Genomic DNA, 54,053 nt, shown 5'->3' with positions numbered 1-54,053 from the left:
AAAGCACCCTGCTGCGCCTGATCAACCGCCTCGAAGAACCGAGCGGCGGCCAAATCAGTGTCGACGGCGAAGAAGTCACCGCCCTGGACGCCAACGGCCTGCGCCGTTTCCGCCAGCAGGTCGGGATGATCTTCCAGCACTTCAACCTACTGGCCTCCAAGACCGTCGCCGACAACGTGGCGCTGCCGCTGACCCTGGCGGGCGAACTGTCGCGCAAGGACATCGACCTGCGCGTCGCCGAACTGCTGGCCCGCGTCGGCCTGTCGGACCACGCCAAGAAGTACCCGGCGCAGTTGTCCGGTGGCCAGAAGCAACGGGTTGGCATTGCCCGCGCGTTGGCGACCAAGCCGAAGATTTTGCTGTGCGACGAAGCCACCAGCGCCCTCGACCCGCAGACCACCGCCTCGGTGCTGCAATTGCTGGCCGAGATCAACCGCGAGCTCAAGCTGACCATCGTGCTGATCACCCATGAGATGGACGTGATCCGCCGGGTCTGCGACCAGGTGGCCGTGATGGACGCCGGTGTGATCGTCGAGCAAGGCTCGGTGGCCGATGTGTTCTTGCACCCCAAACACCCGACCACCAAGCGCTTTGTGCAAGAGTCCGAGCAGGTCGATGAAAACGAACAGCGCGATGACTTCGCCCACGTTCCGGGCCGCATCGTACGCCTGACGTTCCAGGGTGAAGCGACCTACGCGCCGCTGCTGGGTACCGTCGCCCGTGAAACGGGTGTGGACTACAGCATCCTCGCCGGTCGTATCGACCGCATCAAAGACATCCCCTACGGGCAACTGACCCTCGCCGTCACCGGTGGCGATATGGAAGCGGCCTTTGCCCGCTTCACCGCCGCTGACGTCCACATGGAGATCCTGCGCTAATGGACGTCCTGTTGAGCTTCTTCGCCAATATCGACTGGTCGGAAATCTGGCTGGCCACCGGCGACACCATGACCATGCTGTTCGGCTCGCTGTTCTTTACCGTGGTGCTGGGCCTGCCGCTGGGCGTGCTGCTGTTCCTGACCAGCCCGCGCCAACTGTTCGAACAAAAAGGCCTGTACGCGCTGCTGTCGCTGATCGTGAACATCCTGCGCTCGCTGCCGTTCATCATCCTGTTGATTGTGATGATCCCGTTCACGGTATTGATCACCGGCACCTCGCTGGGTGTGGCCGGTGCGATTCCACCGTTGGTCGTGGGCGCTACGCCGTTCTTTGCGCGCTTGGTGGAAACCGCGCTGCGTGAAGTAGACCGCGGCATTATCGAGGCCACCCAGTCGATGGGCGCCACCACGCGGCAGATCATCACCAACGCCCTGCTGCCCGAAGCGCGCCCCGGCATTTTCGCGGCGATCACGGTGACGGCGATTACACTGGTGTCCTACACGGCGATGGCCGGTGTGGTCGGTGCCGGTGGCCTGGGTGACCTGGCAATCCGCTTCGGCTACCAGCGTTTCCAGACCGATGTGATGGTGGTCACCGTGGTGATGCTGTTGATCCTGGTGCAAATTCTGCAAACCGTCGGCGACAAGCTGGTGGTGCATTTTTCTCGAAAATAACGGCCATTGCCGGCCAAAAGCCGGCACATGCCCGAACAAGGAGCTTGTTGGATGAAAAAACTACTGGTTGCTTTCGCTGCCGTTGCCGCGTTTTCCGCCCACGCCGAGACCCTCACGGTCGCGGCCTCGCCGGTGCCGCATGCAGAAATCCTGGAGTTCGTGAAACCGGCCCTGGCCAAAGAAGGCGTGGACCTGCAGGTCAAAGTCTTCACCGACTACGTACAGCCCAACGTCCAAGTCGCCGAAAAGCGCCTGGACGCCAACTTCTTCCAGCACCAGCCGTACCTCGATGAATTCAACAAGGCCAAGGGCACTCACTTGGTGAGCGTCGGCGCCGTGCACTTGGAACCTCTGGGCGCTTACTCCAGCAAGTACAAGAAGCTGGACGAGCTGCCAAGCGGTGCCAACGTGGTGATCCCGAACGACGCCACCAACGGCGGCCGTGCACTGTTGCTGCTGGCTAAAGCTGGCGTGATTACCTTGAAGGACCCGACTAATATCCTGTCGACCATCAAAGACATCACCGCCAACCCTAAAAACCTGAAGTTCCGCGAACTGGAAGCCGCCACCCTGCCGCGCGTGCTGACCCAGGTCGACCTGGCGCTGATCAACACCAACTACGCCCTGGAAGCCAAGCTGGACCCGTCCAAGGACGCCCTGGTGATCGAAGGCAACGACTCGCCTTACGTGAACATTCTGGTGACCCGCGAAGACAACAAGGATTCGGATGCGGTGAAGAAGCTGGTTGCGGCGCTGCACACGCCTGAGGTGAAGCAGTTCATCGAAGAGAAGTACAAAGGCGCGATCAAGCCGGCGTTCTGATCTGACTCGATCCCCCAAACACTGGGGATCAACATGTGGGAGGGGGCTTGCTGTGGTGAGCGGGCTTGCCCCGCGCTGGGCTGCGAAGCAGCCCCATTGGATCTTCAGTGAACCCATCGGGGGACAAGCCCCCTCACCACAGCAAGCCCCCTCCCACATTTGTTTTGCGTTGCTAGTTACTTACGCTGCAACAGGCCTGGCAACTGCGCGACTAGCTTCTGATTATTCAACGGCGCCCGAATAAACCCACGCTGCGTCCCATCCGGCCCGATCACCGCCAGGTTGCCGCTGTGGTCCACGGTGTAATTGGGCTTGCTGGTATCAGCCGGAATAAACGGAATGCTCACCGCATTCGACACCTTCTGCACATCGTCCACATTCGCGCCGGTCAAGCCCACGAACTGCGGGTCGAAATAGCCCAGGTACTGCTTGAGCTGGGTCGGCGTATCGCGATGCGGGTCGACGCTGACCAGGATCACCTGCAACTTATCCACAACGTCCTTGGGCAGCTCGCTCTTGATCTGGCGCAACTGCGCGAGGGTGGTCGGGCAAATGTCCGGGCAAAAGGTGTAGCCGAAGAACAACAGGCTCCACTTGCCCTTCAATTCATTGACCAGCACCGGCTGGCCGTCCTGGTTGGTCATGGTGACCGGCGGCAACTGACGGCTTTGCGGCAGCAGGATGATGCCGGCGTCGATCAGCGCGGTAGGGTCGCCCTGGCCTTTGCCACTGAGCACTTTGTTGACGGTCAGGCCCAGGATCAACGCAACGATGGCCACCAGGATAAAGACGGTTTTCTGAGTTCGGGTCATAGGTTCAACAATAAGTAGTGGTCTACGAGCAGCGCGATAAACAGCAGCAACAGGTACCAGATAGAGTACTTGAAGGTGTTGATCGCCGCGTGCGGCCGACCGCCACGGTACAACACCCAGGCCCATTGCAGAAAGCGCACGCCCAATACCAGCGCGCACACCAGGTAGAGCAGGCCGCTCATGTGAATGACATAGGGCATCAGGCTCACCGCCAGCAGGGCGAAGGTGTAGAGCAGGATATGCACCTTGGTGTAGTGCTCGCCGTGGGTCACCGGCAGCATGGGGATATCGGCCTTGGCGTATTCCTCTTTGCGATGGATCGCCAGGGCCCAGAAATGTGGCGGAGTCCAGGCGAAGATGATCAGCACCAGCAGCAACGGCTCGGCGCTGATATGGCCGGTGACCGCGACCCAGCCCAGCAGCGGCGGGGCCGCACCGGCCAGGCCGCCGATCACGATATTCTGCGGCGTCGCCCGCTTGAGGAAACCGGTGTAGATCACCGCATAGCCCAGTAGCGAAGCCAGCGTCAGCCACGCTGCCAAAGGGTTGGTAAACGCCAGCAGCAACACCAGCCCGGCCACTGCCAGCAGCAACGCAAACACCAGCGCCGCCAGCGGCGATACACGCCCTTGCGCCAACGGCCGTTTGTGGGTGCGCGCCATCACCGCATCTATTCGCCGGTCCACCACGTGGTTCACCGCCGCCGCGCCACCGGCACACAGGGCAATTCCCAGGTTGCCAAACACCAGCACCGTCCACGGCACCCCAGCGCGGGTCGCGAGAAACATCCCCACCAGGGAGGTGATGAGCATCAGCACCACCACTTTCGGCTTGGTCAGCTCCAGGTAGTCACGCCAAAGCGCCTGGTCGTGACGCGCGCCAATCAAGGCCGCCATGGCATCTCTCCTTTAAGGGTAATGAGCCCGGATACATGCTTGCGCGGGATAAAACGCCAGCCGAACGGCAATTGGTTGCGCACCCGAACCAGGCTGGTGCGCGCGTGGTAATTGACCACCACCAACGTCAATAACAGCGCTGCGCCGCCAGCGTTATGCGCCACCGCCACTGGCAATGGCAGATGAAAATACACATTGCTCAGGCCCAGGCAGATCTGCGCGGCCAGGGCGATCAGCAGCAAGCCCGCCAGGCGCGTCATACCGACCACCTTGAGCTGCCAGGCCAGGCCCAACAGCACCAGCGAAACGACTACGGCGCCAATGCGATGGGTCAGGTGAATGGCCGTACGAGCTTCGCTATCCAATTGCCCGCCGAGGTAGTTGGGGCCGATATGCTGGGTAAGGTGAAAGCCATTGGCAAAGTCTGCCGCTGGCCACCATTCGCCATGACAGGTCGGCAGATCGATACACGCCACTGCCGCATAGTTGGAACTGACCCAGCCTCCCAGCGCAATCTGCCCGATCACCAGCACCAACCCCGCCGTGGCCCAATATTGCAGGCGCTTGGGCACGATCAACGCAGGCAATACGCCGGACAAGCGCAGCGTCAGCAGAAACAACAAGCTCAAGGTGGCAAAGCCGCCCAGCAGATGGCTCGTGACCACTTGCGGCCACAGCTTCAACGTCACTGTCCACATACCAAATGCCGCCTGGGCGAATACCACCGCCAACAGGAACAACGGTAATTTCACTGGCTGGCCAGGATCGCGCCGATGGCTCCAGGAACGCGCCGCCAACAACACAATCAACAAACCCAAGGTGCCGGCAAAGTAGCGATGCGTCATCTCTGCCCACCCCTTGTCGGCCTCCACCGGTGTGTCAGGAAAATGCAGTTCGGCATGGGCCAGTTGGGCTTCGCCCTGCGGCACACCAATAAAGCCGTAGCATCCCGGCCAATCCGGGCAGCCAAGACCCGCATGGGTCAGGCGGGTATAGGCACCCAGCAGCACCACAATCAGCGCCAACAAGGTGGCAAACAACGCGAGGCGAAATCCAGGTTTGGCCATGACGATGCCCTTATCCGATGTTCGACAGTTTCAGCAGGTGGCGCAGGTCATTGAGCAAGTCCTTGCCCTTGACCTTGGCGTCGTAGCGCAGCACCAGGTTGCCGTGGGGGTCGATGATCCAGAGTTGCGCATCACCCGGCGCGGCGGCGTTTTTGGTAAAGGTCGTCAGGTCCAGCGGGTAGCGTTGCAGTTGCGGGTATTCGGCCTTGAGCTTGGCCTCGTATTCGGTGCCGACCGGTTGCGCACTGGCCAAGGCGTGGCTGGCGCGGGAAGCATCGCGGCCCAGGCTGATTTGCAGCTGCCGCGCCAGGTACACCAGTTGCTGGCAATCGGCCGCGCAGGTTGCGGGGGCTGTCACCAATAGCTGCCAGCGCTCTTCATCGGCCTGCACGCCGATGTCGGCGCGGGTCTGGCCGTTGCCGATCATCTCGCCGTGGTAACTGCGGCTGTCCGGCACCCAAAATTGCAGCTTGTACATAAAGGTGGCCAGCGCCATCGGGCCGATCACCATCATCAGGATCAGGACCAACTGCCAGCGGCCTTTGCGCCGATCAGGCAGCTCAGACGCGTTGGGTGGATTCATGGCCGCTCCCATGGGGCTTCTCCTTTTTTGTGTGATGCCATCCGAGGTAGAGGTAAAGCGCGAGCAACGCCAACGCCATGGCGAACCATTGCACCGCGTACCCCACGTGTTTTTCCGGGCCCATGGCGACCACGGCCCAGGTGGTTTCGTACATACCGGGGCCAGCTTCGGCGCGCAGCTCGTAGGCAAAGCCGCTGCGACCCAATTCAGTCCATAGCACGCCAGGGTGCAAGGCGGTCAGCAGGCGCGGCCATTGGGCGGTCGCCGGGTCGGCATGCAACTGGAAGGTTTCGCCGGGGGCGACATACACCCAGGCGTCGAGATTGACCGGCGTGGCCGGCGTGGTGAAGACGGGCGGGGTGCGCCGATCCGGCCAGGGCAGCCAGCCGCGATTGAGCAACAGCCAAAGGCCGCTGGCCTGGTCATGGAAGGGTTGCAGCAGCTCGACGCCGGCCTTGCCGTCGCGCATGCGATTGTCGAGCAGCACGCTGTGTTCGGCATCGAATTGGCCGCGCAAGCGAACGCGGCGAAAGGCCGGGTCCGCCATGTCGCTGAGTTGCACGCTATTGATCGGCTCCGCCGCGCGCCGTTCGGCGTAACTGTCCACCAGCAGCTGCTTTTCATGGCCACGAGACAGCTGCCAAAACCCCAAGCCCACCATCATCGGCAGCAGCACCAACACCACCAGTGTGGGCGCGATCCCGGGGCGAAAGCATTTTATGGCGCTGGCTATACTTGTTTTCATTGCCCGCCCATCCCATTGGAGCCCGACCATGCTCAAAGCCGCTATTGCCCTGATGCTGATCGCGACCGTTGTGAGCCTGTTCAGTGGTTTGTTCTTTCTGGTCAAGGACGAGGGCAACTCCAATCGCCTCGTCACTGCCTTGACCGTGCGTGTCGTGTTCGCCGTCATCACCCTGGCGTTGATTACCTGGGGCTTCCTCAGCGGCCAGCTGGTTTCTCACGCACCGTGGTAAATCGCCTCACAGCACATAGACGAAGAAAAACAGCCCGATCCACACCACATCCACAAAGTGCCAATACCAGCTCGCCGCTTCGAATCCGAACTGATGCTCAGCATTGAAATGCCCGCGCAGAATACGCATCAGCATCACAAACAGAATGATGGTGCCGATGGTCACGTGGGCACCGTGAAAACCGGTAAGCATGAAGAACGTCGCGCCGTACACGCCCGAACCCAAGGTCAGGCCCAGCTCTTTGTAGGCGTGGATGTATTCCTCGGCCTGGAACCCGAGAAACGCCAACCCCAGCAGCACGGTGAGCGCCAACCAAATCTTCAGCGCACCGCGATGACCTTTGCGCAACGCGTGGTGCGCAATGGTGATGGTCACGCTGGAACTCACCAACAATATGGTGTTGACCAGCGGCAGGCCCCACGGGCTGATCGTGCCTTCCGGCGCCGGATACAGTTTTGGGTCAGGGTTGTTGAGCAGCGGCCAGGCAAACTCGAAATTCGGCCACAGCATGTGCGCAATGCCCTTTGCGCCTTCGCCCGCCAACCAGGGCGCCGACATGTGCCGCACATAAAAAAGTGCACCAAAGAATGCGATAAAGAACATCACTTCGGAAAAGATGAACCACGTCATGCCCCAGCGAAACGAGCGATCCATCTGCGGGCTGTACAAACCGGCACGGCTTTCCTTGATGACCGCGCCGAACCAACCGAACAGCATGTAGGCCAACAACAGCCCGCCCACGAAAAAGATCCACGGGCCGTGGGATTCCGGGCGTGCCGCCTTGAGGTCGTTGAACCACACGGCCAACCCATACACGGTGACCAGCATGCCGACCGTGGCAATTATGGGCCATTTGCTTTGCGCTGGTACGTAGTACGTATCATGAGACGACATGTATTCGCTCTCCTGATTGAGGGGGCAAACAGTAGCTAGCCGCCGGTGTGGACAGCCACCGGCGGTTGGCGCGCAGTGATATCAAATAGGGTGTACGCCAGGGTCAAATGCTTCACATCCTTGGGCATGTCGCGATCGACAATAAAACGCACGGGCATCTCAATGCGCTGGCCGGGTTGCAGCACTTGCTGGGTGAAGCAAAAACATTCGGTCTTGTGGAAGTACATCGCCGCTTCGGCGGGGGAGATGCTGGGCACCGCCTGGGCGGTCATGGGCTTGTCGGTGGGGTTGTAGGCCACGAACAGCATTTCGTTGACGGCACCTGGGTTAACCACCACTTCGTCGGCCTTGGAATGAAATTCCCAGACCATATCGATGGCGTTGGTGGACAAAAACTGCACCCGCACTTGCCGCGAGGGGTCGACGATTTGCTCACCTTCGTACTGCCCAGCGGTCTTGCCGTTGATACCGAACGCCTTGCACATCACGTCGTAGATCGGCACCAGGGCGAAGCCGAAGGCGAACATGGCCAGCACCAGGATCAGCAGGCGGGTGACGAGGCGTTTGATTGGCACGGAGTCAGCCATGACGCTCACCCAAGTCGACCGCGGTCAATGTGGGAGCGGGCTTGCTCGCGAATGCGGTGTGCCAGGCACTGTTTGTGATGACTGATACACCGCTTTCGCGAGCAAGCCCGCTCCCACAGGGGATGTGTGGTGGCCTGTTCATTTCACCTCCGGCGGCGTAGTGAAGGTGTGATACGGCGCCGGCGAAGGAATGCTCCATTCCAGTCCTTCGGCCCCATCCCACGGCTTGGCTGGCGCGGGCGGGCCGCCACGGATGCACTTGATCACGATAAACAGGAAGAAGATCTGCGTGGCGCCAAACATAAACGCGCCAATCGACGACACCATGTTGAAGTCGGCGAACTGCAGGTTGTAGTCCGGCACCCGGCGCGGCATGCCGGCCAACCCCACGAAGTGCATCGGGAAGAACGCCATGTTCATGCCCACGAAAGACAGCCAGAAGTGCAGCTTGCCCAGGGTTTCGTCGTACATATGGCCGGTCCATTTCGGCAGCCAGTAGTAGGCCGAGGCGAAGATGCCGAAGATCGCACCGGGCACCAGCACGTAATGGAAATGCGCCACCACAAAGTAGGTGTCGTGGTACTGGAAGTCCGCCGGGGCAATCGCCAGCATCAGCCCGGAAAAACCACCAATGGTGAACAGGATCACGAAGGCCACCGCAAACAGCATCGGCGTCTCGAAGGTCAGCGAGCCTTGCCACATGGTGCTGACCCAGTTGAACACCTTCACCCCCGTGGGCACGGCGATCAGCAACGTGGCGTACATAAAGAACAACTCGCCCACCAGCGGAATGCCCACCACGAACATGTGGTGCGCCCACACAATGAACGACAAGAACGCGATACTCGCCGTGGCGTAGACCATGGAGGTGTAGCCAAACAGCGGCTTGCGCGAAAAGGTCGGGATGATCGAGCTGACGGCGCCGAAGGCCGGCAGGATCATGATGTACACCTCAGGGTGGCCGAAGAACCAGAACACATGCTGGAACAGCACCGGGTCACCGCCGCCGGCCGCACTGAAGAAGCTGGTGCCGAAGTGGATGTCCATCAGCATCATGGTCACGCAACCGGCCAACACCGGCATCACCGCGATCAGCAGGAACGCGGTGATCAGCCAGGTCCACACGAACAGCGGCATTTTCATCAGGGTCATGCCCGGCGCGCGTAGGTTGAGGATGGTGGCGACCACGTTGATCGCGCCCATGATCGAACTGATGCCCATCAGGTGGATGGCGAATATGAAGAAAGTCACGCTTTCCGGCGCGTAGGTGGTAGAGAGCGGGGCGTAGAAGGTCCAGCCGAAATTCGGCCCACCGCCCGGCGTGAACAGGGTGGACACCAGCAGCAGGAACGCCGCCGGCAGCAGCCAGAAGCTGAAGTTGTTCATGCGCGGCAGGGCCATGTCCGGCGCGCCGATCATCAACGGGATCATCCAGTTGGCCAGGCCGACAAACGCCGGCATCACCGCGCCAAACACCATGATCAGGCCGTGCATGGTGGTCATCTGGTTGAAGAATGCCGGCTCTACAATCTGCAAGCCCGGCTGGAACAACTCGGCACGGATCACCATGGCGAACGAGCCGCCCAACAAAAACATCGCGAAAGCGAACCACAGGTACATCGTGCCGATGTCTTTGTGGTTGGTGGTCAGCACCCAGCGCATCAGGCCTTTGGCGGGGCCGTGGGCATGGTCGGCATGACCATGGTCATCGATCACAGTGCTCATGGCCGTTCTCCTGCAAGCGAGTGGGCGGGGCCGTTCGAGTTAAACGCCTTGAAGTAGGTCATTTGCTTTCCGCCTGTTTCAGGGCCAGCACATCCTTGGGCGTGACCATGTCGCCTTTGTTATTGCCCCAGGCGTTGCGCTCGTAGGTCACTACGGCGGCGATATCCACTTCCGAGAGCTGCTTGCCAAAGGCGGCCATGGCAGTGCCAGGCTTGCCGAAGTAGACGCGGTGCAGGTGGTCTTCCTTAGGCCCAATGGCGATTGGCGAGCCTTTGAGCGCCGGGAACATCGGCGGCAGGCCCTGGCCCTCGGCCTGGTGACAGGCCACGCAGGTGGTGTGGTAGACCTTGTCGCCACGGGCCACCAGCTCTTCCAGCGTCCACTCTTTGGAAGTCAGCTCCTTGAGCTTGGCGGCTTCTGCCTTACGCTCGCCGAGCCAGGTGTCGTAGTCGGCCTTGGACTTGACCTCGACCACAATCGGCATGAACCCGTGGTCCTTGCCGCACAGTTCGGCGCACTGGCCGCGGTAAATGCCGGGCTTCTCGACGCGGGTCCAGGCCTCGTTGACGAAACCTGGAATGGCGTCGCGCTTGACCGCGAAGGCCGGCACCCACCAGGAGTGGATGACGTCGGCGGCGGTGACCAAAAAGCGCACCTTGGCACCCACCGGCAGCACCAGCGGCTGATCGACTTCCAGCAGGTAATGCTCGCCCTTGGTGGCCTGGTTATGGATCTGTTCGGCGGGCGTGGCCAGGTTGCTGAAGAACTCCACATCCTGGCCCAGGTATTTGTAATGCCACTTCCACTGATAGCCGGTGACCTGGATATCGATATCCGACTCACTGCTGTCGTAGATGTTGATCAGGGTCTTGGTCGCCGGAATGGCCATCGCGATCAGGATCAGCAAGGGCACGACAGTCCAGAGGATCTCCACGGTGGTGCTCTCGTGGAACTTGGCTGCCACCTGGCCCGTGGACCGGCGGTGCAGGATCATCGACCAGAACATCGCGCCAAACACGACAATGCCAATCACCACACAGATCCAGAAAATGGTCATGTGCAGGTCAAACACAGCGTGACTGACTTCTGTAGCCCCTGGCGCCATATTCGTTGTCCAGGCGGCGTGCGCCTGGCCGAATACCGACCACAACAGGAGGCCCATCCAAACATGTGGATGTCGCGTCATTGCGGGTTCCCCTTATCGTTCTTGTTATCCCGCCGGTTTGCACCTGCGTCGAAGGGAGCGGCTTCCATACTGCTTACAACCGCTTAGCCTCACCTGCTTATGCAGTCTGGCGTCATCAGCTAATTGCGTACAAATCCGAGTATAGACAGGGTCTGCAACCCCGCAATGTGTAGGGACAAATGAACCAAAATGGTGATTCGGACCAATAAGTACGGGCGCGGAATCGTTTATCCGACGAACGATGGCAATTCGATATAACACACGCGCATAACCATGAAATAATTATGACAAATGCGTCTGAGGCGCTCATATAAACGAGCTACCTTATCCTCTCTCTTTTCCTACGCCTGCATCACTGGAGCCTTCATGAACACCGCCGCATTGCGCGAGCAGATTTCCCGTGCCCATCAACACGAAGCCAGCACGGGCCAGCTTGCCCAGCAACTGGAAACCCAATTGCCGCACCTGCATTCGGCCATCTCCCTGGCTGACGGTGATCGCAACATTGTCATGACCCGCTTCGTCACCGCTTACATCGACCTCGTTCCGGACCTGCTGGACGCCGCCAACGATGTGGCCCGCGAGGCCGGCATCGAAAGCCAGATCAAGCCGGTGCTGAAAATCGCCGAGCATTTCTTCCTGCAACCGCCTGCCATTTTGGCTGGCCATGTGGGGCTCGACAGCCTGCTGGACGAGGCCTACCTGGCGCACCGTTTAGTGGAGGAGGTCAACGATCTGTATATCAAGCATTTCGGTCAGCCGTTGATTCCGGCGGACACCACCGTGGCCAACTTGATTGCCCACCAACTGATTGGCGAAGCATTTGCCAATCAACTGGATGAAGCGGTGCATTTGGCGGTAGATGAGATGCTCAACGAAGACAGCTTTGCGCTGGAGTCGGTGGAGGCCTACCGCGAAACGCTCAAGAGCCCGGACACGGAAGCCGCGTGGAAGCGCTGGCCGTGTCTGTCGCGCCAGCTTGGGGTTGAGTTGGCCCTGGATCAGCCGGCCTGATTCTCCAGCCTCATAGCGATCAAATGTGGGAGCGGGCTTGCTCGCGAATGCTGAGTGTCAGTCACTGAACAGGTGACTGATTTACCGCATTCGCGAGCAAGCCCGCTCCCACATTTTTGATCCAGTTTCGTCAGCCTGTTGCAGGCGCTGAGCCAATTCCGGTGGTGGTGCGCACCCGACCTTCCAACCGACGCTTCAACCCCCGCGCTTCAATCACCAGCTTCGAACCTTTCGACGCATTGGCCCGACCCCATTCCTCCAGAAGCTCCAAGCAAGAATGGTCGATGTAACTCAGGTTGTTCAGCGGCACATGCAACGTGGTCCCCGCCGGAACCGTCGACAACACCTTGGTCAGCGCTGGCACTTTCAGGAAGGTCGCCGCACCGGTCAATCGCAATTCCATCTCACCGTCTTGGGGCAAATCAACCAGGCTCACTTTCAGCCGCGAAGCCTTGAGTGCCAGCTTGACCAACGTCAGGCCAAAGCCCACCAGCACGCCGGTCAGCAGGTCGGTAAAAATGATCGCCAGGGCCGTCGCGGCATAGGTAAACATCGGCATCCGCCCATATCGGCCCAACGCCTTGAACGCTTTGACGTCCACCAGCTTGATCCCCGTATACACCAGCACACCCGCCAGGCTCGCCACCGGAATGCTTTGCAGCACGCTCGACAGCAACAGCACGAATGCCAGCAGCCACAGGCCATGGAACATCGCCGACATACGTGTGGTGGCGCCGGCCTGCACATTCGCCGAGCTGCGTACGATTACGCCGGTCATCGGCAGAGCGCCGAGCAGGCCGCAGAGCATGTTACCCACACCCTGAGCGGACAATTCTTTGTCGAAATCCGAACGCTGGCCGCTGTGCATGCGGTCCACCGCCGCTGCGGACAGCAAGGTTTCGGCACTGGCGATAAACGCCACGGCAAATGCGGCGATCAACAGCTGGGGATCGGCCAGGTTCAGCAGGTCACTGGGCCGCAGCCAGTCGATGGCATCAGCTAGGTTCTCCGGGACCTCCACACGCTTGACCTGCAAGGCCAACAGCAAGCTGGCCACCGTGGTCAGGCCCACGCCCAGTAACGCTCCCGGCACGAAGCGCAGCGCTTGCGGGCGCAACTTGTCCCACAGGTACATCACCAGCATGGTCGATAAGCCGAGCAAGCCGGCCTGCCAACCCAGGCTCGGAATGGCTTGGGCCACTGCGGCCGGAAAGCTCGCCAGGTTATCCAGCCCCGAAGGCTTGGGCGCGCCATCGAGCATCACGTGGATCTGCGACAGCACAATCAGCACGCCGATGCCGGCCAACATGCCATACACCACTGCTGGCGCAGTGACGCGGAACCAGCAGCCCAGACGCAGACGCCCCGCCACCAGTTGCAGAAAGCCCGCCAGCAACAGGATCGGCCCCAGCATCAACATGCCGTGCTGGCGCACCAGTTCGAACACCAGCACCGCCAAACCTGCGGCCGGGCCACTGACCTGCAAGGGCGACCCCGCCAGCCAACCCACCACCAAGCCACCGATAATGCCGGTAATCAGTCCTTTAGCCGGCGGCATGCCGGACGCGATCGCGATGCCCATGCACAGTGGCAGGGCGACCAGAAACACAACCACCGAGGCGAGCAGCTCTCGAGGTATTACAGCTTTCAATTGAGCAGCACGCATGATGACTCTCCCGAGACATTCGCCGGGCGCGGCAAAGCCTGGCTGCATCCATGGCAGCCACCGCTTTACCCGGCAGGGAAGTGTTTTAGAAGCGCGCTTTAGGCGTCGCGGAAGGAATCGGGCCTTCGCCGTTCAACGGTCGGAACGCCGATTGATCCGCATCGTAGGCCCGGATCTCGCTGGTCTCGATGTTGTAGATCCAGCCATGGATAAACAAATGACCATTGGCCATGCGCGAGGCCACCGAAGGGTGGGTGCGCAAATGTTGCAGCTGGGCGATGACGTTTTCTTCGGTCAGCACCTTCATGCTCTCGCCTTCATTGGCGCAGTCGCAGTTGTCGTGGACCATGGTCTTGGCGACCTCGGCATGCCGCAGCCAGGCCTTGACCGTTGGCATCTTCTCCAGGCTGTCGGGGTTGAGTACCGCGCGCATGGCGCCGCAATCAGAGTGCCCGCAGACGATGATGTGCTGCACGCCCAGTGCCAATACGGCGTATTCGATAGCGGTGGAGACACCGCCGTTCATCTGCCCGTAGGGCGGCACTACGTTGCCGACATTACGGGTTACGAACAAATCGCCAGGCGAGCTTTGGGTGATCAGTTCGGGCACGATGCGCGAGTCGGCACAGGTAATGAACATCGCCCGTGGGCTCTGGGCCGTGGCGAGCTTCTTGAAGAGTTCTTCCTGCTGGGGGAAGACGTCGTGATGGAAATGCAAAAAGCCGTCAACGATATGCTGCAGCGCTGCATCGGCGGTTTCCGCCACCTCAGGGGCTGAAGCCGACGCAGCCAACGGCTGTTTATCCTTGTCACTCATGATTCATCCTCTTGATTAATGCAGGGGAGTGTTCAGGCCAGTTCGACGCCAGGCCAGCGCAATAGTTGTGAAACACCACAAACCAGGCCGTCGACTCGTCAGTCACTCGCTGAACAAGGTAGCCGCCGAAACTTAACTCAAACTGAATGAACCGCTCTAGGACGCGGGTTTCAGTGATATCAAAGTGAGACTATTCCTACAAGAACAGTGCACCTTTCCCAATTAGTCTACAACAAAGCCATCTGCCTGCCTGGCGGGCAGAACGCCGTGCAATCCAGGTTGAACCCCTCCCGTCGATTGAGCCCCAGTCGTTTGATCGCCTTGCTGAATCGCTGGGCCAGCAAATCGGCAAAGGGTCCCTCTCCGCGCATGCGCACGCCAAAACGGCTGTCATAGACCTCGCCACCGCGTACCTGGCGTACCAGGCTCATCACATGGGCAGCGCGCTGTGGGTAATGGGCCGCCAGCCACTCCTCGAACAGCGGCGCCACCTCCAGCGGCAGGCGCAGCATCATGTACGCCGCACTTTGCGCACCGGCCGCATGGGCTTCTGTCAGCAGGCTCTCCAACTCACTGTCATTGATCATCGGGATCATTGGCGAACACAGCACACCCACCGGGATACCCGCCTCACGCATCACCCGTATCGCCCGCAACCGCGCCTTGGGCGCTGCCGTGCGCGGTTCCAGGATGCGCTTGAGCTCATCGTCCAGGCTCGTAAGGCTGATCATCACCGCCACCAGGCGTTGGCTGGCCAACTCGGTGAGCAGGTCGAGATCGCGCAGTATCAGCGAGCCCTTGGTGATGATGGTCACCGGGTGTCGGTAGCGCAGCAGCACTTCGAGGGTCTGCCGAGTGATCTTGTAGTCACGCTCGATAGGCTGGTACGGGTCGGTATTGGAGCCCAGGTTGATCGGCGCACACACGTAGCCTGGTTTCGACAGCTGCTGCTCCAGCACATCGGCGGCATTGCTCTTGGCGATCAGCCTGGTTTCGAAGTCCAGCCCCGGCGACATGTCCCAATACGCATGGCTGGGCCGCGCATAGCAGTAGATGCAGCCATGCTCACAACCACGATAGGGGTTGATCGAGCGGTCGAACGGCAAGTCCGGCGAGGTGTTGCGGGTGATGATGGTCTTGGCCGTTTCAACCCGCACCTCGGTGCCCTGGGTCGGTGGTACTTCCTGATACCAGCCGTCGTCCTCGGCCACGCTGACGGTAGGCGCAAAGCGGTTGTGCAGGTTGGTGGCAGTACCGCGCCCGCGCGGAGGCAGGGGAGGAATCATGGTCGAGCTCCTTTAGCTGTATTTATATACAGTATTCGAGAAATCCCATTTCGACCAGCACCGTTTGGCGCTCAAGGGCATGACGCACAACAACCCTGAAATATTTAAATGTTTAAAACGCGCACCAGTACTGTAAAAATTATTGAGTCATAATTGAGAAATCATTAATAACATATGAAAAATGGATTCATACAATGTACGGCCGTTATGATCTCGGCCCACCCCAGTTAAACAAATAGGTACATTATGTCTCAGGATGAACTACGTCTATCGTGCGAAGACTTCGAAAAAGACAACAGCCCGGAAATATTACTCGAGCGTTTTAGCGAAGGTGAATTGACCTTCGCAATGTATGCATCTTCTTCGAAAAAAGATGGCCATTACGACAAAACTTCTTCGCCTACCGACCTCGACAATGATGGCGATGAAGACGACGATGACAAGAAGCTGTTCTTGGACATGGCTAATCTTTTCGCTAAAACTTGCGGCCGTTAAATACCGTTCATGATGCCGCCCGCGGCACTCAACTTCATTTGAGTTAGTGCTGCGAACAACACGTTGCACTTGCTATACATTTTTAACCGGCCTATATCGACACACGGATATAGGCCGGTTGTTTCATTACTTGCCATTCGCCTCTTGTGCGTTAACCGGTATATCTGCCCGTAAACTTGAAACTTCGGCAGCATTCACCGGAGCACTCGCATTCCCCCAACTCCCACGAATAAAACTGACAACGTCCGCCACCTCTTGGTCCGACAACCGCCAGGCAAACGCTGGCATGGTGAACGTTGACGGTGCCGCGTGCGTAGCGGGCAAAGTGCCCCCCTTCAACACGATGTTGATCAACGACGTGGCATCGGCCGACTGCAACACCGGGTTGCCCGCCAGTGCGGGGAACACCCGCGTGTAGCCATGGCCATCTGTACGGTGGCAGGCCGCGCAGTTGTCGATGTACACCGAGGCGCCCCGCTGGCTGTCGTCGCCTTTCCACAGCGCCTCAGCCACCTGCTTGTCGTACTGATGCGGCGCGTCCTTGGGATCGACCGCCGGCAGGCTCTTGAGGTATCGGGCAATCGCGGTCAAGTCGTCTTGGGACATGTATTGCATGCTGTGCACCACCACATCGCTCATGCCGCCAAACACCGCGCTACGATCACTGCGACCGGTCTTGAGAAATTGCACCAGTTGCTCTTCGCTCCAACTGCCGAGACCATCCTTGTGGTCACCGCGCAGGCTTTTCGCGATCCAGCCTTCCAGCGGCGCACTGCCAGATAGAAACGCACTGCCGTCAGTCGCACTCAGCGCCTTTTCCTGCATGGTCAGGGCCCGTGGCGTGTGGCACGCCCCGCAGTGGCCAAGACCTTCCACCAGATAAGCGCCACGGCTGATCACCGGGTCGGCTCCCGGCGCTGCCTGATAGTCCGCGACGGTGGGCGCAAACATCCAACGCCACGCCGCCAGCGGCCAACGCATGCTCAAGGGCCACGGGATATCGCTGCGTTTGTTCTCTTGGGCAACCGGCTCCACGCCCTTCATGAAGTACGCATACAACGCCTGCATATCGCTTTCGCTCACGCGCGCATAAGACGGGTAGGGCATCGCCGGGTAAAGCGTACTACCGCTCTTGGCGACGCCATGGCGCACAGCCTTGTCGAAGTCCTCAAAGCTGTAGTCGCCCAGGCCTGTCTTGTCCGGGGTGATATTGGTGGAATAGATCACGCCGATGGGTGTTTCCATCGGCAGGCCGCCCGCAAATGGCTTACCGCCCTTGGCGGTATGACAGGCCACGCAATCTCCCGCACGGGCCAAGTATTCGCCTTGTTTGATCAGATCGGGCTCAACCGCGCTCACCGAGCAACTGCTGAACAGTGCAAAGGTTGCGATAACAAGTGCTTTCATGGTCATCGCTCCTTATGCCTGAACCAGTGGGCCGGGGTTTTTCAGGTACTGCTCGCGGATCGCCCGCGCCGACCAGTAGGTCAATGCCGCCACCAGGCCCGTAGGGTTGTAGCCCAGGCCTTGTGGGAATGCGGATGCACCCGGCACAAACACGTTGTGCACATCCCAGCACTGCAGGTAGCGGTTCAGGGCGCTGGTCTTCGGGTCGGTGCCCATGATCGCGCCACCGTTGAGGTGGGTGGTCTGGTACGACGCGGTGTTGAAGTGCTCACCGACCTTTTTGCCAAGCACGGCAATCGCCTTCGGGTTCATCGCCTCGGCGACCTTGCCCATTTTCTCGACCATAAAGCGGTTCATCTTGATGTCGTTTTCCTGCCAGTCGAACGTCATCCGCAGCAGCGGCAAGCCGTAGGCATCGCGGTACACCGGGTCCAGATCGAGGTAGTTGCCCCGGTAGGATTGATGGGCGCCATGGGCATCCATCGACACCTGGTGGGTGTAGTAATCGGCGGTGGCACGCTTCCACGCACTGCCCCAAGCTGGCGTGCCTGGCGGGTTTGACGTACCGGCAATCGGTCGGCTGCCGGCCTGGTTGACCCACATTGGCGAGCCGCCCACAAAACCGTGGGGGCCGTGGTCGAAGTTATCGGCGTTGAAGTCATCCATCGCCACGCCGTTGCCGCCCGCACCGATGAAATTGTTGGTGTGGGTGTCCTTGTCAAAGAACGCCTTGATGGTGGCCATGTTCTGGTAGGCAAAGTTCCGGCCCACCACGCCCTCGTTGGTGATCGGGTCGTAAGGCTTGCCGATGCCCGACAGCAGCATCAAGCGCACGTTGTGGAACTGGAATGCGCCGAGGATCACCAGGTCCGCCGGCTGCTCGATCTCACGGCCCTGGGCGTCGATGTAGGTCACGCCGGTGGCTTTGCTCTTGGTGCTGTCGAGGTTGACCTTGAGCACATGGGAATTAGGCCGCAACTCGAAGTTCGGCACCTGGCGCAACGCCGGCAGGATGTTCACGTTCGGCGACGCCTTGGAATACATGTAGCACACGTAACCGCTGCAAAATCCGCAGAAGTTGCACGGGCCCATCTGCGCGCCGTAGGGGTTGGTGTAGGCCCCCGACGTATTGGCGGACGGCAGGTTGTAGGGTTTATAACCAACCTCGGCAGCGGCTTTCTGAAACAACTGTGCGGAAACGGTGTTTTTCTGTGCTTGCAGCGGGAAGGGGTTGGAACGGTCCGGCGCATACGGGTTGCCGCCACGGCCTTCGCCCACCAACTGGCCTTTGACGGTCCAGGCTTGGCCCGAGGTGCCGAAGACTTTTTCGGCGTAATCGAAAAATGGCTCCAGCTCTTCGTAGCTCACGCCGAAGTCCTGGATGGTCATGTCCTTGGGAATGAAGTTTTTACCGTAGCGCTCTTCGTAATGACTGCGCATGCGCAGCTCAATAGGGTCGACACGAAAATGCACGCCCGACCAATGCAGGCCTGCGCCACCCACGCCATTGCCCGGCAAGAACGCGCCCAACTGACGGTTGGGCAGGGCGACGTCATTCACGCTATGGCGAATAGTCACCGTCTCCTTGGAAATGTCCTGGAAGAGTTTTTTACGCACGCTGTAGGTCAGTTCATCAATGACCTGGGGATAGTTGCCGTCTGGATAAGTGTCCTGCATCGGGCCGCGCTCTAGCGCTACCACGTTGAGGCCCGCTTCCGTCAGCTCCTTGGCCATGATCGCGCCGGTCCAGCCGAAGCCTACGATCACCGCGTCTACTTTCTTCATGATGGTCGCCACGTTTATGCCCTCTCGCCGCGGATGGAAACTGCCGGGAAGGGGTATTGCTCGTTGCGTTCAACCCAGTCCATAAAGTCGGCGCGGGCGCCGGGAAAGCCGATCATGGTCCAACCGACCATGCCTTTATTGCCACCGTGGATCGGGTCGCAGAAGAACCCTTCCTTGGTGTTTTGCAGCAACAGGTTGAAGAAAACCTTCGGTGGCACCGCCTCGAAATGCGCAGCCAATTCGCTGCCACCCGCCTCGAGACGACGCAACATATCGTCTCGGGTAGCGCTGTCTTGCGCAGCAAAAGCTTTACCGTTGAACGCCTTCGACCACGCATCCGTCGCGGCAATACCCAACCGATAGATTTCCTTGGGCACCAATTTGGACTGCCAGCCCATCTCCGGAGCCGCGTCGGCGTTGAAGGGACCTTGCATGAACCACAGGGCGCCGCTGGCGTACGGTGTGTTCATCTGGCGGTCGATGTATTCCGGCGCGCCGGCTTCCAGGGCGCCAGGGCCTTGGGCATCGGCGGGTATCAGTTGCGCGACGGCTGCATTGATAAATGCCCATTCTTCGGCCGTGAAGTAACTCGGCTCATAGGTTTTTTCGCTCGCCACTGGCGTGGCCGGGGCGGCTTGGGCCGGCTCCGGCGTGGCCATCAGCATCGAGCCGCCAAGGCCAGTACTGGCAACCGTGACCACCGGGATCAAGGTCAAGGATTTGCGCAAAAAGTCACGCCGGGGGTTGTCTTGATCTTGATCAGACATGGGTGCACCTCATCATGTGGTCACGGGTTTATCAGCCGCTTCTAAGGAGCGGCTTGTCTTTTCTGAGCGCGTAGCGGCAATCAATAGTTACAAATGATAGCAGCCTAAGAATCGAGAGAATCGTTTCAGCGACTAAAGATTGAGGATTCACAAATCTTTTACGCCTCGCTCACACCCTATTGACCCCCCGTAACCGACCCTGAGCGCCACCCACCAACCCTCTATTCGGTTACGTCGCCCATGTTCAAGCATCAATGGCTGCCGGCCCTTGGCCTCGCGCTCGTGGCACTGTTTCCTTTCGTTCATGCCCAGGCCGACGAATCCACCTCCATCCGCTCCCCCGAGTGGGCCCAGCCCGTAGGTGACCGTTACAACCTGCACCAGATGACACCCACGCTCTACCGCAGTGCATTACCCGACAGCAACGCCGGCCCACTGCTGGACACGCTCAAGATCGGCACGGTGATCAACTTCCTGCCCGAGTCCGACGCCAACTGGTTGAAAGCTCCCGGTATCCGGCAGGTACAACTGAGTTATCGCACCAATCATGTGGATGATTCCGACGTACTCGCCGCCCTGCGCGCCATCCAGGCAGCCGAAGCCAACGGCCCGGTGTTGATGCACTGCAAGCACGGTTCCGATCGAACTGGCCTGATGGCGGCGATGTATCGCGTGGTGATTCAAGGCTGGAGCAAGGAGGAGGCGCTGAACGAGATGACCCTGGGCGGCTTCGGCACCAGTAATGGTTTCAAGGACGGGGTTCGCTACATGATGAAGGCCGATGTCGACAAGTTGCGCATAGCATTGGCGAATGGCGATTGCAGCACCAGCGCGTTTGCGCTGTGCTCGATGAACAGTTGGCTCAACACGGCGGACACCCGCCGTGTTGAAACCAAGGAAGCCCGTGAACTGGTACTGACTCCCTGACCGACTGTCAGTCTTTTTTCAGCTTTGGATTGGGGAAGAATTGCACCGCCTGAACCTTAGGATCAGCCGGCGCCTTAATCGCCGAAGTATTGACCCGCGTACCCAATTCCTTGGGCACCGACAAACCCTGGTCATTCAGCGTGTCGGTATAACCGCAGGCCACACATTCACGGTGCGGCACGCTGTCCTCGGTCCACATCTTCAACTTGTCCGGCTCACTGCACGCCGGGCAGACCGCCCCGGCGATAAATTGCTTTTTGGTAATCACAGGCCCTTCACTCATGCTGCCGCGTCCTCACTCAGGCCGCTGTGGCGCAAGAGTGCGTCAATCGACGGCGCACGTCCGCGAAAGTCGACGAACAACACCATCGGCGCCTGGGAGCCGCCACGGGCCAGAATGGCTTCGCGGAACGCACGGCCAGTCTCGGCATTGAGCACGCCGTCTTCTTCAAACTTGGAGAAGGCATCGGCAGACAACACTTCGGCCCACTTGTAGCTGTAGTAACCCGCCGCATAACCGCCGGCGAAGATATGCGCAAAGCTGTTGGGGAAGCGGTTGTAGGCCGGCGGGCGCATCACGGAGACTTCATCGCGAATGCCTTCCAGAACCTGGGCAACGCTGCGACCATCACCGTGGGTAGCGTGCAGTTCGAAGTCGAACAGCGAGAACTCCAACTGGCGCACCATCATCAGGCCGGACTGGAAATTCTTCGCCGCGAGCATTTTTTCCAGCAGGTCCTGAGGCAGCGGCTCACCGCTCTCATAGTGACCGGAGATCAGCGCCAGGCCTTCCGGCTCCCAGCACCAGTTCTCCATGAACTGGCTCGGCAACTCCACCGCATCCCAGGCCACGCCGTTGATGCCGGATACGCCGGCGTGCTCAACGCGGGTCAACAGGTGATGCAGGCCGTGGCCGAACTCGTGGAACAGGGTGGTGACTTCATCGTGGGTCAGCAGGGCAGGCTTGCCGCTGTCGGCCGGAGTGAAGTTGCACACCAGGTTGGCTACCGGGCTTTGCAGTACGCCATCGACTTTGCGGCGACGGTCGCGTGCGCCGTCCATCCAGGCACCGCCACGCTTGTTGGCGCGGGCGTACAGGTCGAAGAAGAAGCGGCCGACGTGCTGGCCGTTTTCCTTGATTTCAAACAGGCGCACGTCTGGGTGCCAGGTGTCGAAGCCCTTTTGCTCGGCGATTTCGATGCCGTACAAGCGCTGCACAATGGCGAACAGGCCGCCCAGCACTTTGTCGATGGGGAAGTAGGCGCGCAGGGCTTCCTGGGACACGCTATAGCGCTGCTCACGCAGTTTTTCGCCGTAGAAACCGCTGTCCCAGCTCTGCAGGTCGGCACAACCTTGTTCGGCCGCGTAAGCCTTGAGCTGTTGCAGGTCCTGGGCGGCAAACGGCTTGCTGCGCTTGGCCAGGTCACGCAGGAAGCTCAGCACCTGGTCGCTGGACTCGGCCATCTTGGTGGCCAGGCTCAACTCAGAGAACGAGGCGTAACCCAACAGCTTGGCCAGTTCCTGACGCAGGTCGAGGATCTGTTCCATCACCGGACCGTTGTCGTTCTGACCGGCATTCGGGCCTTGGTCCGACGCGCGAGTGCAGTAGGCCGCGTAGACTTCTTCACGCAGGGCGCGGTCGTGGGCGTAGGTCATTACCGCGTAGTAGCTCGGAAATTCCAGGGTGATCAGCCAGCCATCCAAACCTTTGGATTGGGCCGCGGCGGCCATTTGCGCCTTGGCCGAGTCGGTCAGGCCGGCGAGGATGGCTTCGTCGGTGACGTGCTTGGTCCAGGCTTGGGTGGCGTCCAACAACTGGTTGGAGAACTTGCTGCCCAGCTCGGAGAGTTTGCTCTGCACTTCGGCGTAGCGTTTTTGCTGCTCCGGCGGCAGATCAATACCCGACAGGCGGAAGTCGCGCAGGGAGTGTTCCAGGATGGTTTTTTGCGCCACGTCGAAACCTGCGGCTTCCGGGCTGTTGGCCAGGGCTTCAAAAGCCTGGAACAGTTCACGGTTCTGGCCCATCTCTGTGGAATAGGCGCTCAACGCCGGCAGGCAACCTTCGTAGGCCTCGCGCAGTTCGGCGCTGTTGCACACGGCGTTGAGGTGGCTGACCGGGCTCCAGGCGGCGCCCAGACGGTCGTTCAGTTCGTCCATGGCCAGCACCAGCCCGGCCCATGTCGGATTTTTCCCTTGGCTTTGCAGGATGCCTTCGATGGCGACACGGTTGTCGGCGAGAATCTGTTCAATGGCCGGCTGGACGTGCTCGGCACGGATCGCCGAGAACGGCGGCAGGTCGTAGGACTGCAGAAGAGGGTTGTTCGCGCTCACGGTGGGCACCTTGGCTGAAGAAACATGTAAGAACAAAGATGGGGCCATCTTAATTACAATCAACGCCCACCGCAGCTATCAGCACAAGAGAGAGAGGCTATCGTGACCCTTCGCACCTATCAGAACCACACGCCAACCCTGGGCGCCGGGGCTTTTGTCGATATTTCGGCGGTGGTGATCGGCGATGTCGAAATCGGCCCAGACAGCTCGGTATGGCCACTGACGGTCATTCGCGGCGACATGCACCGCATCCGCATCGGCGCACGCACCAGCGTGCAGGACGGTTGCGTGCTGCACATCACCCACGCCGGGCCCTTCAACCCGGCCGGTTTCCCCCTGTTGATCGGCGATGACGTGACCATCGCCCACAAAGTCATGCTGCATGGCTGCACCGTGGGCAACCGCATCCTGATCGGCATGGGCAGCATTGTGATGGACGGCGTCGTGGTGGAAGACGACGTGATCATCGGCGCCGGCAGCCTGGTACCGCCGGGCAAGAAACTCGACAGCGGCTTTTTGTACGTGGGCAGCCCGGTTAAACAAGTGCGCGCACTGACCGACAAGGAGCGTGCCTTTTTCACCTACAGCGCCGCGAACTACGTGAAGCTCAAAGACCTGCACCTGGCTGAAGGATTCGACCGATGACCCTGCATTACCAAACCGTGCTGTTCGACCTGGATGGCACCCTCACCGACCCGCGCGAGGGCATTACCCGTTCGATCCAGTACGCCCTGGACAAACTGGGGATCGATGAGCCCGACCTGACCAAGCTTGAACACTTCATCGGCCCGCCGTTGCTGCAAGCGTTCATGCAGTTCTACGACCTTGATGAAGCCAAGGCCTGGGAAGCGCTGAATTTTTACCGCGAGCGCTTCAAGGTTACCGGGCTGTACGAAAACCGCGTGTTCGATGGCGTGATGCCGCTACTCGAAGAGCTGACGGGCCAAGGTCGCCAGCTGTATGTGGCTACCTCGAAACCCTGGGTGTTTGCCCGCGAAATCGCCCGGCATTTTGATTTTGCCAAGCACTTCAAAGTGATCTACGGCAGTGAACTGGACGGCACGCGCACCAACAAGGTCGAGCTGATTGCCCACTTGATGAGCGAAGAAGGCCTGGACCCGGCCACCACCTTGATGATCGGCGACCGCAAGCACGACCTGATCGGCGCGCGCAGCAATGGGTTGGACTCGGCGGCGGTGGGATATGGATTCGGCAGTTTTGAGGAGTTGAACGCCGAGGCGCCGACTTGGCATTTTGAGACATTGGCTGAGATGCACCAGGCGTTTTTGCAGCGTCCTTAAGACCGCTTTCGCGAGCAAGCCCGCTCCCACAGTTGACCGATTTTCAACATGAGAATGCGGTCGAATGTGGGAGCGGGCTTGCTCGCGAAGAGGCCCTAGAGATCACCAACTTTCAATTGCCTCAACGCCGCCTTACGCTCTACCACCGGCAACCCACCCATCGTCTCCACCGCCCTATAGAACCTCACCCAATCCCCACCTTCCCGCGCAAACAAACGCGCAAACGCCGGCACCCACTGGTCATACAGCCCAAACGGCAACAGCCGTGCATTGTTCATCGGCTGGTTGATCCAAGCGTCATAACGCTTATCCCCACCCCATCGACTGTCGCGCATTTGTCGGTAATCACCGCGTAAACGCTCGAACTCTGCCACCTTGGCGCTACGCATCACGTCGGCTGACAGGGGCTGGGCATAGAGTTTCTCCAGGCGCTGACGGGTGTCGAGAACCAATTGTGTGAACTCGTCCCGCTGCTTCACCGAAGGCAGACTGGCCGGTGCCAACCCACGCGCCGCACGCCATTGCCGGGTGCCTTCCTGCTCAACGAAGTTGGCGTAGGACTCATTGAACTCAGTGTCATCCTTCACATAAAAACGCTGGTGCGCCAGTTCATGAAAAATCAGCGTGGCCAGGCGTTCATCGCCCCAACTCATCATCGAGTTCATGATCGGGTCGTTGAACCAGCCCAAGGTGGAATAGGCCTCGACACCGCCAATCGACACGTCCATGCCGCGTTGCTTCAACAACGCCGCCTCGCCACGCGCGGCGCCCTGATTGTAGTAACCGCGATAGGCCACGCAGCCAGCGATGGGGAAGCAATGGGTTTGGGGAGAAAGGGAGAATTCTGACGTGGCGAACACATTTCAGACTACGTAAGGCCGGCCAATGTCGGCGTACAGCCGGTAACTCTGGTTGTCGGGCAGGTGCAGGTGTTCACTGGCAAAGGTCCGCGCCTTCTGCGATTGCGCCAGATGCTTACGCAACAGTTGAGGCCGCGATGGATCGGCGATCACGTCGGCGACCGGCTCCCGGGCCCGCAGCAATTGCCACTGGCCGCTGGCCAGTTGGCTGTAATAACTGACGCTGGAGCATCCGCTGAGCAGTACAACCGTCAACCCTGCAAGCAAACGCCTGACCATGCTCCGACTACCCCTGACCTGTTTATACTCACACGCAATCATCAACGCTTCTTTCCCATCTAGTGCCCGCCATGCGCCAGCTCTTGTTGCCCGTCACTGCCTTGTTCCTCAGCGCTTGCGCGTCAACGCCCCTTCCGCCGGTTGACCCGCAACAGGCCTGGGTTGATTTTGCGACGCCGACACCGGGCGCCAAACTGGTAATGGCCCAGCGCCTGGATGGCAAGAACCTTAACGATGGCAGATATTTCCAGATGCCGCCTGGCAGCCATGAACTCATGGTGCGCTTTGATTACGAGGTGCCAGCGGGTAGCAGTTTCGGTGGCCTGGGGCAGACAGCCGAACGCACCTGCTTCATGACCTTGCAGTACACAAACTTCCAGGCAGGCCAACGTTATGTGTTGGAAGGTCGTTCGCTGGGCTTCACACCGAATATCCGGCTGTACAACACGGCGCGCCAGCTGCTGGCCGAAGAGCGCAGCTTTAACTGCCTCTGATCAGTCGTTGTTCTTCTGATAGATGATGGCTTTGGTGCCGTTCTCACAGCTACCGACGACCATGGCTACATCGTGTTTCTCAGCTTCTTCCTTGCTGACGATTTCGAGGGTGTAGGACGGCACCGCATTAGCCTGGATCTTGACCTCGATCTCTTTCCTGAGCTCTTCACAATCTTTCGGCGCGGCCACGGCCGAAGTGGCCAAAACACCGCAGATGATCGCCAAGGCAAAACGTTTCATGTGTGAAGCTCCCTGAATGCATGCGCACGGGTGTGCGCCTAGGCAGTAGTGGCTATAGGACCACATTTGTGAAACGCGAGTTCTGATTTAACGCATAACTAAATGTGGGAGCGGGCTTGCTCGCGAATGCGGTGGGTCAGTCAAAGATCTTCCAACTGATCCACCGCATTCGCGAGCAAGCCCGCTCCCACAAGGGCTCTGTTGCGTTAGCTTACGAGTGTGGCATCCAGGCTGATCTTCGCATTCAGCACCTTGGACACCGGGCAACCTTCCTTGGCCTTCTTGCTCAGTTCCTCGAACTGCGCCTGGCTTGCACCAGGGATCTTGGCCTTGAGGATCAGGTGCACAGCCGTGATCGCAAAGCCACCATCTACCTGATCCAAGGTGACTTCGGCCTGGGTATCAATGCTGTCAGCCTTGAGCCCGGCATCGCCAAGAATCATGGAGAACGCCATGGAGAAACAGCCAGCATGCGCTGCGCCAATCAGTTCTTCGGGGTTAGTGCCCTTGCCACCTTCGAAACGGGCCTTGAAGCCATAAGGCGCTTCACGCAGCACGCCGGTTTCGGTAGAGATGGAACCCAGGCCTGTCTTAAGGTCACCTTCCCAATGCGCGGATGCTTTTTTCACGATACTCATAGCGGTCTCCTCGAACGGTGGTTTTGTGTGGTTAAGGGTTCTGAGGATAGTCGGCCTGGCAAAGTTCATCTTGTCGGAGAAACCTAGTGATCCAGTAGGAAATTTCCAAGCTAGCTATTGAATCTCGGGTATATGCCCTCATTGCATAGGCATGCACATGAAGCGGCAGGTTTTGGTTCGTCTAAAAAGCCTGCGGCCCCCTTGGAGAAGCAGGCTTATGAAATCGCTGTCCGACGTAAAGTTCTCGACCCTCGACCTGGTGCCCGTGCGCGCCAACGGCAGTCCGGCGCAGTCGCTGCACAATTCCCTGGACCTGGCCCAGCACGTGGAAAAGTTCGGCTACAACCGTTTCTGGGTAGCTGAGCACCACAATATGGACGGCATCGCCAGCTCCGCCACCTCGGTATTGCTGGGTTACCTAGCCGGCGGCACCTCAACGATTCGCGTCGGTTCCGGCGGTGTAATGCTGCCCAACCACGCGCCCTTGGTGATCGCTGAACAGTTCGGCACCCTGGAAAGCCTCTACCCCGGCCGTATCGACCTGGGCCTGGGCCGCGCCCCCGGCTCCGACCAGATGACTGCCCGCGCCCTGCGCCGCGAACGCTCCGGCAGCGCCGACGAGTTCCCAGAAGACGTGGCCGAACTGATGGCCTACCTGGGCCCACGCACTCCCGACCAACGGATCATCGCCGTACCGGGCACCGGCACCAATGTACCGGTGTGGCTGCTGGGCTCCAGTCTGTTCAGCGCGCAACTGGCTGGTGAGCGCGGCTTGCCCTACGCCTTCGCCTCCCATTTCGCACCGCGCCTGATGCACGAAGCGATTCGGGTATATCGCAACCACTTCAAGCCTTCGGCGGTCTTGGATAAGCCTTACGTGATGCTCGGCATTCCTCTGGTTGCAGCGGACACCGACGAGCAAGCCGATTACCTGGCCACCTCGGTCTACCAACGCATCCTCGCGCTGATGCGCGGGCAAAGCCTGGTGCAGCGCCCGCCGGTGAAAACCATGGACGGCCTGTGGTTGCCCCATGAAAAAGACGCCGTGGGCAGCTTCTTGGGCCTGGCGATGGTAGGCAGCCCGGCGAAGATCCGCGCCAAACTGGAGGTACTGATCGAGCAAACCGGCGCCGACGAACTGATCTTCACCTGCGACCTGTATGAGCACGCCGACCGGATTCATTCCTACGAACTGTTGGCGCAGTTGATGAAGGGGTAAACAACAGGCAGAAAAAACGACGCACCTGTGGCGAGGGAGCTTGCTCCCGCTGGGCTGCGTAGCGGCCCCAATATTTGGGCAGCGCTGCGCACTCCAGCGGGAGCAAGCTCCCTCGCCACAAGTGCGTCGTCATCATGTCTGCAACACGGGATTAACTGCGCTTGTAAGCAATTTCCTTGGTACCGGCCTCGCAGCTACCGACAACCTTGTAGCCTTCAGCTGCAGCGCCCTTGTCTACCACTTCCAGCGAATAATGCGTGGCGCCCTTGGCGTCGATTTTCGCTGCAATCTCGCTTTTCAGCTCTTCACAAGGCTTGCCCGCCGCCAGGGCTGTACCCGCAATGCTCAACAAACCTACCGCTAACAGGAACTTCTTCATCCGTTACTTCCTTGCGCTGATCGAAAAGAGCGTGCCGATGTTCGTCACATCGGCACCCAATGGTTGTAGCGCAGGTTATGGCAATCGGCCAGTCGGCAAAGTTCAACCGGCGTGATCAACTACTGGCAATGCGGAACCCCACTTTGAGGGTGACCTGGAAGTGCGCGGCCTTGCCGTCCTTGATGTGCCCACGGGTATCCACCACCTCGAACCACTCCAAGTGCTTGATGCTCTTGTTGGCTTCGGCCAGGGCATTATTGATGGCGTCTTCGATGCTGGTAGCGGACGAGCCCACCAGTTCGACTTTCTTGTAGGTGTGATGATCACTCATGGCAGTTCTCCTAAGGGTCGTGAGGGTCGTGAATCAAGCGTAGCAGTCAATGTTCGTACTGCTTCTGGCGGCCGTTCCTACGGGAAAGTTCAGATTTACTGCACTTTCTGAAACGGGCGCAGTCGGTATCTACACACGCCACTCAATCACTTCAGGAGAGTCCACATGGCCAACACTTCTTTACGCAAAGCGTCGCTGGAAAGCATGGAAGCCGAGATTTCGAGCCTGCTCAAGTCTCTGGAAAGCCTCAAGGACGACGCCTCTGACGAGTCGCGCAAGACCTTGAAGGCCCTGAAAAGCAACGCCGAGAATGCACTCAAGCATTCGCGCCATCTGATCAGCGATGCCTACGAAGAAAGCAAAGTCAAAATCCGAGAAACCGGTGTTGCAACCCGGGACTACGCACAAGAACACCCATGGACTACAGCCGGTGTTGCCGTTGGCGCACTGGGCCTGCTGGCCGCTTACCTGCTGTGCAAACGCGGTGACTAAACCGGCTCGCGCACAAGCTCAGCCTTGAGCCACTGCGCCAGTTGCCCAGCGCGCCTGTCTGCGGCGCGCTTGGGCAGCCACAACGCCAGGTGCGCCGGGGTTTCGCTGAAACCCCACGGCGCCACCAGGCGCCCCGCACGCAAGTCCTCGGCCACCAGCGGCTCGGGCGCAATCGCCACACCCAGCCCGGCCACTGCCGCTTCCAGCAAATAATACAAATGCTCAAACCCCTGGCCGTGTTTCAACGCGCCGGGCTCGATGCCGTGTTGCTGCGCCCAACTGGGCCACGCCTGCGGGCGCGAAGTGGTGTGCAACAACGCTTCGCCGACCAAGGCCTGGGCGGGCGCCTGGCGCAAGCGCTCGTAACCGACGAAACGCGGGCTCATCACCGGGCCGATGCGCTCGCTGGCCAGCTCAAACACCTGCATATCCGCCGGCCACGGTGGCTCGGCAAATACCAGCAGCGCATCCAGGCCGGGACGCCTCGGATCAAGATCGCCGTCACCCGCCGACAGGTGCAGGCGCAGGTCCGGAAGGTCCGCATTCAGCCGCCCTAGGCGCGGAATTAGCCAGCGCGCCAGCAGGCTGCCGGAGCAACCGAGCACAAACGGCGCATCGGCGCTGCTTTGAGTCAGCTCGGCACAGACATCGCGTAAACGCTCGAATGCGTCGGCGCTGGCGTCGCGCAAACGAATGCCTGCATCTGTGAGTTTAAGGCCGCGCCCATCCTTGACGAACAGGCTCACACCTAGATGTTCTTCCAGCACCTTCAACTGACGGCTCACTGCGCCGTGGGTCACGTGCAGTTGCTCAGCCGCCTGGCTGACGCTGTTAAGCCGCGCGGTCGCTTCAAACGCACGCAGGGCATTGAGGGGGGGAAGGTCTCGGCTCATCTGTGAGTTTTCCTGACATGTTACGGCGATCTTATCGGTTTTCAGCCCAGAGCGTGAAGGGTAGAGTGGCCGTCATCGCCACTCAAACACCGTCTTTCCTGGAGCGTCCCATGACTCAGTCCCAGACCGATCTACGCAACGGCCCTGACGCCAACGGCCTGTTTGGCGCGTTCGGCGGCCGTTACGTCGCTGAAACCCTGATGCCGTTGATCCTCGATTTGGCCCGTGAATACGAAGCCGCCAAGATCGACCCTGCGTTCAAAGAGGAATTGGCCTACTTCCAGCGCGACTACGTGGGCCGCCCAAGCCCGCTGTATTTCGCCGAGCGCCTGACTGAGTTCTGCGGCGGCGCCAAGATCTACCTCAAGCGCGAAGAGCTGAACCACACCGGCGCGCACAAGATCAACAACTGCATCGGCCAGATCCTGCTGGCGCGGCGCATGGGCAAAAAACGCATCATCGCCGAGACCGGCGCCGGCATGCACGGCGTGGCTACAGCCACCGTGGCTGCGCGTTTCGGCCTGCAATGCGTGATCTACATGGGCACCACCGACATCGAGCGCCAGCAGGCCAACGTGTTCCGCATGAAGCTGCTGGGCGCCGAAGTGATCCCGGTAGTTGCTGGCACCGGTACCCTGAAAGACGCGATGAATGAAGCCCTGCGCGACTGGGTGACCAACGTCGACAGCACCTTCTACCTGATCGGCACCGTGGCCGGCCCACACCCGTACCCCGCCATGGTGCGCGACTTCCAGGCCGTGATCGGCAAAGAAACCCGTGATCAGCTGCAAGCCCAGGAAGGCCGCCTGCCGGACAGCCTGGTGGCGTGCATCGGCGGTGGCTCCAACGCCATGGGCCTGTTCCACCCGTTCCTGGATGACACCAGCGTCGAAATCATCGGCGTCGAAGCCGCCGGCCACGGCATCGAAACCGGCAAGCACGCGGCCAGCCTCAACGGCGGCGTACCCGGCGTACTGCACGGCAACCGCACCTTCCTGTTGCAGGACGACGACGGCCAGATCATCGATGCCCACTCGATTTCCGCCGGCCTGGACTACCCTGGCATCGGCCCGGAACACGCCTGGTTGCACGATATCGGCCGCGTCCAATACACCTCGGTGACCGACGACGAAGCCCTCGACGCCTTTCACAAATGCTGCCGCCTGGAAGGGATTATTCCTGCCCTGGAAAGCGCCCACGCCCTGGCCGAAGTGTTCAAACGCGCACCGACCTTGCCAAAGGATCACCTGATGGTGGTTAACCTGTCCGGCCGTGGCGACAAAGACATGCAGACCGTCATGCACCATATGGAACAGTCTCAGCAGGAGAAACACTAAATGAGCCGCCTGCAAACCCGCTTCGAACAACTCAAAGAACAAAACCGCGCTGCCCTGGTGACCTTCATTACCGCTGGCGACCCCGGCTATGACACCTCGCTGGCGATCCTTAAAGGCTTGCCCGCCGCTGGCGCCGACGTGATCGAATTGGGCATGCCCTTCACCGACCCAATGGCCGATGGCCCGGCGATTCAGTTGGCCAACATCCGTGCGCTGGAAGCCAAGCAAAACCTGCTCAAAACCCTGCAGATGGTTCGCGAGTTCCGCAAGGACAACAACGACACCCCGCTGGTGTTGATGGGCTACTTCAACCCGATCCACAAATATGGCGTGCCGAAGTTTATCGCCGACGCCAAAGACGCCGGTGTAGACGGCCTGATCGTGGTCGACATGCCGCCGGAACATAACAGTGAGCTGTGCGACCCGGCCCAGGCTGCCGGCATCGACTTTATCCGCCTGACCACGCCGACCACCGATGACGTGCGCCTGCCTACCGTGCTCAACGGCAGCTCCGGCTTTGTGTACTACGTGTCGGTGGCCGGTGTGACCGGTGCCGGTGCCGCCACCCTGGAACACGTCGAAGAGGCCGTGGCGCGCCTGCGTCGGCATACCGACCTGCCGATCAGCATTGGTTTTGGTATTCGCACCCCGGAACAAGCGGCGGCTATCGCCCGTTTGGCGGACGGTGTAGTGGTGGGTTCGGCGCTGATCGATCACATCGCCACGGCGAAAAATGATCAGCAAGCCATCGATGGCGTGTTGGGCCTGTGCGCCGAGCTGTCGGAAGGTGTTCGCAACGCCCGTAAGTAAGCGGCTCGTAAGCGGTAGGTAAAGTTCCTGATACAGAGGAATCAAACTGAGTATTCAGTACCTAAACTGACAAGACCAAGGGATTTCGAGCCTCGCTCGAAATCCCTTTTTGTTGTTTGTGCAGTTGAGGAAGCCCCCAATGAAAATGCCTAAAACCGTGATTGCCAGTATTGGCGTGCTGGTCCTGGGCGCCAGCGCCCTGGTGCAAGCCGCTCCCAATGACCAGGGCGGCCCTGACCGTGGCGGCCCGCAAGGCCAACACGAGCAGCAGCGCGGTGACGACCATCGCGGCCCGCAAAACAACCATCGCAGCGGCCCACCCCAGGACTTTGGCCCCGTGCGCCAGGTGATCCGCGATAACCACGACCAGTTCTCCCGAGGCGCACCGCCACCGCGCAATGTGCGCCTGGAACGCGGCAAGCCGCTGCCCCATGGCTACTACGGCGAACGCCTGGACAGCCGCGCCCTGGCACGCCTGCCGGTGTACCCAGGCTACGAATGGCGCCGCTCGGGCCCGGACGTGGTGCTGATTGCCGTAACCACCGGCATCGTCTACGAAATTCTCGAAGGCGTGCTCAACTAAAAACTGAACACTGCCCCTGTGGCGAGGGAGCTTGCTCCCGCTGGAGTGCGCAGCGCTCCCCTTTTTTTGGGGCCGCTACGCAGCCCAGCGGGAGCAAGCTCCCTCGCCACAGGTCACTCGTTCAGTTCAATGCGTTCGACTTTGCCCACCAGCAGCACGTAGGAAAGCGCGCCGAGCAACGCCAGCACCGCAATGTAGGTAATCGCCGGCGCAAACGAATCGCCGCTGGCCAGAAAGCCAATCACAATCGGCGTCGCAATCGCCGACAAGTTGCCGATGAAGTTGAACACCCCACCCGTCAGCCCCAACAATCGCGCGGGCGCCAAGGTCGACACCAGCGACCAGGTAATCGACGCCAACCCATTGCCAAAGAACGCCACCGCCAGGAACGCGATCACCCACGCCGTCGAGTCCACGTAGTTGGCGCCGATGATCGCCGTGGAAATCAGCAACCCGCCAATGATCGGCAGCTTGCGCGCAAAGCCCACCGAGGCGCCGCGACGAATCAGCCAGTCGGAAAAGATCCCGGAACACAGCACGCCGACAAACGCCGCGAGAAACGGCAACGACGCCAGCAGGCCGGACTTGATGAAGTCCATGCCGCGATATTTCACCAGGTAGGTCGGGAACCACGTCAGGAAAAACCACAGCGTGGAGTTCAGGCAAAACTGCCCGAGGTAAATGCCCCAGAGCTTGCGCTTGCTCAGCACAATCCCCAGGTCCACCCAACTGAACGGTGCTTTAGCGGCTTTTTCCTGCATGTCCACCAGGCCGCCGCCTTCGCGGATCAGCTCGATTTCCGCAGCGTTGGCGCCTTTGAAATCCTTGGGCTCGCGGTACACCGCGTACCAGATCGCCGCCCACAGAATGCCCACGCCGCCGGTGACCACAAACACCATGTGCCAGCCGTAGTGGTGTTGCAGCCAGGCCAATACCGGCGTCAGAAACGCCAGCCCGACAAATTGCCCGGAGGTGTAGAAGCCAATCGCCGTGGCGCGCTCACGCTCAGGAAACCACGTGGTGACTACGCGGCTGTTGATGGGATACGCCGGGGCTTCCAGCGCGCCCACGGCCATGCGCAGTACAAACAGCGCGATAAAGCTGGCGGCAAACCCGAGCATCACGGTGGCGATGGACCACAGCAGCAGGGCGGCGGTGTAGAGAATGCGCGGCGGCACGCGGTCCACCAGCCAGCCACCGGGGATCTGCATCGCGGCATAGGTCCAGCCGAAGGCGGAGAAGATCAGCCCGACGTGCACCGGGTCGATGCCCAGTTCGCTGGTGAGCGCCGGGGCGGCAATCGACAGGTTGCTGCGGTCGAGGTAGTTGATGACCACGGTGATAAACAGCAGCACCATGATGAAAAAACGCTTTCGGGTAGGCGTGACTAAAGACGCCTGGCCGGTGAAGGATTCAGGATGCATGAGGGGGTGCCTCTTCTTATGTTTATTGAGGACAAATCTTGCTGAAGGAACCGGACCAAACTGTGGGAGCTGGCTTGCCTGCGATGGCTGAGTGTCAGTCGACAAAAGCAGTGGCTGATCCACCGCTATCGCAGGCAAGCCAGCTCCCACACTGACCGCGTTTCTTCAAATCAATATCACCACTCGGCAAAGCTGCCGTCGGCATGGCGCCAGATTGGGTTGCGCCAGCGATGCCCGATGGCCGCGCGTTCGATCACATATTCCTCGTTGATCTCGATGCCCAATCCCGGCCCGTTGGGGATCTTCACAAAGCCTTGGTCATAGTCGAACACGCCTGGATCGCGCACGTAGTCGAGCAGGTCGTTGCTTTCGTTGTAGTGAATGCCCAGGCTTTGCTCCTGGATAAACGCGTTGTAGCAAACGGCGTCCAGTTGCAGGCACGCGGCCAGGGCAATCGGGCCCAGCGGGCAGTGCAGGGCCAGGGCCACGTCGTAGGCTTCGGCCATGTTGGCGATCTTGCGGGTTTCGGTAATGCCGCCGGCGTGGGAAGCGTCGGGCTGGATGATGTCGACATAACCTTCGCTGAGCACGCGCTTGAAGTCCCAGCGCGAGAACAGGCGCTCGCCCAGGGCAATCGGGGTGCTGGTCAGCGGCGCGAGTTCTTTGAGCGCCTCGTAGTTTTCGCTGAGCACCGGCTCTTCGATAAACATCAGCTTGTACGGGTCCAGCTCTTTCATCAGCACCTTGGCCATGGGTTTATGCACTCGGCCATGGAAGTCCACGCCAATACCGACGTTCGGGCCTACCGCGTCGCGCACGGCGGCAACGTTGGCCAGGGCCAGGTCGACTTTTTCGAAGCTGTCGACGAACTGCAATTCTTCGGTGCCGTTCATTTTCACGGCAGTAAAGCCACGGGCCACGGCCTCTTTGGCGGCGCGGGCGGTGTCGGCGGGGCGGTCGCCGCCGATCCAGGAATACACGCGGATCTTGTCGCGCACCTGGCCACCCAACAGATCGCTGACGGACACACCGAGGGCCTTGCCCTTGATGTCCCACAGCGCCTGGTCGATGCCCGCGAGGGCGCTCATGTGCACGGCGCCGCCGCGGTAGAAGCCGCCGCGATAGAGCACGGTCCAGATGTCTTCAATATTGCGTGGGTCTTTGCCGATCAGGTAGTCGGACAATTCTTCGACAGCCGCCGCCACGGTGTGGGCGCGGCCTTCGACCACGGGCTCGCCCCAGCCGGTTACGCCCTGGTCGGTTTCGACTTTCAGGAAGCACCAGCGCGGCGGGACGATAAAGGTCGTCAGTTTGGTGATTTTCATCTGTTATCTCTCTTATAGATGCGGCGCCTGTGGGCGCGGAACTTGATATCAGCTCAGGGCTTTCCAGGCGGCGACATAAGCCTGGGCGCGGCTCGCTACCTGATCCACTGTCATACCCGGTTTGAACAACCCGGAACCCAGCCCGAACCCTTTGGCGCCGGCGTCGATAAACACCTGCATGTTGTCCGGGGTAATGCCGCCTACCGGCAGCAACAAGGTGCCCGCCGGCAATACCGCCAGCCACGCCTTGATCACCGCCGGGCCCATTTGCTCGGCGGGAAATAGCTTCAACACATCGGCGCCTTCGGCCAGGGCGGCGAAGGCTTCGGTGGGCGTTGCCACACCCGGCGACAGGAACAGCCCGGCGGCTTTCGCCGCACGCAGCACCTTGGCATCGCTGTGGGGCATGACGATCACTTGGCCGCCGGCCGCTTTCACCTGCTCGACGTGTTCCGGCGTCAACACTGTGCCTGCACCGATCAGGCAATCGGCGGGCAGGCTGTCACGCAGGGTGCGGATGCTGGTGTAAGGGTCCGGCGAATTCAGCGGCACTTCGATGACACGAAACCCCGCCTGGTACAGCACCTGGCCAACAGCCTGGGCTTCATCCGGGCGAATGCCGCGCAGGATGGCGATCAGACCGTTTTGTGCGAGTGCTTGCTTGAGCATGTCAGGCCTCCAATACAGGTTGAATGAGCCCCGCCGCCACGGCCAACAGCCATAGGCCGCGCTCGCTGGCTTCCTGCGCCAGGCTGACCTGGGCAAAGCCGCAAAGGGTAAGGGCGCGTTGATAGCGGGTGCAGAGCGGGGCGGCGCCGACCAGGATGATCGGCTGCTGTTTGGCACGGTCCGGCAGACCGGACAGTTCATGACCAATCAGCAGGCCGGACAGGTAGTCGGGCTGCTGCTCGGGGGAAAGTTCGGCGGTGAGCCCCAGGGTGCGGGCGCTGAACAACGTGGACAGAACACCACGCTGACCGTCTTGCGACAGCGCCACGCGCACGCCGCGGTCAAAGGCTTCGGCCTGAAAGTGTTCGGATGTTTGTTGGGTGCGCCCCAGGATGCTGTGCTTGCTCAGCACCGCGAACACTTCACCGGTCATAAAGGTGTCGAAGTGCGTGATGCAGCCATCCACCACCTCGACCCACTTGGAATGGCTGCCCGGCAAGCCGATCAACACCTGCGCGCCGAGCCCTTGCAGCACGCCCAGCACCTGGGTTTCTTCGCCGCGCATCACATTGGGCAAACCGGCCAGCTCAATCACGCCGGGCACGATATGCACGTCCACGCCGCGCAGGCTGCGCACGCGGTGCAGGGCCTGGCCGAGGCTGGCGACATCCACAGGCGTATTGCGATAGGCCGCTTCACTCCAGCCCTGGGCGCTGCCGACCATGCCGCAGGCGATCACGGGCAAGTCGGGTTGGGCATCGAGCCAATCGCCACAGGCTGCGTCGAAGGCCAACTCGAAGCCGTCGCTGCAACGCACACCGGCGATGTCCCGGGGCGCAGTGGGCAGATGCATGATGCCCGACGGCAGCGAGCGTTGTTCCAGCACCACGCCGGCGGGGCCGATTTTGTAAGCACGAAGGGAGCTGGTCCCCCAATCGAGCGCGATCAATTGCGCCTGCATCGCTTCACCTGAGTTCTGAGCGGATGCGGCGAATATAAACCTACCGGCGAGAAAGTCTCAATATATAAATATCAATCCCATATTTAGGGATTAAACTTAAGAAAAGACTGACAGGTTCAGTTCACGCATGGCGCCCATCCAGATCGCGTAGTCGGTGTGATCCTTCAGGTCATCACCGGTATTGGGGTGCAGGAACACCACCAGCCCGTCACGGTGGATCACCAGCCACGGCAGCACGACGCCGATGTATTCGGCGTCAAACGCCAATTGGCAGCTCCAGTCAGGGTGCGGGCCTACGGGTTTTTCGTGGACGCGGCCCATGCGCAAGGGGAAGAGTTTGGCGGCGTCTTCGCACAGGGTGCGCGCCTGGTCGATGGTGCTGGCGTCGAAATAGATATGAGCGTGATAGCCCTTGATACGTTGCATAACGGACTCCGGATCCAAGATGCGCCAAATCCTAGACCGCAATCGACGGCAGGGCCAGCCCGGTCAACGACTGCGCACTGCTGGCCTGTTCAGCCACCAACCAGTCGACAAAACGCTCCACCAACTGCCCCCGGCGTTTGCGCTGTGGCTGTACCACGTAGTAGCCGAAACGTGAGACCACCGTGTCGCTGACCGGTCGGCACAGCCAGTTCTGTTCCAACAGGTTATCCACCAGGTGGCGCCAACCGATGGCCACGCCCTGGCCGGCAATCGCGGCTTGGATCAGCAGGGTGTAGTTGTCGAAGCGCAGTTGGCCGGGCGTGGGCGCGGCGCTGATGCCCAGTTCGCGGAACACACCGCTCCAGTCAAACCACTGGCTGTTGTTTTCCTGGCGCAGGTGCAGCAGCGGGAAATCGTGCAAATTTTGCACAGTCAGCGGTGTGGCCTGCTCTTTTAGCCATTGCGGGCTGCACACCGGGAACACTTCTTCGTTGAACAACCACAGGCTGTCGCCCTGCTTGAAACGACCGTCACCAAACAGCACCGCCACGTCGATATCACTGCGTAGGGTGGCGTGGTTGCGCTCGCTGGTCACCAGGCTCACATCCACTTGGGGGTTGGCCTGGTGGAAGCGATGCAAGCGCGGCATCAGCCAATAGGCGGCGAAGGCGAAGTCGGTGGCCACTTGCAGCACTTCGTGCTGGTCCTGCTGGGTGATCAGGCTCAGGCCGTGGTTGATGCCCTGCAAGCCGCCTTGCACATGCTCGAACAGCAGGGCGCCCGCGTCGGTCAGTTCGATGCCCCGGTAGATGCGGTCAAACAGGCGGATCGCCAGTTGTTCCTCCAGCCGTTTGATCTGCTGGCTGATGGCCGGCTGAGTAGTGCCCAACTCCATGGCGGCAGCGGTAAAGCTGCGATGGCGTGCCGCCGCCTCAAAGGCGCGCAGCAGGTCGAGGGACAGGTCACCGAGGGCTTCATACATAAGTTGTACTTATCCTAGACATTGCTTTTCATGGGCTTTACCCCATTTTCCATGGGCCGCATGCTCATTGGCATAAACACCGCCTATGGAATGCCGAAGACTCATGAAGCGCAAGAACATTCTTTTCATCATGGCCGATCAAATGGCCGCGCCGCTGCTTCCGTTCTACGGATCTTCGCCCATCAAGTTGCCCAATCTCAGCCGCCTCGCCGCACAGGGCGTGGTGTTCGATGCTGCCTACTGCAACAGCCCATTGTGCGCGCCATCACGCTTCACCCTGGTCAGTGGCCAGTTGCCGAGCAAGATCGGCGCCTACGACAACGCCGCCGATTTCCCCGCCGATGTACCGACTTATGCCCACTACCTACGCCGCCTCGGCTACCGCACCGCACTGTCGGGCAAGATGCACTTTTGCGGGCCCGACCAACTGCACGGTTATGAAGAGCGCCTGACCAGCGACATCTACCCCGCCGACTACGGCTGGGCGGTGAACTGGGACGAACCGGACGTACGCCCCAGCTGGTTCCACAACATGTCCTCGGTGCTGCAAGCCGGCCCGTGTGTACGCACCAACCAGCTGGATTTTGATGAAGAGGTGGTGTTCAAGGCCCAGCAGTACCTGTTCGACCATATCCGCGAAGACGGTGACCAGCCGTTCTGCCTGACCGTGTCGATGACCCATCCCCACGACCCGTACACCATTCCCAAGCCGTTCTGGGATTTGTACGACGACGCCGACATCCCCTTGCCTACAACCCCAGCGCAAGGCGATCTCGACCCGCATTCCCAGCGCCTGCTCAAGGTCTACGACTTGTGGAACAAGCCGCTGCCCGTGAATAAGATCCGCGATGCGCGCCGTGCCTACTTCGGCGCATGTAGCTACATCGACAGTAATGTCGGCAAGCTGCTGCAAACCCTGGAAGACACCGGCCTGGCTGAGGATACGATCATCGTGTTCTCCGGCGACCACGGCGACATGCTTGGCGAGCGCGGCCTCTGGTACAAAATGCACTGGTTTGAAATGGCCGCCCGCGTGCCGCTGCTGGTCAGTGCACCGGGGCGATTTGCGCCGGGGCGTGTGTCTAAAGCCGTATCCACCGCCGACCTGCTGCCCACCCTGGTGGAACTGGCCGGCGGCGAACTGGACCCGCGCCTGCCGTTGGACGGTCGCTCGCTGGTCCCGCACTTGCACGGGCAAGGCGGGCATGACGAAGTGTTTGGCGAATACATGGCCGAAGGCACCATCAGCCCGCTGATGATGATTCGCCGGGGCGCCTACAAATTCATCTACAGCGAAGACGACCCGTGTCTACTGTTCGATGTGCACAACGACCCGCACGAGCGGGAAAACCTCAGCCAGTCACCGGAACACCGGCCACTGTTCGAGGCGTTTTTGAGTGAGGCGCGGGCCAAATGGGACATCCCAGCGATCCACCAGCAGGTGCTCGCCAGCCAACGCCGCCGTCGCCTGGTGTTTGAAGCATTGACCCAAGGCAAGCTGAAGAGCTGGGATCACCAGCCCCTGGTGGACGCCAGTCAGCAATACATGCGCAACCATATCGACCTCGACGACCTGGAGCGCAAGGCACGTTATCCACAACCCTGCCAAAACCAATAAATAGACAGAGGGAAGGCCATGCAAAAGTTGACTGTAGTGCTGGGCATCTTGGCGTTGAGCAGCGCCAATGTGTATGCGGATACCAGCTGTGACACGGTGAAAATGGCCGATCCCGGCTGGAGCGATATTGCCGCCACCAATGCCATCACCGGTTTCTTGCTGACGGGCATGGGCTACAAGGCCAAGGTCGATACCCTGGCGGTGCCGATCACCTTTGGCGGCCTCAAGGACGGCCAGGTGGACGTGTTCCTGGGCAACTGGATGCCGGCGCAGCAGGGTTTCTATGACAAGTTCGTCGCCAATGGCGACGTGGTGCAACTGGCCAAGAACCTCGACGGCACCGAGTTCACCCTCGCCGTGCCGGACTACGTGTGGGACGCCGGGGTGCATGATTTTGCCGACCTGAACAAATTCGCCGACAAGTTCGACAAGAAGATCTACGGCATCGGCTCGGGCGCACCGGCGAATATCTCGTTGCAGGAGATCATCAAGAAGAATGACTTCGACCTCGGCCAGTGGAAGCTGATCGAGTCCAGCGAACAGGCGATGCTCGCCGAAGTGTCGCGGGCCGTTAAAAAGCAGAAGTTCGTGACCTTCCTCGGCTGGACCCCGCACCCGATGAACGTGCAGCTGAAAATGCACTACCTCAAGGGCGGCGAGAAATATTTTGGTGACACCGGCAGCGTGTATACCTTGACCCGCAAGGGTTACGCACAAGCCTGCCCGAATGTCGGAAAACTGCTGACCAACCTGAGTTTTACCCAGGAAATGGAGAACAGCATCATGGCCGAGGTGGCCAACAACAAGGTCAGCAATGCGGATGCGGCGAAGGCGTGGATCAAGGCCAATCCGGCGGTGTTGGATAAGTGGCTTGAGGGTGTGAAGACGGTGGATGGCAAGGATGCGTTGCCCGCGGTAAAAGCCAAACTCTAAGGCCCAACACAGTCCAAATGTGGGAGCGGGCTTGCTGTGGTGAGCGGGCTTGCCCCACGCTGGGCTGCGAAGCAGCCCTATTGGGTCTTTAGTGAACCCATCGGGGGACAAGCCCCCTCACCACAGCAAGCCCGCTCCCACAGGGTTCTGCATGTACTGATATTCTGCGGCAAACCTTCAAACCGAGACCCTGATGCCCCGGCCCAACCGCCATACACTCTTCCCCTTCCTGCGCTGGCTCCCGCGCCAAACCCGCGCCAGCGTCGGGCGGGATGCCATCGTCGGCTTAAGCGGCGCTGTTCTGGCGTTGCCCCAATCCATTGCCTACGCCCTGATCGCCGGTCTCCCACCGGAATACGGGCTGTATGCCGCAATCATCCCCGTGTTGATTGCGTGTCTCTGGGGCTCGTCGTGGCACCTGATCTGCGGCCCTACGGCGGCAATTTCCATCGTGCTCTATGCCAGTGTCAGCCCACTGGCCGTGCCGGGGTCACAGGACTACATCACGCTGATCCTGCTCCTTACATTCCTCGCCGGCGTTTTCCAGTGGTTGCTGGGCATGCTGCGCTTTGGCGCGCTGGTGAATTTCGTGTCCCATTCGGTGGTGCTGGGCTTCACACTCGGCGCGGCTGTGGTGATCGCGCTGGGGCAATTGCCCAACCTGCTGGGCCTGGACTTGCCGAGCCAGGCCACGGCGATCAAGAGTTTGCTGGTGCTGGTGGACCATGGCGGGAAGTGGGACCACGCATCACTCGCCCTGGGCCTGGGCACCTTGCTGGTGGGCGCGTTGCTCAAGTACCTGGTGCCACGTTGGCCGACGCTGCTGATTGCCCTCGCGCTGGGCAGTGTGGTGGTGTGGTTGTGGCCGGCGATGTTCGGGCATGTGGCGCTGGTGAGCGCGTTTATTGGCAAGCTGCCACCCTTCAGCCCGCTGCCGATGGACCTGGACATGATCCTGCGCCTGCTGCCCAGCGCCGTCGCGGTGGGTATGTTGGGGCTGGTGACCAGCCTGTCGATTGCCCGCTCGTTGTCGGCCCGATCGCAGCAATTGCTCGATGCCAACCAGGAGGTTAGGGCGCAGGGCTTATCCAATATCGTCGGCGGTTTTTTCTCCGGGTATCTGTCGGCCGGTTCATTTACCCGCTCCGGACTCAGCTATGAGGCGGGGGCCTGCTCGCCACTGGCCGGAGTGTTTTCGGCCCTCTGGGTGGCGCTGTTTGCATTGTTTGGTGCGGCATTGATCGCTCATATTCCAATCCCAAGCATGGCGGCGAGCATCTTGCTGATCAGTTGGGGGCTGGTGGATCGTCGCGGTATCCGTGCGTTGTTCCGCGTCAGTCGCGCCGAGTTTGTGGTGATGGCGCTGACCTGTATCGCCACGTTGTTGCTGGAGCTGCAAACGGCAATTTATGCGGGGGTGCTGGCGTCGTTGTTTTTCTACCTCAAGCGCACGTCGCAGCCACGGGTGCAGCAATGGCGCGACGGGGATGAAGATGTGTTGCGGGTGGGCGGCTCGATTTTTTTTGGCGCCAGCCATTATCTGCAAGTACGCCTGCAAAGCCTGCAAGGCGAGCGGGTGGTGATCGAGGCGCAGCAGATCAACTTTATCGACTATTCCGGGGTGGAGATGTTGCACCAGGAGGCGCGGAGGTTGCGGGGGTTGGGGAGGAGTTTGACGTTGCGGCGGGCCAGGCCTCAAGTTGTCGAGGAGCTGAAAAAGCTGGAAGGGGCCGACAACTGCCCCCTTCATTTTGAAGACTGAATGCGGTCAAAACTGTGGGAGCGGGCTTGCTCGCGAATGCGGTGGGTCAGTTAATGCAAGGTTGACTGACCCACCGCATTCGCGAGCAAGCCCGCTCCCACATTGACCGTGCCCACATTAGGTGAGCGTCAAGCCAATTGCCGGCGCAGCTCGGCAAGCACCGGCGCCGACTCCGGGCGCACCCCGCGCCACAGGAAGAACGCTTCCGCCGCCTGCTCCACCAACATCCCCAAGCCATCCATCGCCACCGCTGCGCTGTGCTCTGTCGCCCAACGGCAAAAAGCGGTGGGCGCCTTGGCGTACATCATGTCGTAGCAAAAGGTCTTGCCCGGTTCGATCAAACTGCTGGCAATCGGCGGTACATCGCCTGACAGGCTGGCGGAGGTGGCGTTGATGATCACGTCCACCGGCTCACGCAGCCAGTCGAAACCGCTGGCGGACACCGGGCCCAAATCGTCGAACAGCTCGGCGAGCATTTCGGCTTTTTCCACCGTGCGGTTAGCGATGATCAGCGAGGCGGGCCGCTCGGCCAGCAGTGGCTCCAACGCCCCGCGTACCGCGCCGCCAGCCCCCAGCAACAGGATACGTTTGCCTTGCAAGCTCAACCCGGCATTCACGGTGAGATCGCGCACCAGGCCTGCACCGTCGGTGTTGTCACCCAGTAAGTTGCCATCGGCCAGTTTGCTCAAGGTGTTCACTGCGCCGGCGCGCTCGGCACGTTTAGTCAGGCTGTTGGCCAAGCGATAGGCATCTTCCTTGAACGGCACGGTAACGTTGGCGCCACGCCCCTGTAGGAAAAACTCACGAGCGCAGCCAGTGAAATCCTCCAACGGTGCGAGCAAGGTGCTGTAGTCCAGCTGTTCGCCGGTCTGCTCGGCAAACATGCGGTGGATCAACGGCGACTTGCTGTGGCCGATGGGGTTGCCGAATACGACATAACGATCCATCAGACAGCCGCCTTGGGCGCAGCAACGCCCAGCCAGTCGCGGTCCTGCAAGAAGTAGTCGGTGAGGCGCGCTTCTTCGCTGCCAGCCTCGGCCTTCCAGTCATAGCTCCAGCGCACTTGCGGGGGCAGCGACATCAGGATCGACTCGGTACGCCCGCCCGATTGCAGGCCAAACAAGGTGCCACGGTCGTAGACCAGGTTGAATTCCACGTAGCGGCCACGGCGCAATTCCTGGAATTCGCGCTGTTGCTCGGTGTAGGCGGTGGCCTTGCGGCGCTGCACGATCGGCAGGTAGGCGTCGATGTAGGCGTCGCCGATGGCGCGGATGAACGCGAAGCAGGTGTCGAAGTCCCACTCATTCAAGTCATCGAAGAACAGGCCGCCGATGCCGCGCGGTTCGTTGCGGTGCTTGATATGGAAGTAGGTGTCGCACCAGGCCTTGTAGCGTGCGTACACATCCGCACCGAACGGAGCGCAGGCCTGTTCAGCCACGCGATGCCAGTGAATGCAGTCGTCTTCGTTGCCGTAGTACGGCGTGAGGTCGAAGCCACCACCGAACCACCACACGGCCTCTTCACCTTCTTTTTCGGCGATGAAAAAGCGCACGTTGGCGTGGGAAGTGGGCACATGCGGGTTGTGCGGGTGAATCACCAACGACACACCCAGCGCTTCAAAACCGCGGCCGGCCAGCTCAGGGCGATGGGCACTGGCAGACGGTGGGAGGCCGCTGCCAAACACGTGGGAAAAGTTAACGCCGCCTTTTTCGATTACCGCACCGTCTGCGATCACACGGGTGCGCCCGCCGCCGCCGGCAGGCCGGGTCCAGGCATCTTCGATAAAGCGCGTGTCCGGCTCGAAGGTTTCCAGGGCGCTGCAAATGCGGTCTTGCAGGTCAAGCAGGTAGGCCTTTACAGCCTCGGTGCGGGTAGTCATGGCATCACCTTGAATCGGGCAAAGCTACGCGAGGCCATTGGGCGTCGGCGGCAAATGGGCGCACAGGATACCACCGCACCCGGCACTGCCGCAGTTGACGAAGATCAAGCTTAAGAGTTCGATAGGCGGCTACGCGAATTTGAACCCAGGAGAAGTGCAGATGGCCAAACGTATCCAGTTCAGTGCCCATGGTGGCCCCGAAGTGCTGCAGTATGTGGACTACACGCCAGCGGAGCCTGGCCCACAACAGGTTCGCGTACGTAACGAGGCCATTGGCCTGAACTTCATCGACACTTATTTCCGCAGTGGCTTGTACGCGCCACCCGCCTTGCCGTCGGGCTTGGGTGCAGAGGGCGCCGGTGTGGTCGATGCCGTCGGCAGCGAAGTCACCCAATTTAAAGTCGGCGACCGCGTGGCCTACGGCAGCGGCCCACTGGGTGCCTACAGCCAACTGCATGTGCTGCCCGCCGCCAACCTGGTGCACCTGCCGGACGAGATCAGCTTCGAACAAGCCGCCGGCGCCATGCTCAAGGGCCTGACCGTGCAGTACCTGCTGCGCCAGACCTACGAGTTGAAGGGTGGCGAGACCATCCTGTTCCACGCCGCTGCTGGCGGTGTGGGTTCCCTGGCCTGCCAATGGGCCAAGGCCCTGGGCGTGAAGCTGATCGGTACCGTCAGCTCGCCAGAAAAAGCCGCCCTGGCCAAATCCCTCGGCGCCTGGGAAACCATCGACTACAGCAAGGAAGACGTCGCACAGCGTGTGCTGGAATTAACCGACGGCAAAAAAGTGCCGGTGGTGTACGACGGCGTGGGCAAGGACACTTGGCTGACATCGCTCGATAGTGTTGCGCCGCGTGGTCTGGTGGTGAGTTTTGGTAACGCGTCGGGCGCGGTGGATGGCGTGAACCTGGGGATTCTGTCAGCCAAGGGCTCGCTGTACGTGACCCGGCCAACCTTGGCGACCTACGCCAACAACCCGCAGAACCTGCAGACGATGGCGGATGATCTGTTTTCGATGATCAAGAGCGGCAAAGTGCGCATTGATATCAACCAGCGGTATGCGCTGGCGGATGCGGCGAAGGCGCAGGTGGAGTTGTCGGGGCGCAGGACGACGGGGTCGACTATTTTACTTCCCTGAATAACCCATTGTGGCGAGGGAGCTTGCTCCCGCTGGGCCGCGAAGCGGCCCCGCTCTTTATTTAAATGAATGGGCCTGCTTCGCAGGCCAACGGGAGCAAGCTCCCTCGCCACAAAGCCATTACGAAGGGCGCACCACTTCACCCGTCACCAAATCCCGAATCAAACTCGGGTTCTTGCGCCCGCCCAAGGCGCCACCCAATACCAGGTCCACCTGCCCACGGAAATATTGCTCCACACGAATGCGCGTACGCGCAGCCGGGCGGCCTTGAGGGTTGGCCGAGGTGGAAATCAGTGGCCCCACCTCTGCGCACAAATCCCGTACCAACGGATGATCACTGACCCGCAGCGCGACCGTGTCATGCACACCGGTGACCCACTCCGGCAGCAAGCCTTGATGGGGCACCAACCAGGTGTTCGGCCCAGGCCAGGTGCTGGCCATGCGGTCGATCCAGTCTTGGGGGAAATCTTCAAACAGAAAGTCGAACTGGCGAATATTGTCCGCCACCACAATCAGGCCCTTGTCCACTGAGCGGTTCTTGATCGCCAGCAGTCGGTCCACAGCTTCTTCATTCCAAGGGTCGCAACCCAGACCCCATACAGCCTCGGTTGGATAGGCAATCACCGCGCCTGCGCGAATTTCTCGTGCGGCTTCCAGCACACGCCACCTGTTGACCATTGCTCACTCTCCGGACTATAGCTCTGGGCAGTTTACCGATCTCTGTTACAAAACCTAGTTACAAAAGCGGGCAGCGCGCGAGCCAGCGCCCGCTTTCGCAGATCACCAGGCCTTCAAGCTCAAGCTCCGTCAGGGCCGCCAGCACCTGGGACAACGGCCGCCCGCTGGCAATTGCCAGGGCTTCGCTGGTGTGGGGCGCGGCGTGCAGCAACGCCACCAGTGGGTGGGTGACCGGCACGGGCGCCGGGCGGGACAGCGCCTGCCAACCGCGCAAACCTTCCAGGATGTGCTCGATGGTTTCCACCAGCACCGCACCCTCGCGGATCAGTTGATGACAGCCCTTGGCGCCAGGGTGGTGGATGGAGCCAGGAATCGCATACACCTCGCGCCCTTGCTCGGCCGCAAGCTTAGCGGTAATCAACGAACCACTGGCCATGCTGGCCTCCACCACCAGTACGCCGAGGGACAAACCGCTGATAATCCGGTTGCGCCGGGGAAAGTTGCCGGCCTGGGGTGGGGCGTCCAGCGGGAACTCGGAAACTACCGCGCTGCCTTGGGCAATCATCGCCTCCGCAAGCCGCCTATGCCGCTGTGGATAAAAGTTTTCCAGGCCGGTGCCAAGTACGCCAATTGTCTGGCCGCCCACCTCCAATGCGGCCTGGTGCGCCGCACCGTCAATTCCCAACGCCAGGCCACTTGTGATGACAAAACCGGCACTCGCCAAACTGCGGGAAAATGCGGCGGCGGTGTCCATGCCGGGGCGCGAGGCGCGGCGGCTGCCGACCATCGCTAACTGCGGTTTTTCCAGGATCGAAGGGTCACCTGCGACGAACAACAGTGGCGGCGCATCGTCAATCTGGGCGAGCAGTGCGGGGTAGTCCGGTTGGTCCCACATCAGCAAATGCTGGGCCGGGCGGCCCAACCAAGCCAGCGCCTCACTGGCACCGTCACGGATTGCGTGGCTGCGCCGGGCTTCGGCGCTTGCGGCGGGTAATCCCAGGGAGCGCCAGGCACTGGCAGGCGCGCTGATGGCCTTTGAGGCGCTGCCGAACGCTTCGATCAACAAGCGAAAGCGCTTCGGACCCAGTTCCGGCAGCCTGTGCAAGCGTAGTCGGGCTTCCAGTTCTGACGGGGATATTTCGTGGCTTTTTGTCGGATACATCTGATCATCCTTGACCGGAACAAGCTGTGGATAACTCTGTTGGTAACTTATTTAGCAGGCTATTTATTGCGTTTGATGGGCAGTCTCGAAACGGTCCATGACCGCCAGCGGTCGCGAGGCGCTGAGGATCAACCCGTAGCTGAGTTTTTCGTAGGTACGAAACACCAGCAGGGTACCGGCGTGTTCGTCGGGAAGTTTCGTTGTAGTGCCGGTGAGGGGGTCTCTTACGCTGGCGCCGGACTTGATGACCGCAAGCAGTTGGCCTTCGAGCAAACCGTCGCGCCGGCCTTTGTTGAGGGTCACCGCGTCCAGCACGCCGATCTGGGTGACCCCCCTGGGAATATCGATGATGTGCCCTTCGATCAGGGGGCTTGCCTGTGGGATTGGCAGGGTCGCCGGATCAACCGGGGGCTGGGCACGGAGCAGGTGATCGCCAGGGCGTACCTCCTGCGTCACCCGTTGCACGGCCAGGGTGGTGAGGTCGCCGGCGGTGACGAAGCGGGCGGTGCCGATATCGTCGGCGTTGATACCCAGTAACTCCTGGGTCTGAGGGTCGGTGTAAACCTTGCCGCGTCGGAATATTCCGTAATGAGGCTGGGACGGGTCCAGGTCGCCCCGGGCATGAACCCGCTCGCCATTGGCACCGAGCACACGACCCGCATAAGCGGCGACGATGTAAGGCGCATTGTCCAGATCCTGGGGCGTATCAAGTATGCGATTGTGCAGTAAGAACCGCTGGATGGCCTGCTGCGTCGGCAGATCCAGGCGCTGGGCGGGTGGGGGAAGCAGTGCCATGGCAAACGGGGCCCACAGCAGTAAGACGAGTAGCGATTTCCTCATGGGGTGAATCTCCTTTATTATGTGCGTTCGCGTGAAATGCCCGGGCCTTCGCGGCTTTTAGGGGTTTCACACCGGTCGTGTGGGTCCATCCCAACGCCGATTTGCCTTTACCTCACATGTGCAGCAATTACGCTTATGGCTATTTTGAACATCCTCGAATTTCCCGACTCGCGCCTGCGCACTGTCGCCAAGCCGGTGGCCGTAGTGGACGACAAGGTTCGTCAGTTGGTCGATGACATGTTTGAAACAATGTATGAAGCCCCGGGCATTGGCCTCGCCGCCACCCAGGTCAACGTGCATCAGCGTGTCGTGGTCATGGACCTGTCGGAAGATCGCACCGCCCCCATGGTGTACATCAACCCCGAGTTCGAACCGCTGACCGACGAGATGGGCGAATACCAGGAAGGCTGCCTGTCGGTGCCGGAGTTCTACGAGAACGTCGAGCGCCCGTTGCGCGTGAAGATCAAGGCCCTGGACCGCGACGGCAAGCCGTTCGAGCTGATTGCCGAAGGCCTGCTGGCGGTGTGCATCCAGCACGAATGCGACCACCTCAACGGCAAGCTGTTTGTCGATTACCTGTCCACGCTCAAGCGTGACCGGATCAAGAAGAAGCTGGAAAAAAAGCATCGCCAGCAAGCTTGATGCCCTTCTTCCAAAGGCTTGCTGCGGCAAGCCTTTTTCTTTTGTGACTGCTTTTAACCGAGACCTCCCATGACCGAGCCACTGCGCATTGTTTTTGCCGGCACTCCTGAATTTGCCGCCGAACACCTCAAGGCCCTGCTTGCCAGCCCTTATGACATCGTCGCGGTGTACACCCAGCCGGATCGTCCGGCCGGTCGCGGGCAAAAACTGATGCCGAGCCCGGTCAAGCAACTGGCCCTGGAACACAATATTCCCGTGCTGCAACCGCCAACCCTGCGCAATGCCGAAGCCCAGGCCGAACTGGCCGCGCTGAAGCCGGACCTGTTGGTGGTGGTGGCCTACGGCTTGATCCTGCCGCAAGCGGTGCTGGATATCCCACGCCTGGGTTGCATCAACAGCCATGCCTCGCTACTACCACGCTGGCGCGGTGCGGCGCCGATCCAGCGCGCCGTCGAAGCCGGCGACAGCGAAAGCGGCGTGACCGTGATGCGCATGGAACTGGGCCTGGACACCGGCCCCATGCTGCTTAAAGTCACCACCCCGATCACCGCCCAAGACACCGGTGGCAGCCTGCACGATCGCCTCGCCGAACTGGGCCCGCCCGCCGTGATCCAGGCCATCGCCGGCCTGGCTGCCGGGACGCTAGAAGGTGAAATACAGGACGACAGCCTGGCCACCTACGCCCACAAGCTGAACAAAGACGAAGCCCGTATCGACTGGAGCCGCCCAGCCGTGGAGCTGGAGCGCCTGGTGCGCGCCTTCAACCCGTGGCCGGTCTGCCACAGCACCCTCAATGGAGAAGCCTTGAAAGTGCTGGCCGCGACCTTGGCCGAAGGCAACGGCGCTCCCGGTGAAATCATCGGCGCCAGCAAAGACGGCCTGTTGGTCGCCTGCGGTGAACAGGCACTGTGCCTGACTCGTCTGCAATTGCCTGGCGGCAAGGCGCTGAACTTCAGCGATTTGTTCAACAGCCGCCGTGAGAAATTTGCCCTGGGCACTATCCTCGGGGTGGCCGCGCAATGAACCCACGTCTGGCCGCCGCCAAGGCGCTCGCTGCCGTGCTCAACGGCAAGGCTTCGCTGAACAGTTCGTTGCCCACCCAGCTGGACAAGGTTGAAGACCGTGATCGCGGCTTCACCCAGGACCTGGCCTTCGGTACCGCCCGCTGGCAACCGCGCTTGTCTGCGCTGGCAGCCAAGCTGCTGCAAAAGCCGTTCAAAGCCGCCGATGCCGATGTCGAGGCGCTGCTGCTGGTGGGCCTCTATCAGTTGCTCTACACCCGCGTACCGGCCCACGCCGCCATCGGCGAAACCGTAGGTTGCGCCGACAAACTGAAAAAACCTTGGGCCAAGGCCCTGCTCAACGCCGTGCTGCGCCGCGCCCAGCGCGAAAGCGAAGCGCTGCTGACCGAGCTGGAACATGACCCGGTGGTGCGCACCGCACACCCACGCTGGCTGCAAAAATCCCTGAAAGCCTTCTGGCCTGAGCAATGGGAGGCCATTTGCGCGGCGAACAACGCGCACCCGCCGATGATCCTGCGGGTCAACCGCCGCCATCACAGCCGTGACGCGTACCTGCAATTGCTCACCGCTGCCGGCATCAACGCCACGCCGTGCGTGTACAGCGTCGACGGCATTGTGCTCGAAGCTGCCACGGATGTGCGCAGCCTGCCGGGCTTTGCCGAAGGCTGGATCAGCGTGCAGGACGAAGCTGCCCAATTGGCCGCCGACCTGCTGGACCTCGCTCCCGGCCAACGTGTACTCGATGCCTGCTGCGCCCCTGGCGGTAAGACCTGTCACATCCTGGAGGTCGAAAAAGACTTAGCCGGTGTGATCGCCGTCGACCTGGAAGCCAAGCGCCTGGTGCGCGTGCGCGAGAACCTGGCACGCCTGGGCCTGAGCGCCGAGCTGATTGCCGCCGACGGCCGCGACACCGCCACCTGGTGGGACGGCAAACCGTTCCAACGCATCCTGCTGGACGCACCGTGCTCCGCTACCGGCGTAATCCGCCGCCACCCGGACATCAAGCTCACCCGTCAACCCGACGACATCGCCGCCCTGGCTGCGCTGCAAGGCGAATTGCTCGACGCGATGTGGCCGACCCTCGACGTCGGCGGCATCTTGCTTTACGCCACCTGCTCCACCTTGCCCACCGAAAACACCGAGGTTATCGAAGCCTTCCTGGCCCGCACCAGCGGCGCGCGGGAGCTGGACCTGGCCACGACCGCCGGCATCAAGCAGCCCCACGGCCGCCAACTGCTCGCGCAAGAAGGCGGACACGATGGCTTCTACTACGCCAAACTGATCAAGATCGCCGCCGCGCGCGGCTGAATGATTTAAGGGAGTGACCGGATGAAAATCATCATCCTTGGGGCAGGGCAGGTTGGCGGCACACTGGCCGAACATTTGGCGAGCGAAGCCAACGACATCACCGTGGTCGACACCGACAGCGAGCGCCTGCGCGACCTCGGCGACCGCCTGGACATCCGCACCGTGCAAGGCCGCGCCTCGTTCCCGACGGTGCTGCGCCAGGCCGGTGCCGACGATGCCGACATGCTGGTGGCAGTGACCAACAGCGACGAGACCAACATGGTCGCCTGCCAGGTCGCCCACACCCTGTTCCACACTCCGACGAAGATCGCCCGCGTGCGTGAAGCGGCGTACCTGACCCGCGCCGGCCTGTTCGATAACGACGCGATTCCGGTGGACGTGCTGATCAGCCCGGAACAGGTGGTGACCCACTACATCAAGCGCCTGATCGAAATTCCCGGCGCCTTGCAGGTGATCGACTTCGCCGAAGGCAAGGCCCAACTGGTGGCTGTGAAGGCTTACTACGGCGGGCCATTGGTGGGCCAGCAACTGCGCCAGCTGCGTGAACACATGCCGAATGTGGAAACCCGCGTGGCGGCGATTTTCCGACGTGACCGGCCGATCCTGCCTCAGGGCGATACGGTGATCGAAGCGGACGACGAAGTGTTTTTCATCGCCGCCAAGGCGAATATTCGCGCAGTCATGAGTGAAATGCGCCGGCTCGACGAGAGCTACAAGCGCATCGTGATCGCTGGCGGCGGGCAGATTGGTGAGCGCCTGGCCGAGGCCATCGAAAGCCGCTACCAAGTGAAGATCATCGAGATGAACCCGGCACGCTGCCGGCATTTGTCCGACACCCTCGACAGCACCGTCGTACTGCAAGGCAGTGCTTCGGACCGCGACTTGCTGATGGAAGAAAACATCGCCGACGCCGATATCTTCCTGGCCCTGACCAACGACGACGAAGCCAACATTATGTCGTCGCTGCTGGCCAAGCGGCTGGGGGCGAAGAAGGTGATGACCATCATCAACAACCCGGCCTACGTTGACCTGATCCAGGGCGGCGATATCGATATCGCCATCAGCCCGCAGTTGGCCACCATCGGCACCTTGCTCGCCCACGTACGCCGTGGCGACATCGTCAGCGTGCACTCCCTGCGCCGTGGCGCGGCGGAAGCCATCGAGGCGATTGCCCACGGTGACGCCAAATCCAGCAAGGTCATCGGCAAGGCCATCCGCGATATCGGCTTGCCGCCGGGCACCACCATCGGCGCGATCATCCGTGACGAAGAGGTGATCATCGCCCACGACGACACGGTGATCGCCACCGGTGACCATGTGATCCTGTTTCTTGTGGATAAAAAACACATCCGCGATGTGGAAAAACTGTTCCACGTGGGCTTGAGCTTTTTCTGATTTGACGGAGTGACCGACATGCTCGAATCCCTGGAAAAAATGCTCGCCAAGGGTGTGGATAACTCGCTGCTGCGCTTTGGCTTGGGCAAGGGTTACCTGGATTTGAAGGACAACGCCAAGGCGGCGGAGCATTTGCAGAAATGTGTGGAGTTCGATCCGAAGTATTCGGCGGCGTGGAAGCTGTTGGGTAAGGCGCAGGCCGGATCAGGTGATGTGGCGGCGGCGCGTCTGGCGTGGGAGAAGGGCATTGAAGCGGCCCAGGCCCATGGCGATAAGCAGGCTGAAAAAGAAATGGCGGTGTTCCTGAAGAAACTCGATCGCCAGCCCTGACGCAATCCCTGTGGGAGATTCTATGGTTGAGGGGAAGTCCCCAAAACCGCTTTTGACTTGTACTCACTCTGATTTTTCAGGAGTGAAAACGCGATCCGTGCCAGCTT

At 60.6% G+C, this 54,053-nt stretch carries 57 protein-coding genes and 1 pseudogene (1 of these 58 running past the window's edge); 24 read left to right on the top strand and 34 right to left on the bottom strand.

The features are described 5' to 3' along the window. The 3 genes in view from ACLD1Y_RS25675 to ACLD1Y_RS25665 are tightly spaced (at most 51 nt apart) and all read left to right on the top strand, a layout consistent with a single transcriptional unit that may run on beyond the window. Positions 1 to 878 carry the 3' portion of a methionine ABC transporter ATP-binding protein gene (locus tag ACLD1Y_RS25675; protein ID WP_122485384.1) on the top strand. The gene continues 130 nt to the left of window position 1, outside the view, so 878 of the gene's 1,008 nt are visible here — the last part of the coding sequence; its start codon lies off the left edge, out of view; the stop codon is at positions 876 to 878. Beyond that, positions 878 to 1,552: a methionine ABC transporter permease gene (locus tag ACLD1Y_RS25670; RefSeq protein WP_429480557.1), complete on the top strand. Its 675-nt coding sequence runs from the start codon at positions 878 to 880 to the stop codon at positions 1,550 to 1,552. Before ACLD1Y_RS25675 ends, ACLD1Y_RS25670 begins: the two co-directional genes overlap by 1 nt. A gap of 51 nt (positions 1,553 to 1,603) precedes the next feature. Then, positions 1,604 to 2,374, top strand: coding sequence for a MetQ/NlpA family ABC transporter substrate-binding protein (locus ACLD1Y_RS25665; protein WP_429480556.1), 771 nt, complete (start codon positions 1,604 to 1,606; stop codon positions 2,372 to 2,374). Positions 2,375 to 2,550: 176 nt separating this feature from the next. On the opposite strand, the gene ACLD1Y_RS25660 is transcribed toward ACLD1Y_RS25665, so the two are convergent. The 5 genes from ACLD1Y_RS25660 to ACLD1Y_RS25640 are packed head-to-tail and all read right to left on the bottom strand — an operon-like array spanning position 2,551 to position 6,477. Next, positions 2,551 to 3,186, bottom strand: coding sequence for an SCO family protein (locus ACLD1Y_RS25660; protein WP_429480555.1), 636 nt, complete (start codon positions 3,184 to 3,186; stop codon positions 2,551 to 2,553). After that, the gene (gene cyoE / locus ACLD1Y_RS25655; protein ID WP_429480554.1) at positions 3,183 to 4,082 is read right to left on the bottom strand and encodes a heme o synthase; all 900 of its coding nucleotides are present in this window, start codon (positions 4,080 to 4,082) and stop codon (positions 3,183 to 3,185) included. Before cyoE ends, ACLD1Y_RS25660 begins: the two co-directional genes overlap by 4 nt. Next, on the bottom strand, positions 4,070 to 5,149 hold the full coding sequence (locus ACLD1Y_RS25650) for a COX15/CtaA family protein (RefSeq protein ID WP_429480553.1): 1,080 nt from the start codon (positions 5,147 to 5,149) through the stop codon (positions 4,070 to 4,072). The genes cyoE and ACLD1Y_RS25650 overlap by 13 nt, the downstream gene beginning before the upstream one ends. A gap of 10 nt (positions 5,150 to 5,159) precedes the next feature. Then, positions 5,160 to 5,744: a hypothetical protein gene (locus ACLD1Y_RS25645; protein ID WP_429480552.1), complete on the bottom strand. Its 585-nt coding sequence runs from the start codon at positions 5,742 to 5,744 to the stop codon at positions 5,160 to 5,162. Then, a complete protein-coding gene (locus tag ACLD1Y_RS25640) occupies positions 5,710 to 6,477 on the bottom strand; it encodes an SURF1 family protein (protein WP_429480551.1) in 768 nt (255 codons plus the stop codon). Before ACLD1Y_RS25640 ends, ACLD1Y_RS25645 begins: the two co-directional genes overlap by 35 nt. A 28-nt stretch (positions 6,478 to 6,505) precedes the next feature. Here ACLD1Y_RS25640 and ACLD1Y_RS25635 point away from each other — a divergent pair, with 28 nt between their 5' ends. After that, positions 6,506 to 6,709 carry a twin transmembrane helix small protein gene (locus ACLD1Y_RS25635; RefSeq protein WP_429480550.1) on the top strand — a complete coding sequence of 68 codons (204 nt, stop codon included), beginning with the start codon at positions 6,506 to 6,508 and terminating at the stop codon, positions 6,707 to 6,709. Between the two features lie 6 nt (positions 6,710 to 6,715). Here ACLD1Y_RS25635 and ACLD1Y_RS25630 read toward each other — a convergent pair whose 3' ends face one another. The 4 genes from ACLD1Y_RS25630 to coxB all read right to left on the bottom strand — a co-directional run bounded on the left by ACLD1Y_RS25630 (position 6,716) and on the right by coxB (position 11,101). Then, positions 6,716 to 7,603, bottom strand: coding sequence for a cytochrome c oxidase subunit 3 (locus ACLD1Y_RS25630; RefSeq protein WP_429480549.1), 888 nt, complete (start codon positions 7,601 to 7,603; stop codon positions 6,716 to 6,718). 35 nt (positions 7,604 to 7,638) lie between these two features. After that, positions 7,639 to 8,190, bottom strand: a complete 552-nt coding sequence (locus ACLD1Y_RS25625) for a cytochrome c oxidase assembly protein (protein WP_429480548.1) — start codon at positions 8,188 to 8,190, stop codon at positions 7,639 to 7,641. Between the two features lie 138 nt (positions 8,191 to 8,328). Beyond that, entirely contained in the window at positions 8,329 to 9,915 is a 1,587-nt protein-coding gene (gene ctaD / locus ACLD1Y_RS25620; protein ID WP_105699030.1) for a cytochrome c oxidase subunit I, read from the bottom strand. 58 nt (positions 9,916 to 9,973) lie between these two features. After that, positions 9,974 to 11,101 carry a cytochrome c oxidase subunit II gene (coxB, locus tag ACLD1Y_RS25615; protein ID WP_429480547.1) on the bottom strand — a complete coding sequence of 376 codons (1,128 nt, stop codon included), beginning with the start codon at positions 11,099 to 11,101 and terminating at the stop codon, positions 9,974 to 9,976. 366 nt (positions 11,102 to 11,467) lie between these two features. Here coxB and ACLD1Y_RS25610 point away from each other — a divergent pair, with 366 nt between their 5' ends. Next, a complete protein-coding gene (locus ACLD1Y_RS25610) occupies positions 11,468 to 12,115 on the top strand; it encodes a hypothetical protein (protein WP_429480546.1) in 648 nt (215 codons plus the stop codon). 130 nt (positions 12,116 to 12,245) lie between these two features. Here the strand turns inward: ACLD1Y_RS25610 and ACLD1Y_RS25605 are convergent, their stop codons facing one another. The 3 genes from ACLD1Y_RS25605 to ACLD1Y_RS25595 form a co-directional block, all read right to left on the bottom strand. Further along, complete coding sequence (locus tag ACLD1Y_RS25605; RefSeq protein ID WP_429480545.1) at positions 12,246 to 13,781, bottom strand: SulP family inorganic anion transporter; 1,536 nt, start codon at positions 13,779 to 13,781, stop codon at positions 12,246 to 12,248. An 85-nt stretch (positions 13,782 to 13,866) separates the two neighbouring features. Further along, positions 13,867 to 14,598 (bottom strand): carbonic anhydrase, encoded by a 732-nt coding sequence (locus ACLD1Y_RS25600; protein WP_429480544.1) that lies wholly within the window; start codon positions 14,596 to 14,598, stop codon positions 13,867 to 13,869. Between the two features lie 227 nt (positions 14,599 to 14,825). Beyond that, entirely contained in the window at positions 14,826 to 15,884 is a 1,059-nt protein-coding gene (locus tag ACLD1Y_RS25595) for a PA0069 family radical SAM protein (protein ID WP_429480543.1), read from the bottom strand. Positions 15,885 to 16,130: 246 nt separating this feature from the next. Here ACLD1Y_RS25595 and ACLD1Y_RS25590 point away from each other — a divergent pair, with 246 nt between their 5' ends. Then, positions 16,131 to 16,379: a hypothetical protein gene (locus ACLD1Y_RS25590; protein ID WP_429480542.1), complete on the top strand. Its 249-nt coding sequence runs from the start codon at positions 16,131 to 16,133 to the stop codon at positions 16,377 to 16,379. A 126-nt stretch (positions 16,380 to 16,505) separates the two neighbouring features. Here the strand turns inward: ACLD1Y_RS25590 and ACLD1Y_RS25585 are convergent, their stop codons facing one another. Genes ACLD1Y_RS25585 through ACLD1Y_RS25575 form a run of 3 tightly spaced genes read right to left on the bottom strand, consistent with a single transcriptional unit; the run spans position 16,506 to position 20,338 of the window. Further along, positions 16,506 to 17,786 carry a c-type cytochrome gene (locus ACLD1Y_RS25585; protein WP_429480541.1) on the bottom strand — a complete coding sequence of 427 codons (1,281 nt, stop codon included), beginning with the start codon at positions 17,784 to 17,786 and terminating at the stop codon, positions 16,506 to 16,508. Positions 17,787 to 17,798: 12 nt separating this feature from the next. After that, complete coding sequence (locus ACLD1Y_RS25580; protein WP_429480540.1) at positions 17,799 to 19,583, bottom strand: GMC family oxidoreductase; 1,785 nt, start codon at positions 19,581 to 19,583, stop codon at positions 17,799 to 17,801. A gap of 2 nt (positions 19,584 to 19,585) precedes the next feature. After that, the gene (locus ACLD1Y_RS25575) at positions 19,586 to 20,338 is read right to left on the bottom strand and encodes a gluconate 2-dehydrogenase subunit 3 family protein (RefSeq protein ID WP_429480539.1); all 753 of its coding nucleotides are present in this window, start codon (positions 20,336 to 20,338) and stop codon (positions 19,586 to 19,588) included. A gap of 240 nt (positions 20,339 to 20,578) precedes the next feature. On the opposite strand from ACLD1Y_RS25575, the gene ACLD1Y_RS25570 reads away from it, so the two are divergent. Next, positions 20,579 to 21,265, top strand: coding sequence for a tyrosine-protein phosphatase (locus ACLD1Y_RS25570; RefSeq protein WP_429480538.1), 687 nt, complete (start codon positions 20,579 to 20,581; stop codon positions 21,263 to 21,265). Positions 21,266 to 21,272: 7 nt separating this feature from the next. On the opposite strand, the gene ACLD1Y_RS25565 is transcribed toward ACLD1Y_RS25570, so the two are convergent. Then, positions 21,273 to 21,548, bottom strand: a complete 276-nt coding sequence (locus tag ACLD1Y_RS25565; RefSeq protein WP_429480537.1) for a YheV family putative zinc ribbon protein — start codon at positions 21,546 to 21,548, stop codon at positions 21,273 to 21,275. Beyond that, entirely contained in the window at positions 21,545 to 23,644 is a 2,100-nt protein-coding gene (gene prlC / locus ACLD1Y_RS25560) for an oligopeptidase A (RefSeq protein WP_429480536.1), read from the bottom strand. The genes ACLD1Y_RS25565 and prlC overlap by 4 nt, the downstream gene beginning before the upstream one ends. 54 nt (positions 23,645 to 23,698) lie before the next feature. Between prlC and ACLD1Y_RS25555 the strand changes: the two genes are divergently transcribed. Both ACLD1Y_RS25555 and ACLD1Y_RS25550 read left to right on the top strand, forming a co-directional pair. After that, positions 23,699 to 24,241, top strand: a complete 543-nt coding sequence (locus ACLD1Y_RS25555) for a gamma carbonic anhydrase family protein (RefSeq protein WP_429480535.1) — start codon at positions 23,699 to 23,701, stop codon at positions 24,239 to 24,241. Then, the gene (locus ACLD1Y_RS25550; protein ID WP_429480534.1) at positions 24,238 to 24,897 is read left to right on the top strand and encodes an HAD family hydrolase; all 660 of its coding nucleotides are present in this window, start codon (positions 24,238 to 24,240) and stop codon (positions 24,895 to 24,897) included. Before ACLD1Y_RS25555 ends, ACLD1Y_RS25550 begins: the two co-directional genes overlap by 4 nt. A 95-nt stretch (positions 24,898 to 24,992) precedes the next feature. Here the strand turns inward: ACLD1Y_RS25550 and ACLD1Y_RS25545 are convergent. Beyond that, positions 24,993 to 26,036: pseudogene (locus tag ACLD1Y_RS25545) on the bottom strand (aminopeptidase). Positions 26,037 to 26,107: 71 nt separating this feature from the next. Between ACLD1Y_RS25545 and ACLD1Y_RS25540 the strand changes: the two are divergent. Then, positions 26,108 to 26,530: a hypothetical protein gene (locus tag ACLD1Y_RS25540; protein ID WP_429480533.1), complete on the top strand. Its 423-nt coding sequence runs from the start codon at positions 26,108 to 26,110 to the stop codon at positions 26,528 to 26,530. Here ACLD1Y_RS25540 and ACLD1Y_RS25535 read toward each other — a convergent pair whose 3' ends face one another. Next, positions 26,531 to 26,770 carry a DUF1161 domain-containing protein gene (locus ACLD1Y_RS25535; protein ID WP_135289917.1) on the bottom strand — a complete coding sequence of 80 codons (240 nt, stop codon included), beginning with the start codon at positions 26,768 to 26,770 and terminating at the stop codon, positions 26,531 to 26,533. It lies immediately after the preceding gene. A gap of 206 nt (positions 26,771 to 26,976) precedes the next feature. After that, the gene (locus tag ACLD1Y_RS25530; protein ID WP_192298168.1) at positions 26,977 to 27,408 is read right to left on the bottom strand and encodes an OsmC family protein; all 432 of its coding nucleotides are present in this window, start codon (positions 27,406 to 27,408) and stop codon (positions 26,977 to 26,979) included. Positions 27,409 to 27,625: 217 nt separating this feature from the next. Between ACLD1Y_RS25530 and ACLD1Y_RS25525 the strand changes: the two genes are divergently transcribed. After that, a complete protein-coding gene (locus ACLD1Y_RS25525; protein ID WP_429480532.1) occupies positions 27,626 to 28,627 on the top strand; it encodes an LLM class flavin-dependent oxidoreductase in 1,002 nt (333 codons plus the stop codon). A 151-nt stretch (positions 28,628 to 28,778) separates the two neighbouring features. Here ACLD1Y_RS25525 and ACLD1Y_RS25520 read toward each other — a convergent pair whose 3' ends face one another. Further along, complete coding sequence (locus ACLD1Y_RS25520; RefSeq protein WP_429480531.1) at positions 28,779 to 29,006, bottom strand: DUF1161 domain-containing protein; 228 nt, start codon at positions 29,004 to 29,006, stop codon at positions 28,779 to 28,781. A gap of 115 nt (positions 29,007 to 29,121) precedes the next feature. Beyond that, positions 29,122 to 29,337, bottom strand: a complete 216-nt coding sequence (locus tag ACLD1Y_RS25515; RefSeq protein ID WP_429480530.1) for a dodecin — start codon at positions 29,335 to 29,337, stop codon at positions 29,122 to 29,124. 165 nt (positions 29,338 to 29,502) lie between these two features. On the opposite strand from ACLD1Y_RS25515, the gene ACLD1Y_RS25510 reads away from it, so the two are divergent. Then, on the top strand, positions 29,503 to 29,829 hold the full coding sequence (locus ACLD1Y_RS25510) for a DUF883 family protein (RefSeq protein WP_003170746.1): 327 nt from the start codon (positions 29,503 to 29,505) through the stop codon (positions 29,827 to 29,829). Here ACLD1Y_RS25510 and ACLD1Y_RS25505 read toward each other — a convergent pair. Beyond that, positions 29,826 to 30,722 carry a LysR family transcriptional regulator gene (locus tag ACLD1Y_RS25505; RefSeq protein WP_429480529.1) on the bottom strand — a complete coding sequence of 299 codons (897 nt, stop codon included), beginning with the start codon at positions 30,720 to 30,722 and terminating at the stop codon, positions 29,826 to 29,828. The genes ACLD1Y_RS25510 and ACLD1Y_RS25505 overlap by 4 nt on opposite strands. A gap of 110 nt (positions 30,723 to 30,832) precedes the next feature. On the opposite strand from ACLD1Y_RS25505, the gene trpB reads away from it, so the two are divergent. The 3 genes from trpB (at position 30,833) to ACLD1Y_RS25490 (ending at position 33,452) form a co-directional block, all read left to right on the top strand. Next, entirely contained in the window at positions 30,833 to 32,059 is a 1,227-nt protein-coding gene (gene trpB / locus ACLD1Y_RS25500) for a tryptophan synthase subunit beta (protein ID WP_429480528.1), read from the top strand. Further along, positions 32,060 to 32,869 (top strand): tryptophan synthase subunit alpha, encoded by an 810-nt coding sequence (trpA, locus tag ACLD1Y_RS25495; protein WP_429480527.1) that lies wholly within the window; start codon positions 32,060 to 32,062, stop codon positions 32,867 to 32,869. Between the two features lie 139 nt (positions 32,870 to 33,008). Beyond that, a complete protein-coding gene (locus ACLD1Y_RS25490) occupies positions 33,009 to 33,452 on the top strand; it encodes an anti-virulence regulator CigR family protein (RefSeq protein WP_429480526.1) in 444 nt (147 codons plus the stop codon). A 113-nt stretch (positions 33,453 to 33,565) separates the two neighbouring features. Here the strand turns inward: ACLD1Y_RS25490 and ACLD1Y_RS25485 are convergent, their stop codons facing one another. The 6 genes from ACLD1Y_RS25485 to ACLD1Y_RS25460 all read right to left on the bottom strand — a co-directional run bounded on the left by ACLD1Y_RS25485 (position 33,566) and on the right by ACLD1Y_RS25460 (position 39,239). Then, entirely contained in the window at positions 33,566 to 34,876 is a 1,311-nt protein-coding gene (locus tag ACLD1Y_RS25485) for an MFS transporter (RefSeq protein WP_429480525.1), read from the bottom strand. Between the two features lie 176 nt (positions 34,877 to 35,052). Then, positions 35,053 to 36,201, bottom strand: coding sequence for a galactonate dehydratase (gene dgoD / locus ACLD1Y_RS25480; protein WP_003170741.1), 1,149 nt, complete (start codon positions 36,199 to 36,201; stop codon positions 35,053 to 35,055). A gap of 48 nt (positions 36,202 to 36,249) precedes the next feature. Beyond that, a complete protein-coding gene (locus ACLD1Y_RS25475) occupies positions 36,250 to 36,870 on the bottom strand; it encodes a 2-dehydro-3-deoxy-6-phosphogalactonate aldolase (protein WP_429480524.1) in 621 nt (206 codons plus the stop codon). Position 36,871: 1 nt separating this feature from the next. Then, positions 36,872 to 37,831, bottom strand: a complete 960-nt coding sequence (locus tag ACLD1Y_RS25470; RefSeq protein WP_429480523.1) for a 2-dehydro-3-deoxygalactonokinase — start codon at positions 37,829 to 37,831, stop codon at positions 36,872 to 36,874. Positions 37,832 to 37,927: 96 nt separating this feature from the next. Beyond that, positions 37,928 to 38,257, bottom strand: coding sequence for a DOPA 4,5-dioxygenase family protein (locus ACLD1Y_RS25465; RefSeq protein ID WP_429480522.1), 330 nt, complete (start codon positions 38,255 to 38,257; stop codon positions 37,928 to 37,930). Between the two features lie 31 nt (positions 38,258 to 38,288). Continuing rightward, on the bottom strand, positions 38,289 to 39,239 hold the full coding sequence (locus tag ACLD1Y_RS25460; protein WP_429480521.1) for a choline sulfate utilization transcriptional regulator: 951 nt from the start codon (positions 39,237 to 39,239) through the stop codon (positions 38,289 to 38,291). Between the two features lie 103 nt (positions 39,240 to 39,342). Here ACLD1Y_RS25460 and betC point away from each other — a divergent pair, with 103 nt between their 5' ends. The 3 genes from betC to ACLD1Y_RS25445 all read left to right on the top strand — a co-directional run bounded on the left by betC (position 39,343) and on the right by ACLD1Y_RS25445 (position 43,552). Next, complete coding sequence (gene betC / locus ACLD1Y_RS25455; RefSeq protein ID WP_429480520.1) at positions 39,343 to 40,857, top strand: choline-sulfatase; 1,515 nt, start codon at positions 39,343 to 39,345, stop codon at positions 40,855 to 40,857. Between the two features lie 18 nt (positions 40,858 to 40,875). After that, positions 40,876 to 41,790 carry a choline ABC transporter substrate-binding protein gene (choX, locus tag ACLD1Y_RS25450; protein ID WP_429480519.1) on the top strand — a complete coding sequence of 305 codons (915 nt, stop codon included), beginning with the start codon at positions 40,876 to 40,878 and terminating at the stop codon, positions 41,788 to 41,790. Positions 41,791 to 41,983: 193 nt separating this feature from the next. Further along, a complete protein-coding gene (locus ACLD1Y_RS25445) occupies positions 41,984 to 43,552 on the top strand; it encodes a SulP family inorganic anion transporter (protein WP_429480518.1) in 1,569 nt (522 codons plus the stop codon). 128 nt (positions 43,553 to 43,680) lie between these two features. Here the strand turns inward: ACLD1Y_RS25445 and aroE are convergent, their stop codons facing one another. Both aroE and hemF read right to left on the bottom strand, forming a co-directional pair. Further along, positions 43,681 to 44,499 carry a shikimate dehydrogenase gene (gene aroE / locus ACLD1Y_RS25440; RefSeq protein ID WP_429480517.1) on the bottom strand — a complete coding sequence of 273 codons (819 nt, stop codon included), beginning with the start codon at positions 44,497 to 44,499 and terminating at the stop codon, positions 43,681 to 43,683. Continuing rightward, on the bottom strand, positions 44,499 to 45,431 hold the full coding sequence (hemF, locus tag ACLD1Y_RS25435; RefSeq protein WP_429480516.1) for an oxygen-dependent coproporphyrinogen oxidase: 933 nt from the start codon (positions 45,429 to 45,431) through the stop codon (positions 44,499 to 44,501). Before hemF ends, aroE begins: the two co-directional genes overlap by 1 nt. 160 nt (positions 45,432 to 45,591) lie before the next feature. Here hemF and ACLD1Y_RS25430 point away from each other — a divergent pair, with 160 nt between their 5' ends. Beyond that, complete coding sequence (locus tag ACLD1Y_RS25430; RefSeq protein WP_429480515.1) at positions 45,592 to 46,569, top strand: NADPH:quinone reductase; 978 nt, start codon at positions 45,592 to 45,594, stop codon at positions 46,567 to 46,569. 120 nt (positions 46,570 to 46,689) lie between these two features. Here the strand turns inward: ACLD1Y_RS25430 and ACLD1Y_RS25425 are convergent, their stop codons facing one another. The 3 genes from ACLD1Y_RS25425 to ACLD1Y_RS25415 form a co-directional block, all read right to left on the bottom strand. Then, positions 46,690 to 47,247, bottom strand: coding sequence for an L-threonylcarbamoyladenylate synthase (locus tag ACLD1Y_RS25425; RefSeq protein WP_429480514.1), 558 nt, complete (start codon positions 47,245 to 47,247; stop codon positions 46,690 to 46,692). A gap of 58 nt (positions 47,248 to 47,305) precedes the next feature. After that, entirely contained in the window at positions 47,306 to 48,409 is a 1,104-nt protein-coding gene (gene dprA, locus ACLD1Y_RS25420; protein ID WP_429480513.1) for a DNA-processing protein DprA, read from the bottom strand. 63 nt (positions 48,410 to 48,472) lie between these two features. Then, on the bottom strand, positions 48,473 to 49,249 hold the full coding sequence (locus ACLD1Y_RS25415) for a peptidoglycan-binding protein (RefSeq protein ID WP_429480512.1): 777 nt from the start codon (positions 49,247 to 49,249) through the stop codon (positions 48,473 to 48,475). 135 nt (positions 49,250 to 49,384) lie between these two features. Between ACLD1Y_RS25415 and def the strand changes: the two genes are divergently transcribed. The 5 genes from def (at position 49,385) to ACLD1Y_RS25390 (ending at position 53,946) form a co-directional block, all read left to right on the top strand. Continuing rightward, the gene (def, locus tag ACLD1Y_RS25410; protein ID WP_105521380.1) at positions 49,385 to 49,891 is read left to right on the top strand and encodes a peptide deformylase; all 507 of its coding nucleotides are present in this window, start codon (positions 49,385 to 49,387) and stop codon (positions 49,889 to 49,891) included. A 69-nt stretch (positions 49,892 to 49,960) separates the two neighbouring features. After that, a complete protein-coding gene (fmt, locus tag ACLD1Y_RS25405) occupies positions 49,961 to 50,914 on the top strand; it encodes a methionyl-tRNA formyltransferase (protein WP_429480511.1) in 954 nt (317 codons plus the stop codon). Next, a complete protein-coding gene (gene rsmB / locus ACLD1Y_RS25400; protein ID WP_429480510.1) occupies positions 50,911 to 52,221 on the top strand; it encodes a 16S rRNA (cytosine(967)-C(5))-methyltransferase RsmB in 1,311 nt (436 codons plus the stop codon). Before fmt ends, rsmB begins: the two co-directional genes overlap by 4 nt. A 21-nt stretch (positions 52,222 to 52,242) precedes the next feature. Continuing rightward, positions 52,243 to 53,616 carry a Trk system potassium transporter TrkA gene (trkA, locus tag ACLD1Y_RS25395; protein ID WP_429480509.1) on the top strand — a complete coding sequence of 458 codons (1,374 nt, stop codon included), beginning with the start codon at positions 52,243 to 52,245 and terminating at the stop codon, positions 53,614 to 53,616. Between the two features lie 18 nt (positions 53,617 to 53,634). Further along, positions 53,635 to 53,946 (top strand): tetratricopeptide repeat protein, encoded by a 312-nt coding sequence (locus ACLD1Y_RS25390; RefSeq protein WP_429480508.1) that lies wholly within the window; start codon positions 53,635 to 53,637, stop codon positions 53,944 to 53,946. Positions 53,947 to 54,053: the final 107 nt, after the last annotated feature.

Source organism: Pseudomonas sp. 18175, from assembly GCF_050432925.1.
GTDB lineage: Bacteria > Pseudomonadota > Gammaproteobacteria > Pseudomonadales > Pseudomonadaceae > Aquipseudomonas.
Note: the sequence above shows the minus strand (reverse complement) of the source record. Positions and strands in the feature narration are given on the sequence as shown.

What these genes read in the sequence shown, in the direction of transcription:
- ACLD1Y_RS25600 (WP_429480544.1), bottom strand. Translation starts at nt 14,598, where the DNA reads ATGAGTGACAAGGATAAACAGCCGTTGGCTGCGTCGGCTTCAGCCCCT.
- ACLD1Y_RS25635 (WP_429480550.1), top strand. Translation starts at nt 6,506, where the DNA reads ATGCTCAAAGCCGCTATTGCCCTGATGCTGATCGCGACCGTTGTGAGC.
- trpA (WP_429480527.1), top strand. Translation starts at nt 32,060, where the DNA reads ATGAGCCGCCTGCAAACCCGCTTCGAACAACTCAAAGAACAAAACCGC.
- ACLD1Y_RS25595 (WP_429480543.1), bottom strand. Translation starts at nt 15,884, where the DNA reads ATGATTCCTCCCCTGCCTCCGCGCGGGCGCGGTACTGCCACCAACCTG.
- ACLD1Y_RS25665 (WP_429480556.1), top strand. Translation starts at nt 1,604, where the DNA reads ATGAAAAAACTACTGGTTGCTTTCGCTGCCGTTGCCGCGTTTTCCGCC.
- ACLD1Y_RS25590 (WP_429480542.1), top strand. Translation starts at nt 16,131, where the DNA reads ATGTCTCAGGATGAACTACGTCTATCGTGCGAAGACTTCGAAAAAGAC.
- ACLD1Y_RS25430 (WP_429480515.1), top strand. Translation starts at nt 45,592, where the DNA reads ATGGCCAAACGTATCCAGTTCAGTGCCCATGGTGGCCCCGAAGTGCTG.
- ACLD1Y_RS25670 (WP_429480557.1), top strand. Translation starts at nt 878, where the DNA reads ATGGACGTCCTGTTGAGCTTCTTCGCCAATATCGACTGGTCGGAAATC.
- ACLD1Y_RS25525 (WP_429480532.1), top strand. Translation starts at nt 27,626, where the DNA reads ATGAAATCGCTGTCCGACGTAAAGTTCTCGACCCTCGACCTGGTGCCC.
- ACLD1Y_RS25515 (WP_429480530.1), bottom strand. Translation starts at nt 29,337, where the DNA reads ATGAGTGATCATCACACCTACAAGAAAGTCGAACTGGTGGGCTCGTCC.
- ACLD1Y_RS25505 (WP_429480529.1), bottom strand. Translation starts at nt 30,722, where the DNA reads ATGAGCCGAGACCTTCCCCCCCTCAATGCCCTGCGTGCGTTTGAAGCG.
- ACLD1Y_RS25425 (WP_429480514.1), bottom strand. Translation starts at nt 47,247, where the DNA reads ATGGTCAACAGGTGGCGTGTGCTGGAAGCCGCACGAGAAATTCGCGCA.
- ACLD1Y_RS25625 (WP_429480548.1), bottom strand. Translation starts at nt 8,190, where the DNA reads ATGGCTGACTCCGTGCCAATCAAACGCCTCGTCACCCGCCTGCTGATC.
- ACLD1Y_RS25640 (WP_429480551.1), bottom strand. Translation starts at nt 6,477, where the DNA reads ATGAAAACAAGTATAGCCAGCGCCATAAAATGCTTTCGCCCCGGGATC.
- ACLD1Y_RS25660 (WP_429480555.1), bottom strand. Translation starts at nt 3,186, where the DNA reads ATGACCCGAACTCAGAAAACCGTCTTTATCCTGGTGGCCATCGTTGCG.
- ACLD1Y_RS25570 (WP_429480538.1), top strand. Translation starts at nt 20,579, where the DNA reads ATGTTCAAGCATCAATGGCTGCCGGCCCTTGGCCTCGCGCTCGTGGCA.
- ACLD1Y_RS25415 (WP_429480512.1), bottom strand. Translation starts at nt 49,249, where the DNA reads ATGAGGAAATCGCTACTCGTCTTACTGCTGTGGGCCCCGTTTGCCATG.
- ACLD1Y_RS25490 (WP_429480526.1), top strand. Translation starts at nt 33,009, where the DNA reads ATGAAAATGCCTAAAACCGTGATTGCCAGTATTGGCGTGCTGGTCCTG.
- ACLD1Y_RS25535 (WP_135289917.1), bottom strand. Translation starts at nt 26,770, where the DNA reads ATGAAACGTTTTGCCTTGGCGATCATCTGCGGTGTTTTGGCCACTTCG.
- ACLD1Y_RS25550 (WP_429480534.1), top strand. Translation starts at nt 24,238, where the DNA reads ATGACCCTGCATTACCAAACCGTGCTGTTCGACCTGGATGGCACCCTC.
- ACLD1Y_RS25540 (WP_429480533.1), top strand. Translation starts at nt 26,108, where the DNA reads ATGCGCCAGCTCTTGTTGCCCGTCACTGCCTTGTTCCTCAGCGCTTGC.
- aroE (WP_429480517.1), bottom strand. Translation starts at nt 44,499, where the DNA reads ATGGATCGTTATGTCGTATTCGGCAACCCCATCGGCCACAGCAAGTCG.
- ACLD1Y_RS25585 (WP_429480541.1), bottom strand. Translation starts at nt 17,786, where the DNA reads ATGAAAGCACTTGTTATCGCAACCTTTGCACTGTTCAGCAGTTGCTCG.
- ACLD1Y_RS25520 (WP_429480531.1), bottom strand. Translation starts at nt 29,006, where the DNA reads ATGAAGAAGTTCCTGTTAGCGGTAGGTTTGTTGAGCATTGCGGGTACA.
- choX (WP_429480519.1), top strand. Translation starts at nt 40,876, where the DNA reads ATGCAAAAGTTGACTGTAGTGCTGGGCATCTTGGCGTTGAGCAGCGCC.
- coxB (WP_429480547.1), bottom strand. Translation starts at nt 11,101, where the DNA reads ATGACGCGACATCCACATGTTTGGATGGGCCTCCTGTTGTGGTCGGTA.
- ACLD1Y_RS25605 (WP_429480545.1), bottom strand. Translation starts at nt 13,781, where the DNA reads ATGCGTGCTGCTCAATTGAAAGCTGTAATACCTCGAGAGCTGCTCGCC.
- ACLD1Y_RS25575 (WP_429480539.1), bottom strand. Translation starts at nt 20,338, where the DNA reads ATGTCTGATCAAGATCAAGACAACCCCCGGCGTGACTTTTTGCGCAAA.
- cyoE (WP_429480554.1), bottom strand. Translation starts at nt 4,082, where the DNA reads ATGGCGGCCTTGATTGGCGCGCGTCACGACCAGGCGCTTTGGCGTGAC.
- ACLD1Y_RS25475 (WP_429480524.1), bottom strand. Translation starts at nt 36,870, where the DNA reads ATGCTCAAGCAAGCACTCGCACAAAACGGTCTGATCGCCATCCTGCGC.
- betC (WP_429480520.1), top strand. Translation starts at nt 39,343, where the DNA reads ATGAAGCGCAAGAACATTCTTTTCATCATGGCCGATCAAATGGCCGCG.
- ACLD1Y_RS25565 (WP_429480537.1), bottom strand. Translation starts at nt 21,548, where the DNA reads ATGAGTGAAGGGCCTGTGATTACCAAAAAGCAATTTATCGCCGGGGCG.
- ACLD1Y_RS25650 (WP_429480553.1), bottom strand. Translation starts at nt 5,149, where the DNA reads ATGGCCAAACCTGGATTTCGCCTCGCGTTGTTTGCCACCTTGTTGGCG.
- def (WP_105521380.1), top strand. Translation starts at nt 49,385, where the DNA reads ATGGCTATTTTGAACATCCTCGAATTTCCCGACTCGCGCCTGCGCACT.
- hemF (WP_429480516.1), bottom strand. Translation starts at nt 45,431, where the DNA reads ATGACTACCCGCACCGAGGCTGTAAAGGCCTACCTGCTTGACCTGCAA.
- ACLD1Y_RS25460 (WP_429480521.1), bottom strand. Translation starts at nt 39,239, where the DNA reads ATGTATGAAGCCCTCGGTGACCTGTCCCTCGACCTGCTGCGCGCCTTT.
- dprA (WP_429480513.1), bottom strand. Translation starts at nt 48,409, where the DNA reads ATGTATCCGACAAAAAGCCACGAAATATCCCCGTCAGAACTGGAAGCC.
- ACLD1Y_RS25630 (WP_429480549.1), bottom strand. Translation starts at nt 7,603, where the DNA reads ATGTCGTCTCATGATACGTACTACGTACCAGCGCAAAGCAAATGGCCC.
- ACLD1Y_RS25470 (WP_429480523.1), bottom strand. Translation starts at nt 37,831, where the DNA reads ATGCAGGCGCAATTGATCGCGCTCGATTGGGGGACCAGCTCCCTTCGT.
- dgoD (WP_003170741.1), bottom strand. Translation starts at nt 36,201, where the DNA reads ATGAAAATCACCAAACTGACGACCTTTATCGTCCCGCCGCGCTGGTGC.
- rsmB (WP_429480510.1), top strand. Translation starts at nt 50,911, where the DNA reads ATGAACCCACGTCTGGCCGCCGCCAAGGCGCTCGCTGCCGTGCTCAAC.
- ACLD1Y_RS25530 (WP_192298168.1), bottom strand. Translation starts at nt 27,408, where the DNA reads ATGAGTATCGTGAAAAAAGCATCCGCGCATTGGGAAGGTGACCTTAAG.
- prlC (WP_429480536.1), bottom strand. Translation starts at nt 23,644, where the DNA reads ATGGCCCCATCTTTGTTCTTACATGTTTCTTCAGCCAAGGTGCCCACC.
- ACLD1Y_RS25645 (WP_429480552.1), bottom strand. Translation starts at nt 5,744, where the DNA reads ATGGGAGCGGCCATGAATCCACCCAACGCGTCTGAGCTGCCTGATCGG.
- fmt (WP_429480511.1), top strand. Translation starts at nt 49,961, where the DNA reads ATGACCGAGCCACTGCGCATTGTTTTTGCCGGCACTCCTGAATTTGCC.
- ctaD (WP_105699030.1), bottom strand. Translation starts at nt 9,915, where the DNA reads ATGAGCACTGTGATCGATGACCATGGTCATGCCGACCATGCCCACGGC.
- trkA (WP_429480509.1), top strand. Translation starts at nt 52,243, where the DNA reads ATGAAAATCATCATCCTTGGGGCAGGGCAGGTTGGCGGCACACTGGCC.
- ACLD1Y_RS25510 (WP_003170746.1), top strand. Translation starts at nt 29,503, where the DNA reads ATGGCCAACACTTCTTTACGCAAAGCGTCGCTGGAAAGCATGGAAGCC.
- trpB (WP_429480528.1), top strand. Translation starts at nt 30,833, where the DNA reads ATGACTCAGTCCCAGACCGATCTACGCAACGGCCCTGACGCCAACGGC.
- ACLD1Y_RS25390 (WP_429480508.1), top strand. Translation starts at nt 53,635, where the DNA reads ATGCTCGAATCCCTGGAAAAAATGCTCGCCAAGGGTGTGGATAACTCG.
- ACLD1Y_RS25445 (WP_429480518.1), top strand. Translation starts at nt 41,984, where the DNA reads ATGCCCCGGCCCAACCGCCATACACTCTTCCCCTTCCTGCGCTGGCTC.
- ACLD1Y_RS25485 (WP_429480525.1), bottom strand. Translation starts at nt 34,876, where the DNA reads ATGCATCCTGAATCCTTCACCGGCCAGGCGTCTTTAGTCACGCCTACC.
- ACLD1Y_RS25610 (WP_429480546.1), top strand. Translation starts at nt 11,468, where the DNA reads ATGAACACCGCCGCATTGCGCGAGCAGATTTCCCGTGCCCATCAACAC.
- ACLD1Y_RS25465 (WP_429480522.1), bottom strand. Translation starts at nt 38,257, where the DNA reads ATGCAACGTATCAAGGGCTATCACGCTCATATCTATTTCGACGCCAGC.